This window comes from Cognataquiflexum nitidum (genome assembly GCF_022538055.1).
Lineage (GTDB): Bacteria > Bacteroidota > Bacteroidia > Cytophagales > Cyclobacteriaceae > Cognataquiflexum > Cognataquiflexum nitidum.
The window spans coordinates 115,344-161,160 of record NZ_JAKZAM010000009.1; the positions used below are offsets into that span (position 1 = coordinate 115,344).

42 protein-coding genes (1 of these 42 running past the window's edge) are annotated in these 45,817 nt (G+C 40.4%); 22 read left to right on the forward strand and 20 right to left on the reverse strand.

Annotated features, from left to right (window positions below; all coding sequences use genetic code 11):
• The 4 genes from MMU07_RS08135 to MMU07_RS08150 form a co-directional block, all read right to left on the reverse strand.
• Positions 1–1,473, reverse strand: partial view of a zinc-dependent metalloprotease gene (locus MMU07_RS08135; protein ID WP_241125365.1) — the 5' portion only. The gene continues 975 nt to the left of window position 1, outside the view; only the first 1,473 of its 2,448 coding nucleotides appear in the window; its start codon is at positions 1,471–1,473; the stop codon falls past the left edge of the window.
• A 65-nt stretch (positions 1,474–1,538) separates the two neighbouring features.
• Entirely contained in the window at positions 1,539–3,641 is a 2,103-nt protein-coding gene (locus MMU07_RS08140; protein ID WP_241125366.1) for a ComEA family DNA-binding protein, read from the reverse strand.
• Positions 3,638–4,474, reverse strand: coding sequence for a PorV/PorQ family protein (locus MMU07_RS08145; RefSeq protein WP_336246180.1), 837 nt, complete (start codon positions 4,472–4,474; stop codon positions 3,638–3,640). The genes MMU07_RS08140 and MMU07_RS08145 overlap by 4 nt, the downstream gene beginning before the upstream one ends.
• Before the next feature lie 94 nt (positions 4,475–4,568).
• Positions 4,569–6,023, reverse strand: coding sequence for a POTRA domain-containing protein (locus tag MMU07_RS08150; RefSeq protein ID WP_255737266.1), 1,455 nt, complete (start codon positions 6,021–6,023; stop codon positions 4,569–4,571).
• Between the two features lie 73 nt (positions 6,024–6,096).
• Between MMU07_RS08150 and yidD the strand changes: the two genes are divergently transcribed.
• On the forward strand, positions 6,097–6,318 hold the full coding sequence (gene yidD, locus MMU07_RS08155; protein ID WP_241125367.1) for a membrane protein insertion efficiency factor YidD: 222 nt from the start codon (positions 6,097–6,099) through the stop codon (positions 6,316–6,318).
• On the opposite strand, the gene MMU07_RS08160 is transcribed toward yidD, so the two are convergent.
• Genes MMU07_RS08160 through MMU07_RS08180 form a run of 5 tightly spaced genes read right to left on the reverse strand, consistent with a single transcriptional unit; the run spans position 6,315 to position 11,607 of the window.
• A complete protein-coding gene (locus MMU07_RS08160; RefSeq protein WP_241125368.1) occupies positions 6,315–7,421 on the reverse strand; it encodes a prolipoprotein diacylglyceryl transferase in 1,107 nt (368 codons plus the stop codon). The two genes, yidD and MMU07_RS08160, sit on opposite strands and share 4 nt — an antisense overlap.
• A gap of 39 nt (positions 7,422–7,460) precedes the next feature.
• Positions 7,461–9,308 carry an NAD(+) synthase gene (gene nadE, locus MMU07_RS08165; RefSeq protein WP_241125369.1) on the reverse strand — a complete coding sequence of 616 codons (1,848 nt, stop codon included), beginning with the start codon at positions 9,306–9,308 and terminating at the stop codon, positions 7,461–7,463.
• A gap of 43 nt (positions 9,309–9,351) precedes the next feature.
• Positions 9,352–10,092, reverse strand: coding sequence for a ribonuclease III (rnc, locus tag MMU07_RS08170; protein WP_241125370.1), 741 nt, complete (start codon positions 10,090–10,092; stop codon positions 9,352–9,354).
• A gap of 2 nt (positions 10,093–10,094) precedes the next feature.
• Entirely contained in the window at positions 10,095–11,348 is a 1,254-nt protein-coding gene (fabF, locus tag MMU07_RS08175; RefSeq protein ID WP_241125371.1) for a beta-ketoacyl-ACP synthase II, read from the reverse strand.
• 22 nt (positions 11,349–11,370) lie between these two features.
• Positions 11,371–11,607 (reverse strand): acyl carrier protein, encoded by a 237-nt coding sequence (locus MMU07_RS08180; protein ID WP_113925470.1) that lies wholly within the window; start codon positions 11,605–11,607, stop codon positions 11,371–11,373.
• Between the two features lie 151 nt (positions 11,608–11,758).
• Here MMU07_RS08180 and MMU07_RS08185 point away from each other — a divergent pair, with 151 nt between their 5' ends.
• The 6 genes from MMU07_RS08185 (at position 11,759) to MMU07_RS08210 (ending at position 17,754) form a co-directional block, all read left to right on the forward strand.
• Positions 11,759–12,187 carry an IPExxxVDY family protein gene (locus MMU07_RS08185; RefSeq protein WP_241125372.1) on the forward strand — a complete coding sequence of 143 codons (429 nt, stop codon included), beginning with the start codon at positions 11,759–11,761 and terminating at the stop codon, positions 12,185–12,187.
• 13 nt (positions 12,188–12,200) lie between these two features.
• Positions 12,201–13,631 carry a pyruvate kinase gene (pyk, locus tag MMU07_RS08190; protein WP_241125373.1) on the forward strand — a complete coding sequence of 477 codons (1,431 nt, stop codon included), beginning with the start codon at positions 12,201–12,203 and terminating at the stop codon, positions 13,629–13,631.
• A gap of 178 nt (positions 13,632–13,809) precedes the next feature.
• Positions 13,810–15,234 (forward strand): fasciclin domain-containing protein, encoded by a 1,425-nt coding sequence (locus MMU07_RS08195; protein ID WP_241125374.1) that lies wholly within the window; start codon positions 13,810–13,812, stop codon positions 15,232–15,234.
• Positions 15,235–15,592: 358 nt separating this feature from the next.
• Positions 15,593–16,621: a sensor histidine kinase gene (locus MMU07_RS08200; RefSeq protein WP_241125375.1), complete on the forward strand. Its 1,029-nt coding sequence runs from the start codon at positions 15,593–15,595 to the stop codon at positions 16,619–16,621.
• Complete coding sequence (locus MMU07_RS08205; protein WP_241125376.1) at positions 16,596–17,366, forward strand: LytR/AlgR family response regulator transcription factor; 771 nt, start codon at positions 16,596–16,598, stop codon at positions 17,364–17,366. Before MMU07_RS08200 ends, MMU07_RS08205 begins: the two co-directional genes overlap by 26 nt.
• A 7-nt stretch (positions 17,367–17,373) precedes the next feature.
• Complete coding sequence (locus MMU07_RS08210; protein WP_241125377.1) at positions 17,374–17,754, forward strand: hypothetical protein; 381 nt, start codon at positions 17,374–17,376, stop codon at positions 17,752–17,754.
• Between the two features lie 25 nt (positions 17,755–17,779).
• Here the strand turns inward: MMU07_RS08210 and MMU07_RS08215 are convergent, their stop codons facing one another.
• The 5 genes from MMU07_RS08215 to MMU07_RS08235 are packed head-to-tail and all read right to left on the reverse strand — an operon-like array spanning position 17,780 to position 21,517.
• A complete protein-coding gene (locus MMU07_RS08215) occupies positions 17,780–19,345 on the reverse strand; it encodes an NFACT RNA binding domain-containing protein (protein WP_241125378.1) in 1,566 nt (521 codons plus the stop codon).
• A gap of 2 nt (positions 19,346–19,347) precedes the next feature.
• Positions 19,348–20,109 (reverse strand): MBL fold metallo-hydrolase, encoded by a 762-nt coding sequence (locus tag MMU07_RS08220; protein ID WP_241125379.1) that lies wholly within the window; start codon positions 20,107–20,109, stop codon positions 19,348–19,350.
• Positions 20,106–20,384: a hypothetical protein gene (locus MMU07_RS08225; protein WP_241125380.1), complete on the reverse strand. Its 279-nt coding sequence runs from the start codon at positions 20,382–20,384 to the stop codon at positions 20,106–20,108. The genes MMU07_RS08220 and MMU07_RS08225 overlap by 4 nt, the downstream gene beginning before the upstream one ends.
• Positions 20,385–20,399: 15 nt before the next feature.
• Entirely contained in the window at positions 20,400–20,777 is a 378-nt protein-coding gene (locus MMU07_RS08230) for a response regulator (RefSeq protein WP_241125381.1), read from the reverse strand.
• Positions 20,774–21,517: an Hpt domain-containing response regulator gene (locus tag MMU07_RS08235; RefSeq protein WP_241125382.1), complete on the reverse strand. Its 744-nt coding sequence runs from the start codon at positions 21,515–21,517 to the stop codon at positions 20,774–20,776. The genes MMU07_RS08230 and MMU07_RS08235 overlap by 4 nt, the downstream gene beginning before the upstream one ends.
• Before the next feature lie 77 nt (positions 21,518–21,594).
• Between MMU07_RS08235 and miaA the strand changes: the two genes are divergently transcribed.
• Positions 21,595–22,491, forward strand: coding sequence for a tRNA (adenosine(37)-N6)-dimethylallyltransferase MiaA (gene miaA, locus MMU07_RS08240; RefSeq protein ID WP_241125383.1), 897 nt, complete (start codon positions 21,595–21,597; stop codon positions 22,489–22,491).
• 57 nt (positions 22,492–22,548) lie between these two features.
• On the opposite strand, the gene MMU07_RS08245 is transcribed toward miaA, so the two are convergent.
• The 3 genes from MMU07_RS08245 to MMU07_RS08255 form a co-directional block, all read right to left on the reverse strand.
• Positions 22,549–22,920, reverse strand: a complete 372-nt coding sequence (locus tag MMU07_RS08245) for a hypothetical protein (RefSeq protein WP_241125384.1) — start codon at positions 22,918–22,920, stop codon at positions 22,549–22,551.
• Positions 22,921–22,924: 4 nt separating this feature from the next.
• Positions 22,925–23,899 (reverse strand): 6-phosphofructokinase, encoded by a 975-nt coding sequence (gene pfkA / locus MMU07_RS08250; RefSeq protein WP_241125385.1) that lies wholly within the window; start codon positions 23,897–23,899, stop codon positions 22,925–22,927.
• A gap of 245 nt (positions 23,900–24,144) precedes the next feature.
• Positions 24,145–24,492 carry a single-stranded DNA-binding protein gene (locus MMU07_RS08255; RefSeq protein WP_241125386.1) on the reverse strand — a complete coding sequence of 116 codons (348 nt, stop codon included), beginning with the start codon at positions 24,490–24,492 and terminating at the stop codon, positions 24,145–24,147.
• 249 nt (positions 24,493–24,741) lie between these two features.
• Between MMU07_RS08255 and MMU07_RS08260 the strand changes: the two genes are divergently transcribed.
• The 14 genes from MMU07_RS08260 (at position 24,742) to hisIE (ending at position 42,397) form a co-directional block, all read left to right on the forward strand.
• Complete coding sequence (locus MMU07_RS08260; protein WP_241125387.1) at positions 24,742–26,247, forward strand: S10 family peptidase; 1,506 nt, start codon at positions 24,742–24,744, stop codon at positions 26,245–26,247.
• 183 nt (positions 26,248–26,430) lie between these two features.
• Positions 26,431–27,774: a DUF418 domain-containing protein gene (locus MMU07_RS08265; RefSeq protein WP_241125388.1), complete on the forward strand. Its 1,344-nt coding sequence runs from the start codon at positions 26,431–26,433 to the stop codon at positions 27,772–27,774.
• 7 nt (positions 27,775–27,781) lie between these two features.
• Positions 27,782–28,318: a DinB family protein gene (locus MMU07_RS08270; protein WP_241125389.1), complete on the forward strand. Its 537-nt coding sequence runs from the start codon at positions 27,782–27,784 to the stop codon at positions 28,316–28,318.
• Between the two features lie 227 nt (positions 28,319–28,545).
• Positions 28,546–29,487 (forward strand): baeRF3 domain-containing protein, encoded by a 942-nt coding sequence (locus MMU07_RS08275; RefSeq protein WP_241125390.1) that lies wholly within the window; start codon positions 28,546–28,548, stop codon positions 29,485–29,487.
• Between the two features lie 6 nt (positions 29,488–29,493).
• Positions 29,494–29,700, forward strand: coding sequence for a hypothetical protein (locus tag MMU07_RS08280; protein ID WP_241125391.1), 207 nt, complete (start codon positions 29,494–29,496; stop codon positions 29,698–29,700).
• A gap of 487 nt (positions 29,701–30,187) precedes the next feature.
• Positions 30,188–32,323, forward strand: coding sequence for a S9 family peptidase (locus MMU07_RS08285; protein WP_241125392.1), 2,136 nt, complete (start codon positions 30,188–30,190; stop codon positions 32,321–32,323).
• 733 nt (positions 32,324–33,056) lie between these two features.
• A complete protein-coding gene (locus MMU07_RS08290) occupies positions 33,057–33,854 on the forward strand; it encodes an SDR family NAD(P)-dependent oxidoreductase (RefSeq protein ID WP_241125393.1) in 798 nt (265 codons plus the stop codon).
• Between the two features lie 66 nt (positions 33,855–33,920).
• Positions 33,921–35,006 (forward strand): efflux RND transporter periplasmic adaptor subunit, encoded by a 1,086-nt coding sequence (locus tag MMU07_RS08295; RefSeq protein WP_241125394.1) that lies wholly within the window; start codon positions 33,921–33,923, stop codon positions 35,004–35,006.
• On the forward strand, positions 35,003–36,262 hold the full coding sequence (locus MMU07_RS08300; protein WP_241125395.1) for an ABC transporter permease: 1,260 nt from the start codon (positions 35,003–35,005) through the stop codon (positions 36,260–36,262). Before MMU07_RS08295 ends, MMU07_RS08300 begins: the two co-directional genes overlap by 4 nt.
• A 687-nt stretch (positions 36,263–36,949) precedes the next feature.
• Positions 36,950–37,633 (forward strand): ABC transporter ATP-binding protein, encoded by a 684-nt coding sequence (locus MMU07_RS08305; protein ID WP_241125396.1) that lies wholly within the window; start codon positions 36,950–36,952, stop codon positions 37,631–37,633.
• 79 nt (positions 37,634–37,712) lie between these two features.
• Positions 37,713–38,810 (forward strand): serine hydrolase domain-containing protein, encoded by a 1,098-nt coding sequence (locus tag MMU07_RS08310; RefSeq protein ID WP_241125397.1) that lies wholly within the window; start codon positions 37,713–37,715, stop codon positions 38,808–38,810.
• Positions 38,811–38,864: 54 nt separating this feature from the next.
• The gene (locus MMU07_RS08315) at positions 38,865–40,283 is read left to right on the forward strand and encodes a Glu/Leu/Phe/Val family dehydrogenase (RefSeq protein ID WP_241125398.1); all 1,419 of its coding nucleotides are present in this window, start codon (positions 38,865–38,867) and stop codon (positions 40,281–40,283) included.
• A gap of 146 nt (positions 40,284–40,429) precedes the next feature.
• Positions 40,430–41,185, forward strand: coding sequence for an imidazole glycerol phosphate synthase subunit HisF (gene hisF, locus MMU07_RS08320; RefSeq protein WP_241125399.1), 756 nt, complete (start codon positions 40,430–40,432; stop codon positions 41,183–41,185).
• Between the two features lie 600 nt (positions 41,186–41,785).
• Positions 41,786–42,397: a bifunctional phosphoribosyl-AMP cyclohydrolase/phosphoribosyl-ATP diphosphatase HisIE gene (gene hisIE / locus MMU07_RS08325; protein ID WP_241125400.1), complete on the forward strand. Its 612-nt coding sequence runs from the start codon at positions 41,786–41,788 to the stop codon at positions 42,395–42,397.
• A gap of 57 nt (positions 42,398–42,454) precedes the next feature.
• Here the strand turns inward: hisIE and MMU07_RS08330 are convergent, their stop codons facing one another.
• The 3 genes from MMU07_RS08330 to MMU07_RS08340 form a co-directional block, all read right to left on the reverse strand.
• Positions 42,455–42,646: a helix-turn-helix domain-containing protein gene (locus MMU07_RS08330; RefSeq protein ID WP_255737280.1), complete on the reverse strand. Its 192-nt coding sequence runs from the start codon at positions 42,644–42,646 to the stop codon at positions 42,455–42,457.
• Between the two features lie 156 nt (positions 42,647–42,802).
• Positions 42,803–43,639 carry a DUF6671 family protein gene (locus MMU07_RS08335; protein WP_241125401.1) on the reverse strand — a complete coding sequence of 279 codons (837 nt, stop codon included), beginning with the start codon at positions 43,637–43,639 and terminating at the stop codon, positions 42,803–42,805.
• A 15-nt stretch (positions 43,640–43,654) separates the two neighbouring features.
• Positions 43,655–45,001 (reverse strand): dihydroorotase, encoded by a 1,347-nt coding sequence (locus MMU07_RS08340; protein ID WP_241125402.1) that lies wholly within the window; start codon positions 44,999–45,001, stop codon positions 43,655–43,657.
• Positions 45,002–45,817: the final 816 nt, after the last annotated feature.

Genomic DNA, 45,817 nt, shown 5'->3' on the forward strand with positions numbered 1-45,817 from the left:
GTCTTCAAGGAGTTTGTTCAAATATGCTTTTTCGGATTGCCCGGCCGGAATAGTTTCGTAGCCATAACGGATAGCCCATTTGTCCCATTCACCGATTTTGTCATCATAGGCATCAGATATATCAATGTTTCCGTTGTCATCCATTTTGATCATCGGGTAAGGATAGTCCATGACTGAAGCGCGGTTGGTAGGGGAGGAAGCATAAGCATGCGCCAAGCCCAAAGTATGTCCTATCTCATGCGCTGAAAGTTGTCTCAACCTAGCCAAGGCCATTTCTAGCATCTTTGGATTTTTTGGTTTTCCATCTTCAAATGGCTGAATCAATCCCTGTGCTATCAAAAAATCCTGCCTTACCCTGAGGCTACCTAAAGTCACGTGGCCTTTGATGATCTCACCTGTTCTGGGATCTGTGACCGAGGAGCCATATGACCATCCTCGTGTAGAACGGTGAACCCATTGGATGACATTGTACCTCACATCCATCAAGTCAGTACCTTCCGGCATCAATTCCACGCGGTATGCATTCTTAAAACCTGCCGCTTCATAAGCCTGTGCCCACCAATTTCCACCTTCCAACAAGGCCGATCTTACTGGCTCAGGCGTACCTCTGTCTAAGTAATAGACGATGGGTTCGACCACTTCGGAAACCGCAGCTGTCGGGTCCTTTTTCTCTAGTCTGTGTCTTGAGATATACTTTTTGACCATCGGTTCGCCAATCGGACTAGTAAAGTCCATATAATCGATGTGGAAATATCCCGCTCTTGTATCGAATTCTCGTGGCGTGTATTTATCATCCGGAAGTTCTATAAAAGAATGTCTTTGTCTGACAGTTACCGATTCTGGAGAAGGAACCACCGACCTGATGTAAGCTCCCGTTGGCGTGCCTGTCAGGGTGACGATGGCTTCTACCTCAGTATTTTTTGGGAAATTTTTGGTCATAGGATAGTGAAGTGCGCTTCGAGAAGGATCAGGTCTATAGGTTCCTTGTCTTGCTGATCCAAGTTTTTCACCTACCATATGGGCATCCTGCATATAGAAGTTGCTGGCATCGATCAGGTATTTTCCACCTTCACTGTTGCTGATTTCAAAACCCCAAAGTACAGATTCTGCGAATGCATCCCTGACGGATTTGACTTCTGAGGGATTGTCGCTATAAGCTCTAAACTCGTAATTCTTGTGAACCAACAAAAGTTTGTTACCTGCTTTCCTGAATTCTACGATGCGGGTTCTTCCAAGCTGTCCCCGATCAAGACCAATGTCATTGGATCCGATTCCCGCAGGCATGGAATTCACATAAAGAAATTCAAAGTCAAGTTTGTCCACTTCTAAGTAGATTTTTCCTTTGTCCTCATCTGTATAAAAGGTGAAGAAACCTTCCTTTTTGATGAGCTTGCTTTTGTCCACAGCCTGACCCCAAAGGGGTACAGAAAGTAGAACCATACAAATTGAATGTAGTAAAAATATTTTTTTCATAGAATGGTGGTTTAATGTCTCAATTTATCAAAAACCCAATTTGTAGGCTGTACCGATGGTGGAAATTATCTATTGAATTGGTATTGGATCTGGAAAACGGTCTCTGTCAAGGTGTTGCCATTGATTTGTTGCAGGCCACTTCCAATGACTTCTCGGTCAGTAAAGACGGTTCTGCTAAACCTTGCCCACAAAGTTAGTTTTTGACTGATTTTATATTGACCCAAAAGGTAATACCGCATTCCTTGTCCGTTTAAGGCTGGAATTGAAAAAAGCCAAAGCACATTCCTTTCATAAATAAACTGCCTGTTATCATAATCTTCAGTATCGAATAAAACTATTCTACCTGATAGCCTCCATTTCTCATAATCCACATTGAGGTCTTGACTGATGGCAAAACCCCTCGTGATTTTATTATTGAAAGCAAACCTACTGGACATCACCCTTGATTTTATGCTCCAGTGTTTGTCCATGCTATAATCGAGGTTGAAGGCATAATTCCATTTTTTGCCTTGGGACAGTTGGTAGCCCGACTGAAAATTATTAGGAAGTTCTGAGATATTTCTTGCCTTTGATTCCTCACGGATCTGAGCAAAGAGAAGAATTTTTCTGGATGGTGAATAGGTAAATCTTGTAAGCCACTCATGACCGGAAGAAGGGGCATAAACGCGGTATTTCAGCCAAGGAAATCTGAAATAATCGTGATACACTGACCATGATATCTTTTGATTGGGTTTGTAATTCAGCCCAAAATAAAGACCATGTTCGTTGATAGGCCTAGTTCCTTCGGAAAAAGCATTGCCATAAAAGCTATGAAAATCCCTGTCAAAGCGTCTCCATAAAACTGAAAACCCGAGTTTTGGATGAAGGCTGCTCATCATCCCTAGGACAGAACCTTTACCGCCACTCTTGGATATGGCTGTTTCTCCGAAGAAAAAATAATTTTGGTAATTATAAGCGAAATAAAGGCTGTGAAGATGGTTTTCCCTACCAAAAAACTCAAACTGATTATAAACCTGACGATTCCTTTGAAATGGCTGACCAAATCGGGTGTAAAGTGTATTGAATCCAACCTGAAAATCCTTCTTCCTGCTTTGGAAGTGGATATTTCCACCAAGATTTTTTTCTCGGATTCGGTTTTTGTAATTTATTTCGGTGAGGGTCCTGTGCAATCCGCTACTCTGAAGTGATGTGATGATTTCTGCTTCAGATTCCAAAGTGTCGAGTTGGATCTGAAGATTTCCATCTCGGGGAGCATTGGAAGCCATCATGGTAATGTTCAATGGTCCTGCCTTATAGGTAGCTGCTATTCCCCTAAAAAAACCAAACTCCAAGGCTGCAGTATAAGGCCTGATGCCTATGGTACTTCGCCTGATAGTGGTAATGGTTTCAGCACCTTTCCCTACCCCAAAACCGGCTCCAAAAACCAAACCCTGTCCGGTTTGCATCTGAAAATCACCAATCGAAATTGCTCTTAATTTACCTTGATTGTATAATGTGAAATGGTAAGATAAAAAATTGAATCCATATCTCTTGGTATTTGGGTTCCATACAAACTGCTCGCCGGGGTCTTTGTCAATGGTAAATCCTAAGCTGAAATCTTTTGAATGCTGAATTCGGAATCTGCCGTAAAGGTTGTTAGGGTCTCCCAAATACCTGCTCGTCAGTCTTCCGTTTCCCAAGGTGTCAGGCGGGGTGTATCCTTTTCGGGTTTCCCAAACCCTGTTCTGTCTGAATATAAAATATGCATCCCTAGAATCAAAAATCCGATCCTTCAATGATCTCTGCATCCTTTCAGAGTCTTCTAAAACAACAAAGGGAAGCAGTTTATAAATTGTTTCTAGATCAAAATCCGGGATTGCCTGAAGTTCATATAGTGAAATAAATTTCCCGAACTTATTTTGGTAGTCTATAAAGCTGTTGACCTGAGTGGGACTGAGAATAAAAATGGACTTTAATTCCTCTGAATTGGTTTTGTTCAGGTTGATGGGATTAAGAAATACCTGCAAAAGACTTTCATACAAATCTTCGTAATTCTCATCTGTTCTTTGCATCCCAAAAAGTTCCTCAATAAAATTTTCAATATTGATCTCTTCTTTTCGGTAGGTCTGCGCCGTACTCCTGTGGCTTATAAAAAGCAGCAGTAGCCCTATGAAAAGCAACGTTTTCATTTGTTGCGAAGTAAATAGCTGAAAGAAAAATGATGCGTATTTCCCAGACTTGGATGTTGGGTTAGGGCATAGTCTATGTGATATCTTTTGGGACGAAAACCCACCCCAAAAAAGAATTTGTTTGGTTGGGTATTCATCCCTACTCTGGCCCAAACTCTTTCCAGCAGGTTATATTCCAATCCTACTTTCAAAAGTGGGTCAAGAAGAATGTCCTTTTCAGCCTCGAGGTTAACCATTACTTTGGCAGATGGTCTATATGAAATCCCTGCCTTGACTGTGGTGGGGAGCCGGTCATCTGAATTTTTTCCATATCTTGCGCGGGTGACGTTGTATACATGTGCTCCGAAAAATAATTCTGGAGTCAATTCAGCTACCCCGCCAAACTCAATGACTGCTGCCGCACCTCTTCCAAATCCTTCAATGCTTGTCTGCAGATAATTGATTTTTAATCCAAGGCTAGCGATTCCCAATTGATTTGAAAGCCCGATCCCAATCTGATTTTGGGAAAAATGCTCTGACCCGAAACTTGAAATCCCAAGACCAAGGGCTCTTTTATTGCCTTTGATTACTGCCGCTGCCCCCAAAGTAGTGAGTTCATCGATACCAAGTCGGTGGTCATAAGAGAAGGTAGCTTGGGAATAATCAATCATGGCCAGTCCTCCGATATTGTTGAAAATACTCCAAACATCTCCTAAGGTCACGTTGGGATTTCCCATACCCATACTCCGGCCACCCCTGGGAAACGCTTCTGTCCCGGTTTGACTGTGGACTTTGCCATGGGTCAAGGTCAGAAAAAAAAGAAGGAAAATTTTGAAATATCCTGTCATGTCCATAAAACCGGTTCTAAAACGGTCAAATTAAAAATACAAGGACAATAGGAAAGGAAAAAGTAACTATCCGATCTTAAACGTTTAACTTTTATTTACCTCAAAAAGGTGCTCTGAAATTCACAAAAAAGGCCTGTTCTCCTTGGTTGTTGAAAGAATATTCAAACCTGAACACCATGTCATAAAGTGTCACGATATCGAGACCCGGTCCATAGCCAAAAAGGTATTTATTTGTCAGTCGGGCATTGTCGGGCAGGTTATTTCGGTCATTGACGAAGCCGTGGTCAAAGTTAAATCCAAGATACATTTGGAGTGGGAGGTAGGAAAACTCCTCCAATGGGACATATTTTCCGATGTCATATCCGATATCTATAAACTTGAAGCGGAAGCTGTTTTTATGGACAAGAGTTTGCTGACCTTCTACCACATTCAATTCATACCCCCTGATAAAATAGGGATTATATCCGATGCCCCTTACCAACGTGAATGGCTGCCGTTTTTCAAAAAATGAACTGATCGACAACCCGGATGCAAAATTGAATTTATCACCCAACTTGAAATATTTGTTTGCATTGAGGCTGATTTCGGCATCGTCAATGTCATCTGCTGAAAATAAGCCGAACTTAGTCAGGCTGATGTTTAGCAGTTCGCCTTCTGTGGCATATTGGATGTTGTTTCTTTTATCATGCCGGAAGGTATATCCCAATACAAAGTAATTGAGTTTGTTACTATCATGTAAGAAATAATCGGGATTTTGAACAAATACATCGGGATTGATGATGGTGTTGTTATAGCCAAAAGTTACAAAATGGAAATTGTAAAAGCTTCCCCTGTAGCTGTATCGGAAATAAGCTGAAGAGTTTTTTCTTAGTACCTCTTCATTTTCATTGGTGTAAAATACCTGTTTGTTGAAGGCTGATTTTACAGGAATTGTTTTCTGTGTAAAATAAGTGAACTGGCCTGATATACCATGGTTTTGGTTTTTGTCAAGATATGGAATGCTGTACATGACTTCAAATGCCTCGACAAATCCAAATTGGGCTCCTACTTTCAGCTTTTCATTTCTACCTCCCACATTGTTATGTACCAGTCTTGCACCGTAGTTTACCCTTGAAAAATCACGGTTTTGGTTGGTCCACCACTCGGCTATGTTTCGGTCTGCGAGGTTGAAGATGATGTTAGGAATGATATACCACCTTTCTGTTACCGACACTAAAAGCTCTATCTGTTCATTGTCTGTAAGGAGAGGTGTGATTTCTACACTGTTGAATAATTGAAGGTTATAGATTTTTTTTTGATCGGCCTGAATCATCGAAATCAACTCATCCCAATCATAACTGACTCCCGTCTTGAGGTCTATTTCCCGAAGAATAATGTTCTTGCGCGTCTTTTCATTGCCCACAATAAAAATATTGTTGATCACTACTTTGTTTGGATTGCTTACAGCTACACTGTCTTTACCAATCTCCTCTGTTTGGGCTATAGCAATTTTAGCCTCAAAAAAATTAAGGAAAGCAAAGAGGAAGAGTAAGCTATATTTGTAAAAATTTTTCAAGTAGTACAGGACTTAATTTAAATTTAAGGAACTTTACCTTGCCATATTTCTTTATCCCTGAAATAGTAGAGCTTTGAAGACAATCATCCGCAAGATCGCCATATTTCCAGTATTGGTCTATCAATTTGTAATTTCACCACTTTTTCCTGCTTCGTGCAGGTACACACCTACATGCAGTCAATACACCAAAGAAGCAATTTTGAAACACGGTATTTTCAAAGGAGGTTGGCTGGGAATCAAAAGGATAGCAAGTTGCCACCCTTGGGGAGGCCATGGACATGACCCCGTCCCCTAATTGCTTTGGTCTTTAAATCCTTTTTTTAATGCCATTACCACCAAAACTGTTCCCCCTATCACCAATGGTATGCTCAACCACTGACCCATATTTAGGTTAAGTCCTTGCTCAAAGTCAACCTGGTTTTCTTTCAGGTATTCCCATACAAAGCGCATCCCAAATACCGAGATCAAAAACATTCCAAGAAGCAATCCATCGGGCAACCTTGATTTGTAAGTCATCCAAAGCCAAAGTAAAACGAGGAAAATTACAAAATAAGAAGTTGCCTCATAAATCTGTGTAGGATATCGGGCAACACCAAAAGTGTAAACTGTCGCCATATAATGGTCTCCTTTATCTGAAAGATCAAAGTTCAGCGGAGTCTCGGGACTCTCTGCCATATATTTTTGAGAACTTTTAAACTTGGTCAATACATATTTGACATCCGTTTCCAGTGTGGTCCTGAGGTCTTCTTCGCTAAACCCACCCTTTTCAATTTTTATATCAATATTGACGGGAACTATACCGCTGCCTTTCAGTTCAGATTCACGGTTTTCAGGTTTATATGCACTGACTTCCAATACAGGAATTCTAAGGGTCAACAATATTTCCTCACTGTCCCTTGCATACACAAAACCGCTGTCAGTACCGGTTGGTTTTCCTCCTATTTCGGAATTCATAAGGTTGCCGACTCTAATCATGGCACCTGTCATGGCTACCACGATGACTATTCGGTCTACCACCCACAAATATGTCTGAGTAGGGACTTTTCTTGCATAAAGATAAAGGGCAAATAATATGGCAATTGCAGCCCCGTGACTAGCTAGTCCGCCTTCCCAAACTTTGAGAATTTCTATCGGGTTGCTGAGGTATTTTTCGGGTTCATAAAAAAGCACATGTCCCAATCTAGCTCCAATGATGGTGGCCAATACCATGTAGATTGTCAGCTTATCCACAAGCCGATCATCCTGACCTTCTTTTCTATAGATATAGATCATTACCTGTTGGGAAATGATAAAGCCAAATGCAAACAATAAACTGTACCACCTTAATCTTTCAAAACTTGGAAAAACCGCCGGGTTAGGACTCCATACGATATAGTCTACTATCAATTGTAATGTCATATTGTTATCTTTTTTGGGATCAGGTGATTGTTTTTTGGATCAGTTATCATCCAATTCTTTCAATTCTTCCGCATAGCCACCCGACAATATCGGGAACCTATACCATGTTTTAGGATCTACATTGAATTCATCCAAATGGAATGATGGCGCAAGGCGTTCTCTTTTCCATTGGTTTCTAGACCAAAGCCGGAAGAATTTTTTGATATAGCTCTTGAGTAATTCATTTTCTACGTTCAATTCCTCTTTAAGGATTAGAAAAATATCAAGAGGGGACCTTCTGTCCCGAATTGCAAGTCGCTCGATTTCGACAATAACGGAATAAGGCATGAGGTCAGTTTCGTCGGTCTGTTGGTTTTCAGAAGGCCTGAGTTCCGCTGTCGGTTGCAGGCCATTGACTTTATTCAATCCTACGTAACCCAGATCAGACTCTGCCCAACGGAGCCAGTGGATTATAAAGTGCTTGTCAACTCCCGCAATGGGAGAAATGCTTCCACTAGAGTCACCATCCATGGTAGTATAGCCTACATCGCCTTCACTTCTATTAGAAGTACTCAGGAGCAATGCGTTTTTTACATTGGCAAGCATCCAAATGATCGGAGACCTAGCCCTTGCCTGAATGTTTTGAAGGGTGATGTCATCTTCCCTCCATGACAGCCTTCTTCCAATTGCTTTTTCGATTTTTTCTGTGTAGGATTTTACCTCATCGGTGATTTCCCAATGAAGAAACTCCGCTCCAATGCTTTCTGCCAAAAATTTTGCGCTCTGAAAGGTAGCAAAGGAGGAATTTTCAGAAGCCTGATAAGCAGTGGTAAGGATTTGTCCGATGATTTCTTTGATCGGATTATTTGTCAGGGGAGCAAAGGTTGATCCCAGCTTTTGAAGGAAGGCAGGTACACCGAGTTCTTCAACCCCACGTCTCACCATTTCCGAAACCAACACAGCAATGGTCGATGAATCTGCGCCACCGCTGAGGGAGAGAACGAAACCCATGCTTTTGCTTTTTCTCAGGTAATCAAATAGTGCCAAAGCAGATGCTTTTACAAATTCCTCATTTTTATGGTGGTTGCTTATGACTTCAGGATAATCTTCGGTTTTGGAATCATAATCAAATGTCAATACCTGAAAGTCCTCAAAGGAAAGTAGATTGTTTTTGAAGATGAGCCTACCGTTTTTGGAAGCAAGGATTTCTCCATCAAAGATCATCCTGCCGGCCTCATTTCCAAGTAGGTTTACATAAAAGTAGGTAGCATCAAATAGCCTTGAGCTTTCATTTACAAGCTGTTCTCTGAGTATACTTTTTCCCATTGCAAAGTGACTTGCACTTGGATTGAAGATGATGTCTACCTTCCTGTCTTTGAGTCGATATCCGGGTCTGACTTTCCCCCTCCATGCATCTTCACAGATTTCAAAGCCATACTTTACACCTTTTTTTTCAAGCATGAGATCACCAAAAGGAACCTGATATCCCTGAAATTCAAAATTAGTCACTTTTCCCTGTTCCCAAGGGGTAAACCAGCGAAACTCATAATGAACACCATCTATGGCCATAAATTGCTTGGCTACAAAGCCTGTGACTTTTTGGTCTTCCAAAAGGGCAACACAATTATAAACCTTATCCTGTATCCTTACCGGAAGACCGATTGCAATGGTGATGTCTTCTGAATAAGGCAATAGCTGTTCTAGTTGTTTAAGTGCCTTTTGTGGATACCAATAACTTAAAAAAAGATCTTCACTGCCATATCCTGTGATAGCCAATTCCGGAAAACAAAGGAATTCGGCTTTTAAGGATTTTGCCTTTTCTATCGCCTGAATGATATGCCTAAGGTTACCCGTCCAGTCTAAAGGTGTTTGGTTGACAGTGGCACAAGCGATTTTTAATGTTGACATTCTGTTTGTATAAAGACTTAAATCTGATCTCAAAGATACTGCACTATACTGCTATCTGGAGAACTTCGCAGGCATTTTTAGCCGCTTCTTGCTCTGCTTTCTTTTTGGTGGCCCCTTTTCCGGAGGCTAAAAGTTTTCCATTGACATGAAGTTCGACTATAAACTCCTTGAATCGTTGTTCTCCATTTACTGCGATTGTCTTGAAATCAATTTCAAAATTTTCTCTTTGACCCCATTCGATGATTTTACTTTTAAAATTGGTCGTGGTGCTGATGATATTATCAAGATCGAAATGGATAATGATCCTTTTCAAAATGAATTTCTTACAAAAATGAAAATCTCTATCCAAGTAAATGGCTCCAACCATAGCCTCTAGCGCATCTCCATAAAGAGATTTGTGTGAGCTGAGATTTTTACCTTTGTATTCCTCGCTGATGATTTTGGAAAGGCCGATTTTGATAGCAATTTGGTTGAGGGCTTCTCTATTGACCATCCTGCTTCTGGTTTCGGTTAGGAATCCTTCATCCCTGTAAGGATATTTGATAAACAAAAATTCTGCAACAACAGCTCCCAATATGGCATCTCCGAGATATTCCAATCTTTCATTTGAAATTTTCATTCCATTGATTGACTCCTCGGCAGCAGAGGCATGCTTGATGGCAAGTTTGTAAAGGGTCAAATTAAAAGGCTTGCTTCCAACCATATGTTTTATGGAAGAAGCAAGCCTTTTTTCGTATTTGGTGTAAAACAGTGACCTAAGCCGTAGTAATCTGGACAGTTTCAATGTTACTCTGTTATTTTTTTGAAGATGATGGAAGCGTTATGTCCACCAAATCCAAAAGTATTGCTCAATGCTGCCCTGATTTCTCTTTTTTGGGCCTTATTGAAAGTCAGGTTCAATCTAGGGTCAAAGTCCTCATCATCAGTAAAATGATTGATGGTGGGCGGGATGAGACTATTTTTTATAGCAAGTATTGAAGCAATCGCTTCAACTCCACCTGCTGCACCTAGAAGGTGCCCTGTCATCGACTTGGTACTGCTTATATTGATCTTGTAAGCGTGCTCGCCGAATACTTTTTGAATCGCTTTGACTTCACTGATATCTCCGAGAGGAGTGGAAGTACCGTGTACATTGACATAGTCAATATCCTCAGGCTGCATTTCGGCATCCTCAAGGGCATGCTTCATCACATTGCTAGCACCTTCACCTTCCGGATGAGGAGCGGTAATATGGTAAGCATCTGCGGTCATTCCACCACCTACCAATTCAGCATATATTTTTGCTCCCCGAGCTTTGGCATGTTCATAATCTTCGAGTATAAGACAGCCGGCTCCTTCGCCAAGGACAAATCCATCTCTGTTTTTGTCAAATGGTCTTGAAGCAGTAGTGGGAGATTCATTTCTTTGGGAAAGGGCTTTCAAGGCATTGAATCCGCCTACACCTGCCTCAGTTATGGTGGCTTCTGTACCACCTGTGATGAAGATGTCCGCTTTGTTTAGCCTGATGTAATTGAAAGCATCTATAATGGCATTTGTGGCAGAAGCACAAGCCGAAACTGTTACAAAATTTGGACCTCTAAATCCATATCTTATCGAAATGAAACCTGCGCAGATGTCAGCTATCATTTTGGGGATAAAGAACGGATTGAATCTCGGGGTGCCATCACCTCGTGCAAAGTCGGTCACCTCATCCTGAAAGGACCTGAGACCGCCAATACCTGAACCCATGATGACTCCGGCCCTGTGTAAGTTGATTTTTTCTAGATCAAGACCTGCATCTTTGATCGCCTCATCTGCAGCGATAAGCCCCATCTGAGTAAAAAGATCCATTTTTCGGGCTTCTTTTCTATCAATAAACTGTTCGACATCAAGATTCTTGACCTCGCAGGCAAATTGGGTTTTGAAAAGGGTAGCATCGAACCTAGTAATAGGTGCAGCACCGCTTACACCATTTGATAAACCGTTCCAGAATTCAGGAACGGTATTTCCAATCGGTGTAAGGGCACCTAAACCTGTTACTACAACTCTTCTTAAATTCATAAATGAATTTTGAATGAATATTTTATTTTACGTTTGCCTCCAGATAGCTGATAGCCTGACCTACTGTACCGATTTGCTCAGCTTGGTCATCTGGAATAGAAAGGTTGAATTCTTTTTCGAATTCCATAATGAGCTCAACTGTATCCAGTGAGTCTGCACCAAGATCATTGGTGAAACTAGCCTCAGGAGTTACTTCAGATTCTTCTACGCCTAATTTATCAACGATAATGGCTTTAACTTTTTGCGCAATTTCAGACATTTTTCGAACAGTTTAATTTAAAACACTTCGCAAAGAAATAGATTTAAAACCTTATTGCCAAAAAAATGCCGTACCTAAATTGAAGATATTATTTAGGGTGTCAGAAGTTGGAAGATTATTTTTAATTTTGTTTGGGTAAAATCTTCCATAAATGAAGAAAAGCAAATTAATTGTAGAACACCTGTATGAATTTGAACTTCTTGGTTTTGTGGCTCCTGTCAAAGACTACAAAATGGCATGGATGATCAATAATGCCTTAGATCTTAAACTTGTAAAAAGCGTGGATTATGAACTCGAATTTATCAGTGGTACAAAACTTTGCATTTCTCAATACAAGTGTGGAAAAGAAAACGGATTTATTCAGCTATTAAAAAATAAATCCTTTGCTCAGGATACCAAGTCATTATACCTCATTCCTGAATTGAAAATCTTTGATTACTTCCTCCTCATCCAAGATTTTACTTCCGAAGTGGATATTAATGACTATATTGAGCGCCTTTCGAGCAATGTATTAATCCAGAATGTAGTCAAACTCGACATCGATAAAATCAAATCAAAAGAAAATCTATTAACCTATTAAAACCCAATATTCTATGAGTATTGCTCTTTATAATAAGACAAAAATATTAGCTACCATCGGTCCTGCGTCCAACAATATTGACACTTTGAAAAGTCTAGCCAATGCAGGAGCCAATGTTTTCAGACTCAATTTTTCGCATGGTACACACGCCCAGCATGCCGAAGTGATCAAAATGATCCGCGAAATCAATGAAAAACTTACCGTCAAAATCGGCATTCTTCAGGACCTTCAGGGGCCAAAAATCCGCGTGGGGGAAATGGAAAACGGAGGCGTCCAGATAGTTCCCGGAGGAAAAATTACCATCACCAACGATCCTGTTGTCGGTAATGCCGAACTTGTAAGTACCGTTTATGAAAACCTTCCAAATGATGTGAAGTCAGGGGATAGGATTCTGATTGATGATGGCAATATCGAACTCGCTGTCAACAATACAGATGGCAAAAATGTCCGCTGTGTAGTCATCCATGGGGGTATTCTGAAATCAAGAAAAGGGATCAACCTTCCCAATACCAAAGTTTCTGCTCCTTCTCTTACAGAAAAAGACCTCGAAGACCTTGAATTTGGATTGGCCAATGACGTTGATTGGATTGCACTCTCATTTGTAAGGTCAGTAGATGATATCATTGATTTGAGAGAAAGAATCACCAAAGCCGGAAAAAGCTGTAAAATAGTTGCCAAAATCGAAAAGCCCGAAGCCCTTCAGAATATTGAATCCATCATCGAGGCGACAGATGCCATCATGGTGGCTAGGGGAGATCTTGGCGTTGAAATGCCAATGGAAACTGTCCCTCTCTGGCAGAAGAAAATGGTAAAGCTTTGTAAAGTCGCCTGCAAGCCTGTCATCATCGCCACACAAATGCTGGAGAGTATGACCACTCATCCAAGACCGACAAGGGCAGAAACCAATGATGTCGCCACTGCAGTATTGGATGGTGCGGATGCGGTAATGCTTTCAGCTGAAACAGCCTCAGGACAGTTTCCTGTCAATGCAGTCAAAGCCATGAGTACCATTATTAATTATATTGAAACCAATGAGGACGTATTTCACCATCTCTATAAAATAGAGGAAAGTGATCCTAACTTCTTAAGTAAAAACCTCACTTTGATGGCCGCCAGGCTTTCTAGAAATGTGAAGGCCAAAGCTTTGGTCGGAATTACAACCTCAGGTCAGACTCCCTTGAGATTGGCTTCTTTTAGACCTCTCGCCAATCTTTTGATTTTTACCAGAAACAAAAACCTATTGACCCAATTGAGTTTGGTCTGGGGAGTCAGGGCCTATTATTATGAAAGCAGCACTTCTACTGATGCCACTTTCACGGATATACAGGATCAATTGAAAAAAGATGGATTTGTTAAAAACGGAGACATCATCATCAACACAGCAAGTATGCCTTTGAAAGAAAAAGGAAAAACAAACATGCTTAAGATACATGTTGTGGAGTAAATCCACTTAACTTTTTGACTTAGAATAAAGCTGCCTCCAAAGGCAGCTTTTTTTTTATGTTGTTTTTACAATTCAACCGAAAAATCGGACAGTTCAGCTTGGAAAATAAACAACTCAAAGTTATTTGAATTCCATTTTTAATTTAGAATAGTTCATAAGGCAAATAAACTAATCAACTATGGAAAAACTATTAAAATTTCTGATCTTCGGTTCAATGTTCTTTGCTATTTTGTCTTGTCAAGATGAAGACGTCACACCGCAACCACCTGCGCCTACAGTTTTGGCGGCGGCAAGCAATGCCGGATTGTCTACCTTGGTGTCTGCAGTCGCAGCAGTCCCGGGACTTGGTTCTGTATTGATCAATGCAGATGAGATTACAGTTTTTGCTCCGACCAATGATGCATTTGCTGCAGCATTGACTGCTTTTGGAGCAAGTGATTTGAATGATCTGGTAAATAAACTTGGCGGTGTTGACAATCTGGAAACAGTATTGGGATTCCATGTGGTGCCTGCGGTTGCTTTTGCTGCTGACCTTCAAGCTTCAAATACCTTTACCACAGTATCAGGTCAGCAAATCACTGTTGCAAAATCCGGCAACAACGTGACAGTAACTGACTTTGCAGGCAATGTTGCAAATGTAGTTACTGCTGATGTGGCCATCGAAAATGGTGTTGTCCATGTGATCAATAGGGTATTGATTCCGAATATTGTTCTTCCTAAGCCTAATTTGGTAGAAGCTGCTACTGCTGCAGGTTTGACCACTTTACTTTCTGCAGTCACAGCCGTGGAGGGATTGGCTAATGCTCTATTGAGTGCCGAGGGGATAACGGTTTTTGCACCGACCAATGCTGCATTTGGAAACGCGCTAGAAGCCTTTAATGTAGCAAACTTAAGTCAGTTAGTAACAAAAATTGGAGGAATTGAAAATCTAGAAAAAGTTTTAGGTTTCCATGTCGTGCCTGCAGTTGCGTTTGCGGCTGACCTTCAACCAACAAATAGTTTTCCAACATTGGGAGGTCAAAATATTACAGTTAACCGTTCGCCAAACGGTGTGACCTTACTTGATGCAGCAGGAAATACCTTCAAGGTAGTCACTGCAGATGTGGCTATCGAAAATGGGGTGGTACATGTGATTGACGGAGTATTGCTTCCTACTTTAGATCTGCCTAATGTCGTAGAAGCCGCTACAGCTGCTAATCTTACTGTATTATTGGATGCAGTGACAGCAGCAGGATTGGGTCAGGCATTGTTAGATGCTGAGGCCATCACAGTATTTGCGCCAACCAATGCGGCATTTACAGCTTTGCTTGCAGCGCAAGAAGTAACCTCCCTTCAGGCACTGATAAATAAACTTGGTGCTCCTGCAGTAATTAAGGTTCTTCAGTTCCATGTTGTTCCGGCTACTGCCTTCTCCTTTGATTTGGCAGAAGGCCCTCAATCTGTACCCACTCTGGCAGGCGAGAATTTGACTGTAACAAGGACAGGTGCAAATGTCACAGTAAGAGATGCAGCAGGTACAACATATAATGTGGTAGCGGCAGATGTTGCGATAGAGAATGGCGTGGTACATGTCATTGATGGAGTTTTATTGCCTACACTTTAAATATTTAGTAAAGGCTATATTATGGAAGGGGGACATAGGTTCCCCTTCTATTTATTTTAAAAAATTATGTTTAACCGCTTTATTGCACGCAGCCAAAATATCGATGGCTGGAGAATGATTAGCAGGCTCAATGTATGATGGACTGTCGCCCGTGGACGAGTATCCGCATCCGATAAAGTCTCGTCTATCCAGTCCTGCAACATTGCAGATACTCGTTTCAATAATCATTATAATCCTTTACTAAAATCAAGAAATCAAATTCCTCTTGTTTAATTAAAATTCTGAAGCTAGTAGGTGTGATTTGTTTGAAATAAAATTATCGCCACATTGGTCAGTCTTTTCCAATAACTTATGATTTATGTTCCATATTAGGTTCAAATTTGTTTATCCGGGACTTCTAGCGCTGTATTCATTCATGAATATCAGGATATTGGGTGGTGACAGATTATATCAGGCCGATTTAACTTATGACAAATTATTTGTAACAGTAGTAGCTTTATGCTATGCCGTATGGTTTTCAAATTTCTATATAGAAAAATTTGCAGGATTTGATCCAAAGAAATTTCATCCTTTATTGGTTCAGTTTTTAGGAAGTTTAGTTGCAGTGAGTATCATTAGTTTTTTATCTGTTTCAATCACAGGAATAATATTGGGTGAGCCTTATGACCTTTCCTTTCAAAATTTAATTCTCACTAGTGGCTTTGCATTTAGGATCAACTTATTCCTGAATTGTGTAAATGCTATATTTTTCTTCAGTAAAAAATTCAGAGAAAAAGCCGTGGAGGCGGAGAAGTTGCACACTTTTAATGTATCTGCAAGATTAGAGACTTTGAATTCACAGATCAACCCACATTTTTTCTTCAATAACCTGAGTACCTTGTCTGTATTGATTCATGAAAATCCTGTTAAGGCTGATGAATACCTTCAAAAACTCTCCAACATCTACAGGTACATTTTAAATAACCGAGACAAGGAACTTGTAACCCTGAAGGAGGAATTTAGTTTTCTTCAAAATTATATCGACCTGCTTTCAATTAGATTTAAAGATTCTTTAAAATTCAATTTGCAGGTTGATAATGATCTTAGCAATCTAATGTTGCCACCTGCTGTGATGCAGCTTTTGGTAGAAAATGTGGTCAAACATAATTATTTTACCATAAAAGAACCTTTGGAGGTATTTATCAAATCCGATAGCAAAGAATTAATTGTGAAAAACAAAAAACAGGTAAAAGAAGCTGTAGAATTTTCAACAGGAATCGGGTTGCAAAACATTTCTGATAGGTATAGGTTTTTAGGAAATGAAATCATCATTCTTGACAAAGAAGAATATTTTGAAATTAGGCTTCCTTTAATATCGGCAAATGAAGATACTCATAGTAGAAGATGAACCTCTAGTTATACAAAGGATCAGTAAAATCATTAAAGACAACAAACCTGAATGGGAAGTCGTCAGTACCGTACAAAGTGTCAAAGAACTCAACCAGATACTTGACGATAAATTTCAATTTGACCTGATGCTTTGCGACATCCACCTTGCTGATGGATTGAGTTTTAAGGCTTTTGCAAACCGAAAAATCAGCTTTCCGATTATTTTTATAACTGCTTATGACCAATACGCACTTCAATCATTTGACCATAATTGTATTGATTATGTGCTAAAACCTATCCAAGAGGAAAGACTTTTGAAGGCCTTTGAAAAAGCTGAGTCTTTGATCAAAAACTATATTCCAAAACTTTTTAACCAAGAACTGATCAATGACCTCCTCAATAAATATAAGGAGAAGAGCTATAAGAAGAGATTCTTAACCAAGTTGGGGAATAAAATCAGGTTTGTATCAGGGGAGGATGTTGCCTATTTTTATACAGAAGATGGGATAAGCTATCTTGTAGAAAAGGGTTCAAATAAAAAAAACATTATAGAACAAAGTCTGAACGAATTGGAGCAGGAGCTTTTAGATCCTACAAAATTCTACAGGATTAATCGTTCTATAATTATCCATCTTGATGGTTTGGTGGATATGAAACCCTACTTTAATGGAAGGTTGCTTCTTTCGATGAATGCTATGATTGATAATGAAATCATCGTAGCCCGGGAGAAGGTTAATGAATTTAAGAGTTGGTTAAATCAATAAGCCCAATATGAAAATAAAGTTCTTGATTATAGTTATGGTTTTTTTGACCGTTTTTCCGGTCAAAGCGCAGGAAATTGATTATCCCAATTTAGATTCCTTAGTAAGGGCTGTCACTAAATTGGAAAATGAGATTTATGAGGTCAAGCTAAATCTGCACCAATCACAAAAACAGCTAAAAACGGGTATTCTTGTGGCAACTGTAGGGTATTCGGTAACAATTTTAGGTGGACAGCTTTTGGGTTCCAATCCGGATTTAGGAAAAGCGTTGCTTTATGCAGGCGGAGCTATTGGAATCACCGGGACTGTGGTTTTGGTTAAGGGATTCAATAAAATCAGTATAGGTACGCCGAGAAGTCCAAAGTATTATGGGAAACAAACTTTTCAATGAATTTCCAAAGAATCCTATTTGACCTTTATGAGCTTGTCGGTCCTGTTGGCTTTACCATCAGGACATTCTCTTTTTCGACCATTACTGCCCCCGGAGCAGCCCCTTTTACTTTCCGCACATACTTGGCAGGAGTATACATCACGGGCGACAGGCTTTCATTTTTGTTTTTCGAATAATATGCAGCCAATTCTGCTGCCCGTTCCAAAACTGTTTTGGGGAAATTAATACCCGAGCGGTATTTGATCAGTACATGGGAACCAGATACGTCTTTGGCATGGAGCCATAAATCCTCTTTCCAGGCAAAATTGCGGAGCATATCGTCATTGGATTTTGCTGATTTCCCCACTAAAACCTCAAATCCTTCAATTTCAAATCTCTTGAACGGAACCTGTTCCTCCTGTTCCTTCGATTTTGGAGTCAGGTGGTTGTTTTTGACAAAATCCCTGAGGCTTCTAAAGTCCTTGAATCCTTCTATTTCTTCTAGCCACGAAGCTGTCTGTAGAGATAATTTTTCTTTTTCAGCAAGATTTTGGGAAAGTTGTTCAATTTCTTTCTTTCTGTTTTTGGATTTGCGATAGAGGTTTTCGGCATACTTTTGGGGACTTTGACCCACCTTAAGTTTGAAAACTTCCTCATTGCTTGAGTAAAAATTAAAAAGCTTTACCTGATCGAAATTGGGGTCTATTGCATGAAGATTGGCCATGATTACATCCGCTACTTGAGAAGGTGGGGTTTCATGGAGAAGTTGTTCCAATCTTTCCCCCGTCTTTGCGATGTAGGACCTCGTTCTCTTTTGTTGTTCCTGAAGCTGCCTTTGCCAAGTTTGTTTTTCTTTTTCAAATGACTGGATGACAACCCGATACCGAAACAGTTCATTACATACTTTGATAGGATCTGAAGTCTTAAACATCGCTTCTTTCTCAGGAAGCAAAGACAGGAGGTACTCATTTTCATCGTTGATGATGGCATATAGTGGACTTTCCAGCATATCCAAAAGTTCCTGCATCAGCTCCCATTTCTCTTCTAATCCAGCTTCTATATAGCCTTGGTTTTTGAGCCATTCTCTTGGGATTTTCCCAAGTGTAGGCAAGAATTTGGAGGCATTGCCTTCCAATGAGATGAAAGTGTTCCTGTCTAATCGGAGATTTTTTGAAAGATCGGAGACCAAGACATTTTTATCATCTTTCAGTTCGTTCCTAAATAACAAAGACGGTAGGTCTTGTTCTTTTGGATAAAATAGGATGTTGCTTCTTGTCCCGTGAAGCTTGAAGAGTATTTTGTCACCCGAATCCAAATGGGCGATAAATGCCCTTTCAAAATTGACGACTTCGATTTTGTGGATCTTTTTTCCGATGATTTCAGGGAAAAGGGAGACGGTGTTTCTTTTGCTTCTTTTGAAATTATCGGGAAAGGAAAGACAGGATACTGAAGGAAGTAGGTTGGCACGAATGAAAACATCCCTTCCATCCTTTGAGCAGCCGATCACCAATTCATCTTTATTTTGGGAAAAACATTCTACAATCTCAGCCCCTGAAAAGGTTGTGTCCAGCTCAGGGCAAAGGAATTTTAAAAAATGGAAATTGAAGTGCATCGTTAAATGGTGATTTTCAATCCATCAAAAGCAAGATGGATATTTGGAGGCAATGTTTTTTCTACCTCTTGGTGGGTTCCTAACCGATGGCTTATGTGAGTAAAATAAGCTGATTCAGGTTTGACTTGAGCCACAAGCTGGATGGCCTCCTCCAAGGTGAAATGAGAGATATGGTGCGATTGCTGTAGGGCATTCAAGACGAGCACTTTGCTTCCCTTGATTTTATCAAGTTCATTGTCATCTATGTATTTGGCATCTGTGATATAGGTGAAGTCTCCAAACCTAAACCCAAACACAGGTAACCTATAATGAAGCACCTGAATCGGGACGACATGTATTCCTTCTGCAGAAAAGGGTTCATTGACGATTTCATGCGTAATCACCGAAGGTACTCCCGGGTACTTCACTTCCTCAAAAATGTAGGCAAATTCACGTTTGATCTGATTAAAGACTTTTTTGGTCCCGTAGATTGGCATGTCTTTTTTTTGAAGAAAATTATATGAACGTATATCATCAAGGCCACCTGTGTGGTCTTTGTGCTCATGGGTAAATAGAACTCCATCCAAATGGTGGATTTTTTCCCTGAGCATCTGCTGTCTGAAATCAGGACCGGTATCAATGACGAGACTTTTACCTTCTATTTCCAGATGTATGGAACTCCTCAACCTTTTGTCCCTATAATCAAGTGAACTGCACACCGGACAGTCACAGGCTATCACGGGTACGCCCTGGGAAGTGCCTGTGCCTAAGAATGTGACTTTCAAAGTTTTAATTCGGTTTGTTGTAATTCGGAAATTAAATCCTGCAGTTTTTTATCAGAAAAATCCTTTGGGCTCAATCCCAATTCCTTGACAATATCAAGCAATGCATTGATCTTGCCTTCTAATGTAAAATATTTATTGACGATGACGATCTTGTTTTCTTTAAGAACACAGTATCCCGATTTGAAATTGCCTTTTTCATACCTCAAAATATATTCCGATGAGGCAAAAAGATCTTCGATTTTGTCCAGAAAGTTTTTTGTGTATTTGATTGTCATTCAGGTTCTTTCTCTTTAAGAAAGGTGTTTTCTAACAGTTGCAAGTAATAGATCGTAATCCAATGGTTTTTGGATATAGTCATTGAGGCCCGCCTTTTTGAAATCATCCAATGTATAGTTTTTGTAATTTCCGGTGATAGCGACAATCGGAATGTTTGCTTTATTCTTATCCTCCAGTACCCTAATGGCTTTAGTGCATTCTATACCGTCCATGATGGGCATATTTATGTCCATCAAAATCAAGTCAAAATCTTCATTTCCTAGCTTTTCTAAAACTTGCTTACCGTTTTTTACGGCAGTTATTTTATATTTCTCAAACAGGAGTACATTCTTAGTAAGATTAATTATAACTGAACTGTCTTCAGCTACCAAAACTTTCTTATTTTCCGTCATGGATTAAGTAATTGAGATGATGTGATTTTTAAGCGAAACGACTGAACTATATTTTCCAAATATATATAATCCTCTAAGGTATTCTCAAAATTGAGAGATTTAATGTTTTTTTCAAAATTCTGGCAAAAATTGTAAATCTTCATTGCTCCAAGTGTTCCGGAATTCCCTTTTATAATGTGGATTTTTTCACCGATTTCAGAATAATTTCCCTTTGCTACCAAAGTTTTGATTTCGCTCAAAAGATTTATACTTTCTTCAATAAATTCTTCGTAAACCAACCTGATGTTTTCAGCATTGTTAAACTTCAATAAGGTATTTACCACTTTGATGTCCAACTCGGGCGTGGTTGAGTCTTCAGTTTTTTGGATGTTTTTTGATTTTTGTAAGTGCTTGTCTAAAGTCTCCAATAAATTTCTAGGTTTGATTGGCTTGGGAATAAAATCATCAAATCCAGCTGAAATAAAGTAATCTCGGTCGTTTTCGCTGGCATAGGCTGAAACCGCTATGACCGGAATATCTGCAATCTTTTCGTTTTTAACGATGTTCAAGGTGTTGATGCCATCTAATATGGGCATTTGTATATCCATCAATACAATGTCAAATTCCCCAGTCCTGATTTTGTCCAACGCCTCTCTGCCATCAGAAGCAGTGCCATACTGATACAGTTGGCCAATGATATGCTCAAAAACTTTTCTGTTTAGTGAATTGTCATCCACAATAAGTACCTTTTTGGGTTTCATTGTTAATTATTAATAATTTTGATTCTTACTTATTGCTTTTTATAACGTTCACTTTGGATTCTAAAAATAAACATTTATTGGTAATTGCCGGCCCTACCGCCGTGGGTAAAACAGAAATATGCCTTCATCTTGCAAAAATATTTCAAACTGAAATCATTTCTTCGGACAGTAGGCAGTTTTACCGAGAGACAGAGGTCGGCACTGCCAAGCCCACAAACAATGAACTGAAGGAAGTGCAACATCATTTTATCAACTCACTTTCAATTTTTGACAATTATGATGTTAGAAAATTTGAAATGGAGACACTCCAGCTCTTGGAAAAACTTTTTGAGAAACATGATCTCGTAATCATGACGGGAGGCTCAGGTCTGTATATTGACGCAATATGCTATGGTTTTGATGAAATTCCTGAGGTAGACCCTGCTATAAGGGAACGGTTGATTATGGATTATCATAATGATGGGATTCAAAATCTTCAGTTAAGGCTCCAAGAACTTGACCCTGTTTACTACAGTCAGGTGGATATCCAAAATCCCCAAAGGCTTATGAGGGCATTGGAGGTTTGTATAGGGACAGGGAAGGCCTACAGTTCCTTCAGGACAAAGAAAAAGAATATTAGGTCATTCAATTGTATTCTCGTTGGGCTCGAAAGAGACCGTGAGGAGTTGTATCAAAGGATCAACCAACGGATGGATATCATGATAGCCAAGGGGATTTTTGAGGAGGCCCAAAGGTTATATCCCTACCGTCATTTGAATGCACTTCAAACCGTGGGTTATTCGGAGATCTTTGGATTCTTGGAAGGAAAGTACAATAGGGAGGAGGCAGAGAGGCTACTCAAAAGAAATTCAAGGAGATATGCCAAGCGACAGATGACATGGTTCAAAAAATATCCTGAAATGACCTGGTTTCATCCCTCAAACGTGGAAGGGATCAGGGATTTTTTAAAGGAGGAAATCGGAAGCGATTTTTGATCGTCGTTTGGAGGGAAAATGACAACTGGATTTTTCAGCCTGTTATCTCATAACAAATCATCCAAGATACCTGTGCCCCATGCCCTTGGCAACAAAGCTGTAGGGTTTTTTGCCGATAAGGTTATTGTATTGGTTTACTGTGATTTTGAGTGACTGATAGACAGGTTTGAGCTCTTTTTCAAATGTAGATTCGTTTTTTGGAGAACGGTTTGTTTTTGCTTTATGGTATTCACTGTCTATCCTTTGAAGGGTATCTTTATCAAAGGAGGCCGTATTTTTTAAGGGAGAACCAGATTTTTCCAAACCTTCAAAAAAAGCTTGCTGAAGTTGCATAATTGCTTTTTTCTTGGCGACGAAAGATTGATTGACAACCAACCAAAATAACCCAATAAAGCATGAAAGTGTAATTATGATAGGTAAATACCCCATGATTTTAGATGCTTAATATTTCAATTAATTTCAAGTGGTCGGGATTTAAAGCTTTGCTTTTTCCGATGCAATCCGCAAATGAGGTATAGACAACCTGTCCATTCATTACACCTGCCATACAATTTGATTTTCCGGCTATCAATCCATCTACTGCAGCCATTCCACACCTTGATGCCAAAACCCTGTCGCGTGCAGTAGGCCTTCCACCCCTTTGGATATGCCCCAATGTAGTAACTTTAAATTCCTTTTCAGGATCATTTACCTTGTCTCTTACTTTTGTCATAATATCCTCTGCACCGCCTTCATCATCTCCTTCGGCTACTACAATAATGCTGGAAGATTTTGGTTTGCGTAGATTTTTGAGGGATTTGACAACTGCTTTTAGGTCAGTTGATGTTTCTGGAACCATCACGAATTCAGCACCTCCACCTATACCGCACTCCACCGCAATGTAGCCACTATCCCGTCCCATTACTTCTATAAAGAAAATCCTGTCGTGCGCCGCAGCGGTATCTCTGATTTTGTCGATTGCATCTAAAGCTGTGTTTACAGCTGTATCAAAACCTATGGTATAGTCAGTTCCATAAATGTCATTATCGATTGTGCCGGGACAGCCAATAATCGGAATTCCGTATTCTTCGAAAAATATCTTCGCGCCGGTGAAAGTCCCATCCCCACCAATTGCAACCAAACCTTCTATACCATTCACTTTAAGCTGTTTATAAGCCTTTGCACGGCCTTCCTTGGTTCGGAATTCCTCACTTCTAGCGGATTTTAATATCGTTCCACCCCGCTGGATTATATTGCTTACCGAATGGGATTGCATCTTTTTGATATTGCCATTGATCATCCCATCATAGCCGTATGTTATCCCATACACTTCCAGATCTCTAAAAATCGCTGTTCTGACTACAGATCTGATGCAGGCGTTCATACCCGGGGCATCACCGCCCGATGTGTATACTGCTATTTTCTTCATGTTTAATAGGTTTTACAAAAGCCAAAATTACGGATATTTGCATGCCATGGTAATACAATCCGAAAATCTTTTGAATTGTTTGGGATTATCAAACCTATATGATTTTGAAAAAAGGAAAATTCTTTAAAAAAAACAGAAACTTAGGTTTCGTACTTGTGTGCCTCCGTGATACTTCTTGCTGAAATCGTTCTAAAAATTAGTAAAGGCATCCGGAACTTGAATTTTGCCCGGATGCCTTTGGATTGTCATGAAGAGACTGTTTTTTCTCCAAGTAGTAAAATCTCCTCTGCAATTACCTCAGTGATGAATTTCTTGTTACCATCCTTATCCTCATAAGACCTGTTGGAAAGCCTACCTTCAATCGCAATTTCAGATCCTTTGTCAGTGTACTTTTCGATTATTTCTGCAGCTTTTCCCCACGCTACTATGTAGTGCCAAGTGGTTTCCTCCACTTTTTCACCTTTTGCATTTTTGAATACATCCTTGGTCGCAATGCTGAAGGATGCTTTTACTTTTCCTGAATCGAAATGCATTGTTTCTGCCTTGGCACCCAATCTCCCGATTAGCTGAACCTTGTTTCTCATGTTGCTCATAATTTTTTGTTTTTGGTTAAATGTCAGTTGCCTATATCTCGAAGCAACATGTCAAAGTTCAGGAGAAAGTATTGCCTTAGTCGGTTCTTTGTCGTTTCTAGTCGATTATAAACGTTTATGAAACGGCTTTTAATGATTTCCGCAACCCAAACCCGCTGAGGGGATTTTTAATTTCCCTTCAATTTCTGTATTGGCTTTAGAATTTATTAGATTGCTTTTTGAATCATTTCATTAAAAAAAACCTCCAAAATGAAAAAATCCATACTATTTGTCTACGTTTTTCTTCTGCTTGTATTTCACATCAATGCACAGGAAAAGCCCGAAGAAAAACCTATGCCTGAAGGCGAAGTATTTACCTCAACCCAAACAGTAAAAATCAACGGTGCCACCCACAGTCTCAAAACGCGAGCCGGTACGTTCCAACTCCGGGATGAAAACAACGAACCGATTGCTTTGCATGGCTTCACTGCCTATTTCAAAGAAGATGGTCCATCCAAAAGGCCGATCATTTTCTCTTTCAACGGCGGCCCTGGGTCCTCTTCCTATTGGCTTCACATGGGTGTGATGGGGCCAAAAAGGATTGTTGTGGACGATCCGGGCTATACCAAAGCCGCCCCTTATCAATTGGTCAACAATGACTACTCTATCCTCGATGTGGCTGACGTGGTGATGATGGATCCTATCGGAACAGGTCTAAGCATGCCTATCGGTAAAGCCGAGGGCAAGGACTTTTGGGGAGTGGACCAGGATATCCGTGCGACAAGCTTATTTATCATGCAGTTTTTGAAAGAATATGACCGAATGCAATCACCCAAATACCTCTTGGGTGAAAGTTACGGGACATTTAGAAATGCAGGTGTTATGAGTTATTTATTGGACAAAGGATATGCACTCAATGGAGTGGTCATGGTTTCATCTGTATTTGATATCAGGTCATTGGCTTTTCCTGTCCAAGAGAGTACTTCTTATCTTGTTCATTTTCCTTCCTATGCTGCTACTGCTTGGTACCATGACAAGATCCCCAACAAAAACCCCGATTTGGAAGCCTTTGTCGATGAAGTGAGAAAATTTACAGAACAAGAATATTTACCGGCATTGTTTAAGGGAGGAAGGTTGAGTGAGTCAGAAAGAAACGGTGTGGCCGAAAAAATGGAAAAATACACGGGAATATCTAAAATCATCTGGAATCGTACCACCCTGAGAATGACCGCAAGCGAATTTTTCAATGAATTGCTCAGAGACGAGGGAATGACTGTGGGAAGGTTGGATTCAAGGTTTAAAGGCATCAACCCATTGCCACAAAACCAATATGCCATCACTGACCCCCAAAGTGATGCTATTTCGCCCGCGTATACCACAGGATTCTTGGAATACTTCCACAGGGACTTGGGTGTAAGCAAAAAACTGACCTACAAAACTTCCGCTTATGCTTCTCCGGGATTTAAATGGGATTGGTCTCACCGGGGGAATGAAGGATGGGGCAGCATGATTTCAATCAACACAGCCATTGATATGGCGGATGCCATGAACAAAGATCCAAATGTAAAAGTCTTGCTGATGAACGGTTACTATGATTTGGCTACTGTGTTTTACGGGGTGGAACATACCATTGACCAAATGAACCTCAGGCCTGAAATCAGAAAAAACATCATCATGACGTATTATGAAGGAGGTCATATGTTCTATACCCACATGCCATCTCTCCAAAAATTCAAAAAAGATTTGGCGGATTTTATCAAGGATACGACCCATTGATTTGGGATTTTGATATTTGATTAAAAGGAGGGCGAGAGATCGCTCTCTTTTTGTTTGTTGTGTTAGTAAGGTCAAAATTAAACCCAAGGAATTTTAACATTTAATGATGAAATTTTTTTTCTTTTGAGTTTATATTTTGATTAATTTTAGTTGTTAACAGGCTGACTATAAATCTTTTTAACCATGTCTCTACAAACCACCACCGAAACCGAATGGGTTGACCAATCCATTAAACCGGCAGTTCAAATTGACAGAATCGACATCATTGACATCATCCGCGGTGTCGCCCTTTTGGGGATTTTACTTTTGAATATCCCGTATTTTGCCATGGCGGAGTACTTTGAAGAAGCTTGGGTGCAGGATACTTCCAATACCAATTTTTGGGTAAATGCTGTCAATACCGTGTTTTTTGAAGGAAAGATGCGTGCACTTTTTTCCATGGTTTTTGGGGCAGGGATTATTCTTTTTACCTCCAACAAAGAAAAAGCAGGGAAATCTGCCACCTGGCTTTTTTACAAAAGGATGATCTGGTTGACCATATTCGGATTGATCCATGCCCATATTCTCCTGTGGATCGGGGATATCCTCTACTTCTATGGACTGATCGGGATGCTGGCATTTTTATTTAGGAAGATGAAACCCAAATACCTTGCCTTGGGTGTTCCGATTGTGGCTATTATCGGTTTTGTGGCCAATACCCTCTTTATGCAAAACATCAGGGGAACATACCTGGAATACAAAGAAGTGAAAACACTGCAGGACCAGGGAATTGCCCTTAGCCCCGCACAGGATTCCATCGTCCTGGAATGGACAGAAATCCAAAAAGAGTTTATCCCAAACAAGGAAGAGGCGGCCGAACACACTGCTTTGATGAAAGGAAACTACTCAGAGGTGGCTAGCTATATCCGGCCAAAATCCTGGGATGGTCAGTTCAAATACCTGATTTTTAGTATTTGGGATATGCTTGCCCTGATGATGCTAGGCATAGCGCTCTACAAATGGGGTTTTCTGACACTCAAATGGACCAAAGCCCAATACAAAAAGACAGTGCTGATAGGTTATGGAATTGGTCTCCCTTTGGTGGTATTTTCTTTTATTTTTAACACAATCCATTTCCCCAACGTGGAAGCAGGATTGAAATACATAGAGGAACATTCCATCAATTGGGTTGCTTTGATCTATGATTTTCAGCGGATAGCCATCATGATGGGACATGTGGCTTTGGTGATGTTGGTCTATCAGGCAGGTTATCTTACTAGGTTGATGAATGGACTGCGAGCTGTAGGGCAGATGGCATTTACCAATTATATCATGCACACTGTGATTTGTAGCTTGGTATTTTTCGGATATGGATTGAACCAATATGCGGAATGGGAATATTACCAACTCTATTATTTGGTCATAGGAATCTGGATTTTTCAGTTGATCATCAGCCCCATATGGTTGAAATATTTTCTTTTCGGACCCTTGGAATGGCTATGGAGATGCCTCACTTATAGCAGGATTCAGCCTTTTGTCAGAAAATAAATCTTTCATGGTAGAGACTTTCAAAGATGTTTTATGGAAAAATTTTGGGGCAGCCATAGACATGCTCGGGGATTCCATTTCCCTTTGCCCGGACTCTTTATGGCAATCGGAAAAGAAATTCTTTTACCTGTCTTACCATACCCTCATTTTTCTGGATTATTATCTGACCATTCCTGCAAGGGATTTTAAGCCATTTTTACCGTTTACGCTTGTCCCGATGGAAAGCTTACCGCAAGATGCTGTCGACGATGTAATCCCAAATGCGGCTTATAAGAGAGAAGAAATGTTAGATTATCTTTCCACAATCCGCGAAAAATGTAAAAAACTGATCCTAGATTCCTCGGAGGAAAAGTTAAAGATGAAATGGATTGCAAAGGAGGAAATCAACCTTCATGGTTTGTGTCCTTCGCTTGTGGAGGATTATTCTGTTATTGAAATCCTATTTTATAACCTCCGCCATGTGCAGCACCATGTCGCCCAACTTAATCTGATACTTCGGCAAAAAATCAATGCCGCACCGGATTGGGTTTCACATTCGGATTGATTTTGCCTGTAATTTTTGATTTGTTGGTTTTGATTTGATCCACACTTTCTCTTCCATTTGAGAAAGATTTTTAAAGTAAATGTGTAACTATTTGTCACAATTGAGTAATGTTTTGAGGGACCACTCTCCATACCTTTATTAGTCAATTTTAGGGAATCTTTATACAAGATAGTTGAGGATAGCACAAATCCTTAATCAAACCCCGGCTCAAATTATTTATCCATATTATGAAATTACTCACCAAAAAACTGGTTCAAGACTTGTTGGCAACCACCGACAAGACCTGCCTTTCCCTCTACATGCCTACGCATCGGAGCCACCCTGATAACCTTCAAGATCCTATCAGATTCAAGAACCTTTTGAAAAAGATGGAAGATTCTTTGTTGAAAAAATATTCTAAAGATGAAACCAATTCATTTCTTGAACCTCTCGAAGAACTTATCCAAAACCCTGAAATCTGGAACCAAAACCTTGAAGGATTGGCAGTATTCAGCGCAGGCGATTGGCTACAGGTCGTCAATTTGCAGATTCCCGTTGAGGAGCAGGCCATAGTGGCGGACAGTTTTCACACCAAACCTTTACGTAAATATTTACAATCTTCAGATCGGTTTCACATATTGGGTTTGGATAGACACGAAATGAAATTGTTTGAAGGAAACAGGTTTTCTTTATCTGAGATTGATATTTCAGAAATCATCCCAACAACGATAGAAGAAGCGTTAGGATCAGAGTTGACCGAAAAGCATACTACTGTTGCCTCCTATGGTGGTACCGGGGGTGAAAGTTCCAACATGCATCACGGCCATGGAGGCAAAAAGGATGAGGTCGATGTGGATACTGAGAGATTTTTCCGATTTGCTAGCGAACATGTGGAAGAATATTATTCAAAACCAATTGGTTTGCCTTTGATTTTGGCGGCACTGCCCGAACATCACCACACCTTCAGAAAAGTGAGTAAGAATTCCCATCTTTTGAAAGAAGGAATACAGATTAATCCTTCCGCTATCAGTACTGACAAACTTGCAACGTTGGCTTGGGAAATAATGGAGCCTATTTATTTTAAAAAATTGAATGACCTCGCAGATTCATTTGGTCAGGCTAAAGCAAATGGCAAGGGTAGCACCGTGATCAAAGAAGTTGCTTTGGCTGCAACTGAGGGACGTATATAGACTCTTTTGGTAGAAGCGGACAAGATTATTGCCATTAGGATTACCAATCTCGTTACCGGAAATACCCAAAACAAAGACTTGGACAATCCAATCGTGGATGACCTTTTGGATGATATGGGTGAGTTGGTTATCAAAATGGGAGGAGAAGTGATGGTGCTTCCTGATGACAAAATGCCTTCGGATACTGGGCTTGCTGCGATTTATCGATACTAACTGATTTATATTGTTTTATCCTATTTGTGGACTTGGCTTTTCAGCCGGGTGTCCATATTTTTTAATTTTTTTTTGGAGAGTTTTCCTTTCACCGTTGTTTTTATCCACTTCATAATTCAAATTTCATTGTCCTTGTATATTGATTTATATTTTTATCCAAATTCATATACCGCGAATTATTGGCCGCAGCCCTTTCATTTTTTGCACAGCAATTTTTTTCCAAAACCTTTAAATTTTTCCTAGCGTTTCATAACAATGATCCAAAATCGCTTACCTGATTATGTGTATCCGCTTTATTGCACGTAGCCAAACAATAATTTGTAAAAAGAGCCATTAAACACCCGGTGGTCACTGTAATGACGTCTGTGGACGAGTATCCGCATTGGATACAAGCTCCTATAGCCCGACGTGCTACATTGCGGATACTCATATACCTGATTTTCGATGTTACTATTTCCCTATATTTGCCCCTTATTCGCTAGCAACTATGAATAAATCAATCCAAACCATTTTAATTATCCTCACAGGAATGAGTATCGCATGTTCCCCGGAAAAACCGGAATCAACTTTACCTGATGTAGCACCACCCTTGGCTACCGTCAAACCATTTGAAATTACCGCCAAACATGGCCACAAAAGAGTGGACAATTATTATTGGCTCAATGACCGTGAAAACCCTGAAGTCATCGATTACCTGAATGCTGAAAATGCCTATATGGACACCATGATGGCGCATACCAAGGGCTTTCAGGTAGAATTGTTCAATGAATTGCGTGCAAGGATCAAAGAAGACGATTCGTCTGTACCCTATAAATTGGACGATTATTACTACTACACCCGCTATGTGGAAGGAGGGGAATATCCTATTTACGCCAGGAAAAAAGACTCTCTCGAAGGTGCTGAAGAAATCATCATGGATGGGAATGAACTGGGAAAAGGAAAATCTTTTCTCAACTTTTTTACTTCAGTAAGCCCGGACCACAACCTTGCCGCCATCATCATGGATACGGTCGGGCGAAATTTCTACACCGTCATGATCAAAGACCTCCGTACCGGAGAAATGCTTCCTGACAAAATCGAAAATATCAGAAGCTCTGCAGTCTGGACCAATGACAACAAATCCTTTTTTTATTCCATCCCTGATCCGGTTACACTGAGGAATTTTCAGGTGAAGCGACATTTCCTTGGCCAAGACTCCTCCAAAGATGAGGTGGTGTTTGAGGAAAAAGACCAGACTCTGAGCTGCGGCGTGGGAATAACCAAATCCAAGAAATACATCATCATTGGTTCAGGCCGAACTGACGCCTCTTATTCCCTCTTCATGGATGCGGACAATCCTGGCAAACCAAAACTGATCGCTCCGGTGCAGGACAATGTACAATACAGCGTGGACCATGCTATTGGAGATAAATTCAACATCTACACCAACCTGAATGCAGTCAATTACAGATTGGCAGAAGCACCTATTGCGGATCCTTCTGTTGCCAATTGGAAGGATTTGATCCCACACAGGGCAGATGTTTTCTTAGAAGGAGTGGAATATTTTAAGGACTATTATGCTGTTCAGGAGACCTTAGAGGGCCTTGCCAATATCCGAATCATCAAGTGGGCTGACAATTCGGAGCATCAGATGATATTTGAAGAGCCTGCTTACTCAGCAGGGATCGGTTATAATCCTGAGTTTGAAACCAAGACTTTGCGGTATTCATATACTTCAATGACCACGCCAAATTCCACTTACGACTATGACATGGAAACCAAGGAAAAAACCTTGATGAAAGAGCAGCCTGTCTTGGGGGATTTTGACAAAGCCAATTACAAGACAGAAAGGATCATGGTTCCTTCCCGAGATGGAAAGAGAATCCCGATGTCCATTGTGTACCGTGCCGATCTATTCAAGAAAGACGGCACTTCTCCTGGATGGATTTATGCTTACGGATCTTATGGTGCATCCATGGATGCATATTTCAGCAGCTCTAGGTTGAGTATATTGGACCGTGGATTTGTCTATGCCATTGCGCATGTACGTGGAGGTCAGGAAATGGGTGGAGATTGGTATGAGGATGGCAAGATGATGAACAAGAAGAATACCTTCAATGACTTCATCGATTGCTCTAAATGGCTTCAGGACAACCAATACGTCGCCAAAGACAAACTCTTTGCCTCTGGTGGAAGTGCAGGAGGATTGCTGATGGGAGCGATCGCCAACATGGCCCCCGAACTATACAGGGGTATCGTCGCTGATGTTGCCTTCGTGGATGTGATCACCACGATGATGGATGAGACGATACCTTTGACTACTTTTGAGTGGCAAGAGTGGGGCAATCCAAATATTCAGGAGCAATATGAATACATGCTTTCCTATTCCCCTTATGATAATGTCGAAGCAAAGGATTATCCCAATATCCTGGCGACCACAGGACTTCACGATTCACAGGTTCAGTATTGGGAACCTGCAAAATGGGTAGCCTTGCTGAGAACCAAAAAAACCGACAATAACCGCCTTTTCCTCAAAACCAATATGGATGCGGGACACGGCGGTGCAAGTGGCAGGTTCGAAAGTCTGAAAGAATTGGCTTTTGAGTATGCGTTTGTATTTGATATACTTGGGATTTCTAAATGATCAGGAATTGAAATAAGCTCTACTTAAGATTTCTTCAGGTTTTGAAGTTTTTCCTAAGAGCGAAATATATTGAAATATGCCTTCGGCGAAATAATTAAAGCATCAATCCTTTAAATCAGGGTTGGTGCTTTTTTTTGATCCTCTACACTTCCCGCAAAACCTATAAAATTGAGTAAAGTTCTGATATGGACCAATATCAACTAATATCCAATATCAATGAATATCTGTGCCTAATCCAATAAACATCAAGTTTGATGCTTTTTTATTTCAATTATATTTCCATGTATTTCTACCATATTTCAATTTAGCCATCCAATATCAATTAATATCCAATATCAATTAATATCTAATGGTTGATGCTTTTTTATTTCCACTTTATTTCCATGTATTTCAACCATATTTCAATTTAGCCATCCAATATCAACTAATATCCAATATCAATTAATATCTAATGGTTGATGCTTTTTTATTTCAATTATATTTCCATGTATTTCTACCATATTTCAATTTAGCCATCCAATATCAACTAATATCTAATATCAATTAATATCTAATGGTTGATGCTTTTTTATTTCCACTTTATTTCAATGTATTTCAACCATATATCAATTTAGCCATCCAATATCAACTAATATCTAATATCCATTAATATCTAATAATTGATACCTTTTTATTTCAATTATATTTCAATTTATTTCTACCTTATTTCAAAATTTCTACAATCTCCAATCTTATGTCTATAAAAATTTTTCAAAACCAAGTCATCTGGATTACCGGCGCTTCCTCGGGATTGGGGAAATACATGGCCCTGGAATTTGCCAAGCAAGGAGCAAAACTAGCATTAAGTGCAAGGAGGGTTGATAAACTGGAAGAAGTAATTCTTCAAATAAAAGCCCTGGGTGTAGAAGGTATTTTGGTTCCTTGCGATGTACTTGAGGAATCTGAAATCGAAAAAGCTGTTCAGAAAGTTATCAGTCAATTTGGTAGATTAGATGTTGCAATTGCCAATGCAGGTTATGGGGTTTTTGGCAAGATTGAAGATTTGTCTGCCAAAGAATGGCGGAGGCAGATGGATGGCAACGTCACGGGACTGGCGATTACTGCCAAAGCAGCGATTCCTTATTTGAAAGCAAGCAAAGGAAGGTTGGTGCTTATTGGGAGTGTGGCCGCTTATGTACCCAATCCCAAGACCGGTGCCTACGGCGCATCTAAAGCTGCCGTCCGTTCCATTGGACAGACTTTACAGTTGGAATTGAAAGGAACAGGTGTCAGCTGTACTGTCATACACCCGGGATTTGTGGATTCCGATATCACGAGGGTGGACAATGACGGTGTGTTTCATCCTGAAGTTAAAGACCCAAGACCGAAAAATCTCATGTGGCCAACAGACAAAGCTGCCCGGGTAATGGTCAGTGCCATTTCGAGGCGGAAAAAATCTTATGTCTTTACCGGACATGGCAAATTAATTGCTTTTATCGGTCAACATTTCCCTAATTTGGGTGAGTGGGTAATCGGAAAAATGGGGAATTAAAATAGAAAAAGTGTAACCTATTATAATTAATAATCCTGTAAATTCAGGTTCTCAAACCTGTCTGATATGAAATACTTCAATGCTATTTTTTTAGGTTTATCTGTTTTAATTTTTTCCTGTGATTCTTCTCAAGAGTCTATTTATCCAAAAAGAGAAAATATTTCGGAATCCGTCTATGCCTCCGGTCTCATCAAAGCACAAAACCAATACCAGGCTTTTGCCAATGCAAACGGGATTGTTCAGGAGATATTTGTCAGTGAAGGAGATTCTGTAAAAATAGGAAGCCCGATCTTGGCGATATACAACGAAACAGCAAGACTGAATAGGGAAAATGCCGAACTGACACGGGCATTTGCAGACCGAAAAGCGAATCAATCCCGGCTGCGAGAATTGGAAAACAACATTAAAAATGCCGAGAATATTTGGCAAAACGATTCATTGCTTTACCAAAGACAAAAAAGGTTAAAAGATCAGGGGGTAGGCTCGGAAGTAGATTTGGAACAAAGGCAACTGGCATTCGAAAATTCCCGAAATGCACTTCGAAGTGCCAAGTTGAACTATCAGGATGTCAAAAGGGAAATAGAATACAACGAGAAAAGTGCCGGTAAAAACCTTTCCATCTCCAAGGCTTTGGAAAGTGACCTGATCTTGAAAAGTGAGGTTAACGGCAGGGTGTATGACCTGCTCAAAGAAAAAGGAGAAATGGTCAATGCCCAAACACCCTTGGCTGTTTTGGGAAGTGCTGATGAGTTTGTCCTCGAGATGCAGGTGGATGAATACGATATCGTCAAGGTAAAATTAGGACAAAAGATCATCGTGATCATGGACAGTTACAGGGGAGAGACATTCGAGGCGGTAGTGTCCAAAATCAATCCTTTGATGAATGAAGCGTCCAAAAGCTTTTTGGTGGAAGGGATTTTTGTGTATGCTCCGGCTGTTTTGTATCCTAACCTTACTTTGGAAGCCAATATTGTGATAGAGGTGAAAGAAAACGCGCTGATTTTGCCAAGGTCGTATATTTTGGATGATAGGTTTGTGATCAACGCTGAAGGCGACACTTTGCCTGTCAAATTGGGACTCAAGGATCTCCAAAAAGCGGAAATATCGGAAGGAATAGATGAGACAACTGCCGTAATCAAACCTGCCAAATGAAAGTTTCCCTTATCCTAGAAATAGCCAAGGCGCTGATGCTTGCCCGGTTCAAACAAACCATGATAGCTGCAGTAGGTGTGGTATTCAGCATCACGATGTTTGTGGCTTTGTTGGGATTCATGAACGGCTTGAACAAACTCTTGGATGGCTTGATCCTCAACCGCACACCCCATATTCGTTTTTACAATGAAATCAAACCAACGGCGAATCAGCCAATCGACCTTGCCGATGAATTCAGCAACTTTTACAATATCATCAGGTCAGTCAAACCTGCTGCCAGCCGCTTAAGCATTTATAACAATGAGGCCATTATCAGGACACTTGAAGAAGATCCAAGGGTTTTGGGGGTAGCACCAAAGTTATCCGCACAGGTTTTTTATAATGTTGGTACCATTGACATCACCGGTGTCATCAACGGCATAGATGTCGAAGCCGAGAGCAAACTTTTTGCTTTCACAGATTACGTGACAGCGGGGAATTATATTGATTTGAAAAACACCTCCAACAGCATTATTCTGGGAAAAGGCGCAGCGGACCGGATGATGGCCGAAATCGGAGATGTCATCCAAGCGACCACTTCTCAGGGCAACAGGGTCCAATTGAAGGTAGTGGGTTATTACCAATCCGGTTTGGGAGATTTAGATAATGTGCAATCTTACGCCTCCATTGGTACTGTACAGAAAATGCTCGGTGAAACAGCCTCCTACGTGACTGATATCCAAGTCAAATTGAAGGATTTCAACCTTGCTCCCGGTATGGCACGGGATTACAGGGATATCTTTGGTATCGATGCAGATGATATACAGACTGTAAATGCACAATTTGAAACAGGGACAAATATCAGGACTTTGATCAGCTACGCGGTGGGGATTACCTTGCTGATTGTGTCAGGATTTGGGATTTACAATATTCTAAACATGATGATTTATGAAAAAATGGATACCATCGCCATCCTGAAGGCCATTGGCTTTTCGGGCAGGGATGTAAACAATATTTTCATAACCATCGCCTTGACCATCGGTTTTGTAGGAGGAACTATCGGATTGATTCTTGGATTTATGGCCGGTTTGGGAATTGAGCGGATCCCTTTTGAGACGGAGGCGCTTCCGACGGTCAAAACCTTTCCGGTGGATTTCAATCCCAAGTATTATATCATCGCGGCAATATTCAGTATTGTGACAACTTACTTTGCTGGATATTTCCCTGCCCGCAAAGCAAGTGGGGTGGATCCGGTGGAGATAATTAGGGGGAAATGAGGCGAGGTCCGAGAGGCGAGATCCGAGAGACGAGAAGCGAGAGACAAGTCGCAGTCATAGAAAGGTTAGTTCGAGTGCAGGCCTAGTTAAAGTCTTCAGACTTGGACTTCAGTAGCTTGTAAATCTAGTTCAAGTCTTCAGACTTGGACTTCAATAGTTTGTAAATCTAGTTCAAGTCTTCAGACTTGGACTTCAATAGTTTGTAAATCTAGTTCAAGTCTTCAGACTTGGACTTCAATAGTTTTGTTGGACTTACTTCACAGCAGTCTAAGACTGCAATATTCAGGTCCAAGTCAGAGACTTGAACCATTCTTGGCTTGCTTCAAAGCAGTCTAAGACTGCAATATTCAGGTCCAAGTCAGAGACTTGAACCATTCTTGGCTTGCTTCAAAGCAGTCTGAGACTGCAATATTCAGGTCCAAGTCAGAGACTTGAACCATTCTTGGCTTGCTTCACAGCAGTCTAAGACTGCAATATTCTGGTCCAAGTCAGAGACTTGAACCATTCTTGGCTTACTTCACAGCAGTCTAAGACTGCAATATTCAGGTCCAAGTCAGAGACTTGAACCATTCTTGCAAAAATAACGGCTTCTTAACCCGATAACCTGACAACGCGAAGCAGACAACAATTAGAACCACTACAACAATTATAACGACTACAACCATTACAACAACTACAACCACTACCATGCAGGAAACACCTGTCCTAGAAGCAGAAAAAGTAAACAAGTACTTTTACAGTCCTGATAAAACCCAGGTGCTGAAGGAGGTGACTTTTAAGGTGACCCGAGGAGAATTCGTGTCCATCATGGGAAAATCTGGTTGTGGCAAATCAACCCTCCTTTATATCCTCAGTACCATGGATACGGATTATGAGGGTAAATTGTCGATTGACGGTGAGGTGATCAGCGGAAAAAGCCCAAGCTACCTTTCCAAAATCCGGAATGAAAAAATCGGATTCGTTTTTCAGTTCCATTATTTGCTCAATGAATTTTCAGTTTTGGAAAATGTCATGATCCCTGGCCTAAAACTCAACAAGAAATCCCAGCCCGAACTCGAACACATCGCCATGGAAAAGCTGAAAATTTTTGACATGCAGGACCATGCACTGAAGAAAGCCAACCAACTTTCCGGTGGGCAAAAGCAAAGAGTCGCTATCGCCCGCTCTTTGATGAATGATCCTCTCATCATCATGGGTGACGAGCCGACCGGCAATCTTGACAAAAAAAACTCCGATATTGTCTTCAATATTTTCAAGGAACTGGCGCAGGAATTCAAACAAACTATGCTTATCGTCACCCATGATGCAGAATTTGCAGCAGGTACAGACAGAATCATTGAAATGGAGGACGGCTATATTATCAAACAATAAACTTTTGTTTTTAAACCTGACACTTTTGTAAGTGTCTAATGATCAAATCTTTTTTTTAAAAAAATCTATCTCCACACCCATGAAAAATTCACCCCTTTTGCTCCTTATTTTGGCAGTATTATTTTCCTGTACCGAAAAAGAAACTCCCAATTCCAACCCCTCAGCCTTGTATTTCCCTCCTTTGTCCGGCAATACCTGGGAGACCACCACACCCGCTTCCCTCAATTGGGATTTACAAAAATTAGAAGAGCTTAAGCAATTATTAAAAAGTAACAGTTCACGTGCCTTTATCATCCTCAAAGACGGAAAGATCGTCGTAGAGGAATATTTTGGCACCAAAATTACCGGAGCACAGCCCTTTGACCAAAGTTCGCTGTGGTATTGGGCATCAGCAGGCAAAACCCTCACAGCAACCCTGACAGGAATCGCACAGGAAGAAGGAAAACTTGACATTCAAAAGCCAAGTTCTGATTATTTGGGCAAAGGCTGGACTTCCCTGACTCCTGCTCAGGAAGAAAAAATCAAAGTCTGGCACCAATTGACCATGACATCAGGCTTGGACGATGGAGTGGCTAGTCGGGATAATTTTTCACCGGAGGCGCTTCTCTATAAAGCTGAACCGGGCACAAGGTGGGCATACCACAACGCTCCTTACACGCTTTTGGACAAAGTGATTGAAGGTGGAACAGGACAAACCTTCCCCCTATATTTCAATGAAAAACTCGGGTCAAAAATCGGTATGACAGGGGCATGGCAGCGGATAGAATTCAACAATGTTTTTTTCAGCGATGCCAGATCGATGGCGAGATTTGGTCTTTTGATTTTGGCAAATGGTGACTGGGACGGAGAAAGCATCATCAAAGACAAAAACTACCTGAAAGACATGGTAAGTACCTCCCAAAACATCAACCAAGGCTACGGCTATCTTTGGTGGCTGAATGGCACAGACTCTTTTATGCCTCCCACGGTTCAGATCAAAGTTCCCGGTTCCTATGCACCAAATGGTCCTGATGATATGTATTGTGGCATGGGCAAAGATGGACAGTATATATGTGTGGTTCCTTCTCAAAACCTCGTGCTCGTGCGAATGGGAGAAAGTCCGGATCAGGCTTTGGTTCCTTTTATTTTTTTGGATGATATCTGGGCTATCCTGCGAAATATCATTCCTGCCAATTAAGCACTTCAGTCAAATGATTTGTATCTTCGGGGCATAACCAAAATACCAGTTTTTATGAGCAAGAAGACCGAATACAGTTTGTTTGAGGATGTTTGTGGGTTTGTGGATGAGGCAGCCAAGTACATGGATATACATCCGGGGTTATTGGAGCAGATCAAAGAGTGCAACAGTATTTATAAATTCAATTTCCCGATCCGAAACGATGATGGGACTTACGAAACCCTCACAGGATATAGGATCCAGCATTCCCATCACAAACTTCCCTGCAAAGGCGGTATCCGATTCAGCGACCATGTGGACGAAGAGGAAGTAAAAGGACTTGCTTCCCTGATGACTTACAAATGTGCTTTGGTCAATGTTCCTTTTGGTGGAGCCAAGGGCGGGGTCAGCATTGATCCAAAGAAATATTCTGTCAATCAACTCGAAAGAATTACGAGGAGATATACCTCAGAACTGATCAAAAAGAAATTTATCGGTCCGGCCATTGATGTTCCTGCGCCTGATTACGGTACGGGTGCCCGCGAAATGGCTTGGATTGTGGATACTTATGAGGCTTTCAATCCCGAAGTCATCAATGCCAAAGGTTGCGTTACAGGAAAGCCACTTTCTCAACACGGAATTGATGGTAGGACCGAAGCTACTGGACAGGGAGTATTCTTTGGAATCCGGGAGGCTGTCAGTGTTGCTGAGGACATGGCTGCACTGGGTCTGTCTACAGGACTGAGAGGAAAAACAGTCATTGTTCAGGGATTGGGAAATGTTGGTTTTTATTCAGCCAAATACCTGAGCGAGGCAGGTGCAAAAGTGATCGGCATCGCGGAATGGAATGGTGGTATCTACGATGAAAAGGGGATCAATATTGAGGCTTTGAAAAAATACCAAACCCAAACAGGAGGTTTTAAAGGCTATTCTTCAGGAGAATTCATAGAGAAAAGCAAAGAATTACTGACCTATGCCTGTGACATCCTAGTGCCCGCAGCATTAGAAAATCAAATCACCAAAGACAATGCTGCGAAGATCCAAGCCAAGATAATAGGCGAAGCTGCCAATGGACCTGTTACTCAAGAAGCAGAAAAAATACTGCTCGAAAAAGGTATAATGATCATCCCTGACATGTACCTTAACGCTGGCGGTGTGACCGTTTCTTACTTCGAATGGCTCAAAAACCTTTCCCGTGTGTCTTTTGGAAAACTCGAAAAGCGCTATGACCAAGAAAAATACAGGAAACTTCTCGGCACGATCGAAAATGCCACCGGGGAGGAGTTTACAGATGATGAAAAAGAACAGTTGATCCAAGGAGCATCTGAAAGGGACTTGGTTCTTTCCGGTTTGGAAGAGACCATGGTCAATGCCTACCATGCCATGAATAAAGTGAGGCAGGAAAAAAATATCAAAAGCCTCAGGACTGCTGGATTTATCCTGGCTTTGGAGAGAATTGCGGTGAGTTATACCGATTTGGGAATTTTTCCTTGATCAAAATTGGTAAAAAGAAAAAAGTTCGAAAGGTTGGAAGGTTTTAAAGTTGAAAAGTTAAGGTCGACCAAATTGCCAGCTTTCCAGTCTTGGATTTTTTGTCTCCCGTCTCAAATCTCAAGTCTCAAGTCTTTTGTCGTAAAAAAATGTTAACAAAAAGAATAATCCCCTGCCTCGACATCAAAGACGGCAGAACAGTCAAAGGAGTAAATTTTATACAGTTGCGCGATGCCGGAGACCCGGTGGAGTTGGCCAAAATTTACTCCGATGAGGGGGCCGACGAGCTTGTTTTTTTGGATATCACAGCCACAGTGGACAAGCGTAAAACCTTGGCTGAATTGGTTACCAAGATTGCAAAGGCTATCAATATCCCATTTACAGTCGGTGGTGGAATTTCCACTGTGGAGGATGTAAAAGTTCTGCTCAATGCAGGTGCGGACAAAATATCCATCAACTCCGCAGCTGTCAACAATCCAAAGATTATCAATGAAATGGCTCAGGAATTTGGCAGTCAATGTGTGGTGGTGGCGATTGATACCCGAAATGTCGATGGGATAGACTTTGTCCATACCCATGGGGGAAGAAAGCCTACCATTCTCCAAACACAAGCTTGGGCCAAGGAAGTCTGTGACCGTGGCGCTGGCGAAATCCTGCTGACCTCAATGGATCATGATGGAACCAAAGGAGGATTTGCCAACGAAATTACTGCCGAGATTTCTTCCATGCTTTCGATTCCTGTGATTGCTTCGGGTGGTGCTGGAAACAGCGAACATTTCAAAGATGTGTTTACCTTTGGCAAGGCGGATGCTGCCTTGGCGGCAAGTATTTTCCACTTTAAGGAAATTCCAATTCCTGAACTTAAAGCTTATTTGAATTCAGAGGGAATATCTATAAGGAAGTAAATAAATGAAATAATGTTGAAATATGCTTCGCGATATAAAAACTGAAATAATGTTGAAATATGCTTCGCGAGATAAATAGAAATATGCTTCTCCACTTGGCCTTATTTCTATTTATATCTACCTTATTTCCACCATATATCAATTAAGAGAAATAATGTTGAAATATGCTTCGCGAAATAAATTGATATAAGCTTCACCTATTGACCTTATTTCTATTTATATCTACCTTATTTCCACCATATATCAATTAAGAGAAATAATGTTGAAATATGCTTTGCGAAATAAATTGAAATATGCTTCTCGACTCAGCCTTATTTCTATTTATATCTACCTTATTTCCACCATATATCATTTAATAGAAATAAGGTTGAAATATGCTTCGCGAGATAAATTGAAATATGCTTCTCCGCTTGGCCTTATTTCTATTTATATCAACCTTATTTCCACCATATATCAATTAAGAGAAATAATGTTGAAATATGCTTCGCGAAATAAATTGATATAAGCTTCACCTATTGACCTTATTTCCATTTATATCTACCTTATTTCTACTTTATTTCAACCTTCTTTCTTTCGCCTATAAACCAATTGGAATTAAAAATGAATAACCTTAACATAGATTTTGACAAAGTAGACGGGCTTGTTCCTTCCATCATTCAAGATGAAGTGACAGGTGCGGTACTCATGCTTGGCTATATGAACCAAGAATCTTTGGACCTTACCATTTCTACCCAAAAAGTCACTTTTTACAGCCGGACTAAACAGCGCCTTTGGACCAAAGGTGAAACCTCCGGCAACTTCCTGATGCTCAAATCCATCAAACTCGATTGTGACAATGATACGCTTTTGGTAAGGGTCAATCCCGTCGGACCTGTCTGTCACAAAGGCGATGATACCTGTTGGTCGGAAAAAAATCAAAGTAAAACCTATTTTATCGACCAACTGCGGGACATCATCAAAGACCGCAAAAACAACCCAACTGAAAAATCCTATACCGCTTCGCTTTTTGCAAAAGGCATCAACAAGATCGCCCAAAAAGTGGGGGAGGAGGCAGTTGAAATTGTCATTGAAGCCAAAGACGACAACAAAGACTTATTTTTAGGAGAAGCCGCCGATTTGCTTTTCCACTACCTCATCCTCCTTGAAGCCAAAGATATCGAACTCGATGAAGTGATGGAAGTCCTGATTAAGAGGCATAAGGGAGGTAAATAATACTTGAAGAAGGATTATTCCGCATTTAGGATTTGGGCGAAGTTGCAAAGCACAATTTTATTGAGTCACGCTTAATTTTAGGTTTCCACCTAAACCCTCTCTCACTATCCGCATCAGTGTAGAAAGTCTAATATCACTTGCATTGTTTTCAATTCGGGAAATGTACGTTTTTGTTGTACCGCATTTTGCTGCAAGCTGTGCCTGAGTCATACCTTGTTCTTTACGAATTTCTCGAATTATTACTCCCAATTTGAAAGTTTTAAATTCCTCCTCGTATTTTTCTCGTTGGTCGGCACCTTTTTTCCCCTACTGTTCATCTAAATGAGCGGAAAAAGAAGTTAACTTCCTATTTTCTGTTTACCTGTTCATCGAAATATTGTTTTTTAAGTTTTCTCCCCACCGATGTCATGGATTGCAAAAGTCACAGTACATAGGATCCTCTTCGGTTTTTTTGTGGGGGAATATTTCTTCTTCGAAATAGTGACAATGAAGACATTGGCGAATGTAAGATAATGTAGATCGGGTCGGAGACCCGCATAGGCTACATTTTAATCCACTTTTGGCATCGGTAATACCAAAGCCAGGCATCCTACATTGAGGACACAGGGAACTTATTTTGTCTAACAATTTTTTTGTAGCAACCTCAATGACGCCCATTCTAGTTGGGTTATACAAAGCTCTCATATCTGTTTCTACGTAAAGAGAACCGTATTTTTGATGAAGTTTTCTGAACACTTCTACCAATTGTTTTTCATCTGTAATGCCTTTAAAAATTTCCGTGTTTTCTTCTCTTCCTTTGCGAAGGATGAGGCCATGGGAGGGGAAACCAACCGAATTGGCAAAGTCAAAAAGCCCTTCCTCTGTTTGGATTTCTCTGCCGTCAAAGTTTGTTTCAGCACTCAACTCTCTGCTGATAATTTCCAAATTGTTTTTTTTATCGATAAAAATCAAAAATTCTTCATCTGCATTGACAAAAAATAAGGATGGATGCTGACCAAACGATCCCTCACTGGCAATGCCTAAATCACAATCTGTCATTTCCATCGCCATCAAACATTTTTGCCGGGCTGTGGTAATAGGATCATGTTTGCGGTCTACTTCTCCAGTAAAGGTCCCAAGAACATCTGAATCAAAATTTTGAGTGACAAAGCAGGAAACCCCTAATGCTTTTTCTACAAGAGGGCCAATGACGCGTTCTTTTTTATGTTTGGTGGCAATGAGTAACCTTCGGCCTTGGAACATTGTGACTCAGATTCTCTAGTTTTCCTCCACGGACAAAGCCTGACCTTTTGCCTTTTCTGAAAAAGAGCCATTGTCAAAAACCAAATTTCCATTTACAAAAGTTTTTATCACCTTGGAATGAAAAGTTGTTCCTTCCAAAGGAGACCAACCGCATTTATATAGAATGTTTTCTTTTGATACAGTCCATTCTGAGTTGAGGTCAACCAAAGTTAAATCCGCAGAATAGCCTTCCCGGATAAACCCTCTTTTTTGGATCCTGTACAGTGCTGCAGGGTTGTGGCACATTTTTTCAACAATTTTCTCCAAAGATATAAGCCCTTGATGATAAAACTCCAACATACAATTTAACGAATGTTGCACCATAGGCGCTCCTGACATGGATTGGAAATAGGGTTTCAGCTTTTCTTCTAAGGTATGCGGTGCATGGTCGGTGGTGACAAGATCAATCCTGTCGTCCAATAATGCCTTCAAAAGTCCTTTTTGGTCTGCTTCGGTTTTTATGGCAGGATTCCATTTGATCAGCGTCCCCAATTTTTTATAGTCTTTGTCACAAAACCATAAATGGTGAACCGAGACTTCGGTGGTTATATTTTTTTCTTGTAAAGGAATATCGTTACGAAAAAGATGTGTCTCGGCTGCCGTAGTCAAGTGTAGGATGTGAAGTCTTGCTTTGTGTTTGTTGGCAATTTCAATCGCTCTTTTGGTTGCTTCATAACAAGCTTTTTCACTTCGTATCAGCGGGTGACATTCCACCGGGATATTTTCACCATATTTTTCGCGGAAGATATTTTCATTCTCTTCTACGATTTGTTCCTTTTCAGAATGAATAGCAATAATTGATTTGCAATTCGAAAACAGCTTTTCCATCGTATCGGGATTATCAGCGAGAAGATTTCCTTTTTTGGTAAAGTATAACCCGTCATCGGAGACTCCCAAAAGTTTTGTGGTATCTAGTGCGATGACTTCATCGAGATTGTCCCCATTGACACCCAAGAAAAAACCAAAGTTGGCCAAAGACTTCTCCGAGGCAATCCGGTATTTTTCATTCAGGATGTCCATCGTCAATACGTTAGGATTGGTATTGGGCATATCGATGAAGGAAGTGACACCACCTGCAACCGCCGCTTTACTTTCTGTATAAAGGTCTCCTTTGTGCGTCAGGCCCGGGTCTCGGAAATGTACCTGTCCATCAATAATGCCCGGCAACAAATACTTACCTGTCCCATCAATCACAGTGGCATGATCTGTTTCTAGGATTTGCCCAATTTTTAGAATGATCCCTTTGTCAATGAGTATGTCGGAGATGGTTATTTGTCCCTCGTTTACGATGCTTACATTTTTTATTAAAGTTCTTGCGGCCATCTTAATTTCTTTATCTTATCTGGGGAATTTGTCTTTTGAAAAGCTGTTTGTACTCGATCTAATTTCTTAAGCAAAGAAATATCAAAACAGATCTAATTCCAAGGAGAGCAACTAAGAAAGCTTTGCCTTTTTTCAATGTTGACAAGGCTAAATTGAATTGATAAACTCTATCGATTCCGACATTTGTACTCTACTTAATAGGGATTAATTTCTTTTTAAATACTATTTATTGACGCTTGATTGCAGGTAGTTTAAAGCATAATAGTTGAGGAACGAATAGCCGTGGATGGTGGTCTGTCACCTCTAAACGAGAATCCACACCCGATTGAGAGGACTAAAGCCAATGTGCAATATTGCGGATACCCATATAAAAAAAACTCATTTTTGCTTGCCCCAAATTTCCAAAGAATCTTGAAGTACAATTACTAAAAAAATCAACAATCCAAGAGCTCCCATTGGTAAGGTGATGAAGGTGAAAAAGGGGAGAACCATCCAACCACAATTTCCTTCATGACAGGGTTGCCCTGTGTAATGTTCAGTCAGCCAACTGCCCAAAACACCAATAAAGTAAGGAGAAAGGGCGAAAAATAGGATAGCCACAAACCAAATTGGAAAGCGTGTCAAATAATGTCTTTTTCTTTTTATGATCTTGGGCATGAGCTTTTCAATAAAAAAACCATTTTCAAATGATAATTAATTTCAGGCATTATTTGTGAATATGATATGTTTAGAAACAAAATATGTGTATCCGCTTCACTGCACGTAAGGATGAAGAGCTGCAATAACCATCCGTTCAAACAGCTTTTCACCAAAATA

Coding starts and splice junctions, on each gene's coding strand:
- MMU07_RS08140 (WP_241125366.1), bottom strand. CDS start 3,641: ATGAAAACGTTGCTTTTCATAGGGCTACTGCTGCTTTTTATAAGCCAC.
- MMU07_RS08290 (WP_241125393.1), top strand. CDS start 33,057: ATGTCTATAAAAATTTTTCAAAACCAAGTCATCTGGATTACCGGCGCT.
- MMU07_RS08245 (WP_241125384.1), bottom strand. CDS start 22,920: ATGGGGTATTTACCTATCATAATTACACTTTCATGCTTTATTGGGTTA.
- MMU07_RS08225 (WP_241125380.1), bottom strand. CDS start 20,384: ATGACAATCAAATACACAAAAAACTTTCTGGACAAAATCGAAGATCTT.
- fabF (WP_241125371.1), bottom strand. CDS start 11,348: ATGAATTTAAGAAGAGTTGTAGTAACAGGTTTAGGTGCCCTTACACCG.
- MMU07_RS08185 (WP_241125372.1), top strand. CDS start 11,759: ATGAAGAAAAGCAAATTAATTGTAGAACACCTGTATGAATTTGAACTT.
- MMU07_RS08305 (WP_241125396.1), top strand. CDS start 36,950: ATGCAGGAAACACCTGTCCTAGAAGCAGAAAAAGTAAACAAGTACTTT.
- MMU07_RS08315 (WP_241125398.1), top strand. CDS start 38,865: ATGAGCAAGAAGACCGAATACAGTTTGTTTGAGGATGTTTGTGGGTTT.
- hisIE (WP_241125400.1), top strand. CDS start 41,786: ATGAATAACCTTAACATAGATTTTGACAAAGTAGACGGGCTTGTTCCT.
- MMU07_RS08145 (WP_336246180.1), bottom strand. CDS start 4,474: ATGGACATGACAGGATATTTCAAAATTTTCCTTCTTTTTTTTCTGACC.
- MMU07_RS08300 (WP_241125395.1), top strand. CDS start 35,003: ATGAAAGTTTCCCTTATCCTAGAAATAGCCAAGGCGCTGATGCTTGCC.
- MMU07_RS08180 (WP_113925470.1), bottom strand. CDS start 11,607: ATGTCTGAAATTGCGCAAAAAGTTAAAGCCATTATCGTTGATAAATTA.
- MMU07_RS08340 (WP_241125402.1), bottom strand. CDS start 45,001: ATGGCCGCAAGAACTTTAATAAAAAATGTAAGCATCGTAAACGAGGGA.
- hisF (WP_241125399.1), top strand. CDS start 40,430: ATGTTAACAAAAAGAATAATCCCCTGCCTCGACATCAAAGACGGCAGA.
- nadE (WP_241125369.1), bottom strand. CDS start 9,308: ATGTCAACATTAAAAATCGCTTGTGCCACTGTCAACCAAACACCTTTA.
- MMU07_RS08255 (WP_241125386.1), bottom strand. CDS start 24,492: ATGAGCAACATGAGAAACAAGGTTCAGCTAATCGGGAGATTGGGTGCC.
- MMU07_RS08285 (WP_241125392.1), top strand. CDS start 30,188: ATGAATAAATCAATCCAAACCATTTTAATTATCCTCACAGGAATGAGT.
- pfkA (WP_241125385.1), bottom strand. CDS start 23,899: ATGAAGAAAATAGCAGTATACACATCGGGCGGTGATGCCCCGGGTATG.
- MMU07_RS08195 (WP_241125374.1), top strand. CDS start 13,810: ATGGAAAAACTATTAAAATTTCTGATCTTCGGTTCAATGTTCTTTGCT.
- MMU07_RS08265 (WP_241125388.1), top strand. CDS start 26,431: ATGTCTCTACAAACCACCACCGAAACCGAATGGGTTGACCAATCCATT.
- MMU07_RS08295 (WP_241125394.1), top strand. CDS start 33,921: ATGAAATACTTCAATGCTATTTTTTTAGGTTTATCTGTTTTAATTTTT.
- MMU07_RS08160 (WP_241125368.1), bottom strand. CDS start 7,421: ATGACATTACAATTGATAGTAGACTATATCGTATGGAGTCCTAACCCG.
- MMU07_RS08310 (WP_241125397.1), top strand. CDS start 37,713: ATGAAAAATTCACCCCTTTTGCTCCTTATTTTGGCAGTATTATTTTCC.
- MMU07_RS08260 (WP_241125387.1), top strand. CDS start 24,742: ATGAAAAAATCCATACTATTTGTCTACGTTTTTCTTCTGCTTGTATTT.
- MMU07_RS08275 (WP_241125390.1), top strand. CDS start 28,546: ATGAAATTACTCACCAAAAAACTGGTTCAAGACTTGTTGGCAACCACC.
- pyk (WP_241125373.1), top strand. CDS start 12,201: ATGAGTATTGCTCTTTATAATAAGACAAAAATATTAGCTACCATCGGT.
- MMU07_RS08200 (WP_241125375.1), top strand. CDS start 15,593: ATGTTCCATATTAGGTTCAAATTTGTTTATCCGGGACTTCTAGCGCTG.
- MMU07_RS08210 (WP_241125377.1), top strand. CDS start 17,374: ATGAAAATAAAGTTCTTGATTATAGTTATGGTTTTTTTGACCGTTTTT.
- MMU07_RS08335 (WP_241125401.1), bottom strand. CDS start 43,639: ATGTTCCAAGGCCGAAGGTTACTCATTGCCACCAAACATAAAAAAGAA.
- MMU07_RS08230 (WP_241125381.1), bottom strand. CDS start 20,777: ATGACGGAAAATAAGAAAGTTTTGGTAGCTGAAGACAGTTCAGTTATA.
- MMU07_RS08270 (WP_241125389.1), top strand. CDS start 27,782: ATGGTAGAGACTTTCAAAGATGTTTTATGGAAAAATTTTGGGGCAGCC.
- MMU07_RS08205 (WP_241125376.1), top strand. CDS start 16,596: ATGAAGATACTCATAGTAGAAGATGAACCTCTAGTTATACAAAGGATC.
- MMU07_RS08235 (WP_241125382.1), bottom strand. CDS start 21,517: ATGAAACCCAAAAAGGTACTTATTGTGGATGACAATTCACTAAACAGA.
- MMU07_RS08215 (WP_241125378.1), bottom strand. CDS start 19,345: ATGCACTTCAATTTCCATTTTTTAAAATTCCTTTGCCCTGAGCTGGAC.